48 protein-coding genes, 3 tRNA genes, 1 pseudogene and 1 riboswitch (1 of these 53 only partly in view) are annotated in these 53984 nt (G+C 57.5%); of the genes and pseudogenes, 26 read left to right on the top strand and 26 right to left on the bottom strand.

From position 1 onward, the window contains the following. Nucleotides 1-252 precede the first annotated feature (252 nt). A complete protein-coding gene (locus AC2FFF_RS14355; RefSeq protein WP_142640206.1) occupies nucleotides 253-1188 on the bottom strand; it encodes a LysR substrate-binding domain-containing protein in 936 nt (311 codons plus the stop codon). Between the two features lie 239 nt (nucleotides 1189-1427). On the opposite strand from AC2FFF_RS14355, the gene AC2FFF_RS14350 reads away from it, so the two are divergent. The 5 genes from AC2FFF_RS14350 to AC2FFF_RS14330 all read left to right on the top strand — a co-directional run bounded on the left by AC2FFF_RS14350 (nucleotide 1428) and on the right by AC2FFF_RS14330 (nucleotide 8243). Next, nucleotides 1428-2381 carry an ABC transporter substrate-binding protein gene (locus AC2FFF_RS14350; RefSeq protein ID WP_281973700.1) on the top strand — a complete coding sequence of 318 codons (954 nt, stop codon included), beginning with the start codon at nucleotides 1428-1430 and terminating at the stop codon, nucleotides 2379-2381. An 82-nt stretch (nucleotides 2382-2463) separates the two neighbouring features. Next, nucleotides 2464-3492 carry a quaternary amine ABC transporter ATP-binding protein gene (locus AC2FFF_RS14345; protein WP_271951750.1) on the top strand — a complete coding sequence of 343 codons (1029 nt, stop codon included), beginning with the start codon at nucleotides 2464-2466 and terminating at the stop codon, nucleotides 3490-3492. Then, a complete protein-coding gene (locus AC2FFF_RS14340; RefSeq protein ID WP_281973701.1) occupies nucleotides 3492-5474 on the top strand; it encodes an ABC transporter permease in 1983 nt (660 codons plus the stop codon). The genes AC2FFF_RS14345 and AC2FFF_RS14340 overlap by 1 nt, the downstream gene beginning before the upstream one ends. Nucleotide 5475: 1 nt before the next feature. Continuing rightward, the gene (locus tag AC2FFF_RS14335) at nucleotides 5476-5847 is read left to right on the top strand and encodes a cupin domain-containing protein (RefSeq protein ID WP_142640214.1); all 372 of its coding nucleotides are present in this window, start codon (nucleotides 5476-5478) and stop codon (nucleotides 5845-5847) included. Continuing rightward, a complete protein-coding gene (locus AC2FFF_RS14330) occupies nucleotides 5844-8243 on the top strand; it encodes a trimethylamine N-oxide demethylase (RefSeq protein WP_496882979.1) in 2400 nt (799 codons plus the stop codon). Before AC2FFF_RS14335 ends, AC2FFF_RS14330 begins: the two co-directional genes overlap by 4 nt. A gap of 411 nt (nucleotides 8244-8654) precedes the next feature. Here AC2FFF_RS14330 and arsJ read toward each other — a convergent pair whose 3' ends face one another. Genes arsJ through AC2FFF_RS14315 form a run of 3 tightly spaced genes read right to left on the bottom strand, consistent with a single transcriptional unit; the run spans nucleotide 8655 to nucleotide 11739 of the window. Further along, nucleotides 8655-9914 carry an organoarsenical effux MFS transporter ArsJ gene (arsJ, locus tag AC2FFF_RS14325; RefSeq protein WP_496882978.1) on the bottom strand — a complete coding sequence of 420 codons (1260 nt, stop codon included), beginning with the start codon at nucleotides 9912-9914 and terminating at the stop codon, nucleotides 8655-8657. Beyond that, nucleotides 9911-10909 carry an ArsJ-associated glyceraldehyde-3-phosphate dehydrogenase gene (locus tag AC2FFF_RS14320; protein WP_281973704.1) on the bottom strand — a complete coding sequence of 333 codons (999 nt, stop codon included), beginning with the start codon at nucleotides 10907-10909 and terminating at the stop codon, nucleotides 9911-9913. The genes arsJ and AC2FFF_RS14320 overlap by 4 nt, the downstream gene beginning before the upstream one ends. Next, nucleotides 10906-11739, bottom strand: a complete 834-nt coding sequence (locus AC2FFF_RS14315; RefSeq protein WP_281973705.1) for an arsenate reductase/protein-tyrosine-phosphatase family protein — start codon at nucleotides 11737-11739, stop codon at nucleotides 10906-10908. Before AC2FFF_RS14315 ends, AC2FFF_RS14320 begins: the two co-directional genes overlap by 4 nt. Nucleotides 11740-11915: 176 nt before the next feature. Between AC2FFF_RS14315 and AC2FFF_RS14310 the strand changes: the two genes are divergently transcribed. Further along, nucleotides 11916-11991 (top strand) — tRNA-Thr (locus AC2FFF_RS14310). A gap of 143 nt (nucleotides 11992-12134) precedes the next feature. Further along, nucleotides 12135-12218: pseudogene (locus AC2FFF_RS14305) on the top strand (IS6 family transposase); the annotation flags it as partial. A gap of 24 nt (nucleotides 12219-12242) precedes the next feature. Here AC2FFF_RS14305 and AC2FFF_RS14300 read toward each other — a convergent pair. Further along, nucleotides 12243-12318 (bottom strand) — tRNA-Lys (locus AC2FFF_RS14300). 212 nt (nucleotides 12319-12530) lie between these two features. Between AC2FFF_RS14300 and dapF the strand changes: the two genes are divergently transcribed. Both dapF and mtaB read left to right on the top strand, forming a co-directional pair. Further along, the gene (dapF, locus tag AC2FFF_RS14295; protein ID WP_271951728.1) at nucleotides 12531-13373 is read left to right on the top strand and encodes a diaminopimelate epimerase; all 843 of its coding nucleotides are present in this window, start codon (nucleotides 12531-12533) and stop codon (nucleotides 13371-13373) included. After that, nucleotides 13370-14626 carry a tRNA (N(6)-L-threonylcarbamoyladenosine(37)-C(2))-methylthiotransferase MtaB gene (gene mtaB / locus AC2FFF_RS14290; RefSeq protein WP_142640226.1) on the top strand — a complete coding sequence of 419 codons (1257 nt, stop codon included), beginning with the start codon at nucleotides 13370-13372 and terminating at the stop codon, nucleotides 14624-14626. The genes dapF and mtaB overlap by 4 nt, the downstream gene beginning before the upstream one ends. 139 nt (nucleotides 14627-14765) lie before the next feature. Here the strand turns inward: mtaB and AC2FFF_RS14285 are convergent, their stop codons facing one another. Genes AC2FFF_RS14285 through petA form a run of 3 tightly spaced genes read right to left on the bottom strand, consistent with a single transcriptional unit; the run spans nucleotide 14766 to nucleotide 17496 of the window. Next, complete coding sequence (locus tag AC2FFF_RS14285) at nucleotides 14766-15551, bottom strand: cytochrome c1 (protein ID WP_496882977.1); 786 nt, start codon at nucleotides 15549-15551, stop codon at nucleotides 14766-14768. Between the two features lie 17 nt (nucleotides 15552-15568). After that, on the bottom strand, nucleotides 15569-16900 hold the full coding sequence (gene petB / locus AC2FFF_RS14280) for a cytochrome b (protein ID WP_142640230.1): 1332 nt from the start codon (nucleotides 16898-16900) through the stop codon (nucleotides 15569-15571). 11 nt (nucleotides 16901-16911) lie between these two features. Then, the gene (petA, locus tag AC2FFF_RS14275) at nucleotides 16912-17496 is read right to left on the bottom strand and encodes a ubiquinol-cytochrome c reductase iron-sulfur subunit (RefSeq protein ID WP_142640296.1); all 585 of its coding nucleotides are present in this window, start codon (nucleotides 17494-17496) and stop codon (nucleotides 16912-16914) included. A gap of 485 nt (nucleotides 17497-17981) precedes the next feature. Between petA and AC2FFF_RS14270 the strand changes: the two genes are divergently transcribed. Further along, a complete protein-coding gene (locus tag AC2FFF_RS14270) occupies nucleotides 17982-18425 on the top strand; it encodes a c-type cytochrome (protein ID WP_142640232.1) in 444 nt (147 codons plus the stop codon). A gap of 13 nt (nucleotides 18426-18438) precedes the next feature. Here the strand turns inward: AC2FFF_RS14270 and AC2FFF_RS14265 are convergent, their stop codons facing one another. After that, nucleotides 18439-19053, bottom strand: coding sequence for an FMN-binding negative transcriptional regulator (locus AC2FFF_RS14265; RefSeq protein WP_271951721.1), 615 nt, complete (start codon nucleotides 19051-19053; stop codon nucleotides 18439-18441). A 54-nt stretch (nucleotides 19054-19107) separates the two neighbouring features. Further along, a riboswitch (FMN riboswitch) is annotated at nucleotides 19108-19253 on the top strand. Between the two features lie 128 nt (nucleotides 19254-19381). On the opposite strand from AC2FFF_RS14265, the gene AC2FFF_RS14260 reads away from it, so the two are divergent. The 5 genes from AC2FFF_RS14260 (at nucleotide 19382) to cobO (ending at nucleotide 23309) form a co-directional block, all read left to right on the top strand. Further along, the gene (locus AC2FFF_RS14260) at nucleotides 19382-19822 is read left to right on the top strand and encodes a 6,7-dimethyl-8-ribityllumazine synthase (RefSeq protein ID WP_281973706.1); all 441 of its coding nucleotides are present in this window, start codon (nucleotides 19382-19384) and stop codon (nucleotides 19820-19822) included. Nucleotides 19823-19916: 94 nt separating this feature from the next. Then, nucleotides 19917-21017, top strand: coding sequence for a chorismate synthase (aroC, locus tag AC2FFF_RS14255; protein ID WP_271951712.1), 1101 nt, complete (start codon nucleotides 19917-19919; stop codon nucleotides 21015-21017). Beyond that, nucleotides 21001-21663: an HD domain-containing protein gene (locus tag AC2FFF_RS14250; protein ID WP_281973707.1), complete on the top strand. Its 663-nt coding sequence runs from the start codon at nucleotides 21001-21003 to the stop codon at nucleotides 21661-21663. The genes aroC and AC2FFF_RS14250 overlap by 17 nt, the downstream gene beginning before the upstream one ends. A 54-nt stretch (nucleotides 21664-21717) precedes the next feature. After that, entirely contained in the window at nucleotides 21718-22653 is a 936-nt protein-coding gene (locus AC2FFF_RS14245; protein WP_142640242.1) for a DMT family transporter, read from the top strand. A gap of 56 nt (nucleotides 22654-22709) precedes the next feature. Beyond that, the gene (gene cobO / locus AC2FFF_RS14240; RefSeq protein WP_281973708.1) at nucleotides 22710-23309 is read left to right on the top strand and encodes a cob(I)yrinic acid a,c-diamide adenosyltransferase; all 600 of its coding nucleotides are present in this window, start codon (nucleotides 22710-22712) and stop codon (nucleotides 23307-23309) included. A 104-nt stretch (nucleotides 23310-23413) separates the two neighbouring features. Here cobO and AC2FFF_RS14235 read toward each other — a convergent pair whose 3' ends face one another. From AC2FFF_RS14235 to AC2FFF_RS14225, 3 genes are all read right to left on the bottom strand, one after another. Beyond that, on the bottom strand, nucleotides 23414-23779 hold the full coding sequence (locus tag AC2FFF_RS14235) for an SPW repeat domain-containing protein (RefSeq protein ID WP_142640246.1): 366 nt from the start codon (nucleotides 23777-23779) through the stop codon (nucleotides 23414-23416). Between the two features lie 109 nt (nucleotides 23780-23888). Then, nucleotides 23889-24839 (bottom strand): AraC family transcriptional regulator, encoded by a 951-nt coding sequence (locus AC2FFF_RS14230; RefSeq protein WP_496751126.1) that lies wholly within the window; start codon nucleotides 24837-24839, stop codon nucleotides 23889-23891. A gap of 125 nt (nucleotides 24840-24964) precedes the next feature. Further along, entirely contained in the window at nucleotides 24965-25831 is an 867-nt protein-coding gene (locus tag AC2FFF_RS14225; protein WP_281973711.1) for a branched-chain amino acid aminotransferase, read from the bottom strand. A gap of 160 nt (nucleotides 25832-25991) precedes the next feature. On the opposite strand from AC2FFF_RS14225, the gene AC2FFF_RS14220 reads away from it, so the two are divergent. The 6 genes from AC2FFF_RS14220 to dxs all read left to right on the top strand — a co-directional run bounded on the left by AC2FFF_RS14220 (nucleotide 25992) and on the right by dxs (nucleotide 31248). Beyond that, the gene (locus AC2FFF_RS14220; RefSeq protein WP_142640252.1) at nucleotides 25992-26504 is read left to right on the top strand and encodes a MarR family winged helix-turn-helix transcriptional regulator; all 513 of its coding nucleotides are present in this window, start codon (nucleotides 25992-25994) and stop codon (nucleotides 26502-26504) included. Continuing rightward, on the top strand, nucleotides 26501-27202 hold the full coding sequence (locus tag AC2FFF_RS14215) for a response regulator (protein WP_281973712.1): 702 nt from the start codon (nucleotides 26501-26503) through the stop codon (nucleotides 27200-27202). The genes AC2FFF_RS14220 and AC2FFF_RS14215 overlap by 4 nt, the downstream gene beginning before the upstream one ends. 68 nt (nucleotides 27203-27270) lie before the next feature. Beyond that, complete coding sequence (locus AC2FFF_RS14210; protein WP_281973713.1) at nucleotides 27271-28197, top strand: histone deacetylase family protein; 927 nt, start codon at nucleotides 27271-27273, stop codon at nucleotides 28195-28197. Next, nucleotides 28194-28436, top strand: coding sequence for an exodeoxyribonuclease VII small subunit (locus tag AC2FFF_RS14205; RefSeq protein WP_142640258.1), 243 nt, complete (start codon nucleotides 28194-28196; stop codon nucleotides 28434-28436). The genes AC2FFF_RS14210 and AC2FFF_RS14205 overlap by 4 nt, the downstream gene beginning before the upstream one ends. Continuing rightward, nucleotides 28437-29303, top strand: coding sequence for a polyprenyl synthetase family protein (locus AC2FFF_RS14200; protein WP_281973714.1), 867 nt, complete (start codon nucleotides 28437-28439; stop codon nucleotides 29301-29303). Nucleotides 29304-29319: 16 nt separating this feature from the next. Next, nucleotides 29320-31248, top strand: a complete 1929-nt coding sequence (dxs, locus tag AC2FFF_RS14195; RefSeq protein WP_142640262.1) for a 1-deoxy-D-xylulose-5-phosphate synthase — start codon at nucleotides 29320-29322, stop codon at nucleotides 31246-31248. Between the two features lie 222 nt (nucleotides 31249-31470). On the opposite strand, the gene AC2FFF_RS14190 is transcribed toward dxs, so the two are convergent. Continuing rightward, on the bottom strand, nucleotides 31471-32667 hold the full coding sequence (locus AC2FFF_RS14190) for a BCCT family transporter (protein ID WP_142640264.1): 1197 nt from the start codon (nucleotides 32665-32667) through the stop codon (nucleotides 31471-31473). Nucleotides 32668-32806: 139 nt separating this feature from the next. On the opposite strand from AC2FFF_RS14190, the gene AC2FFF_RS14185 reads away from it, so the two are divergent. From AC2FFF_RS14185 to msrA, 3 genes are all read left to right on the top strand, one after another. Then, the gene (locus AC2FFF_RS14185; protein WP_281973715.1) at nucleotides 32807-33685 is read left to right on the top strand and encodes a DMT family transporter; all 879 of its coding nucleotides are present in this window, start codon (nucleotides 32807-32809) and stop codon (nucleotides 33683-33685) included. 93 nt (nucleotides 33686-33778) lie between these two features. Continuing rightward, a complete protein-coding gene (gene msrB, locus AC2FFF_RS14180) occupies nucleotides 33779-34228 on the top strand; it encodes a peptide-methionine (R)-S-oxide reductase MsrB (protein ID WP_281973716.1) in 450 nt (149 codons plus the stop codon). After that, nucleotides 34225-34734 carry a peptide-methionine (S)-S-oxide reductase MsrA gene (msrA, locus tag AC2FFF_RS14175; protein ID WP_496703196.1) on the top strand — a complete coding sequence of 170 codons (510 nt, stop codon included), beginning with the start codon at nucleotides 34225-34227 and terminating at the stop codon, nucleotides 34732-34734. The genes msrB and msrA overlap by 4 nt, the downstream gene beginning before the upstream one ends. Nucleotides 34735-34755: 21 nt before the next feature. Here the strand turns inward: msrA and AC2FFF_RS14170 are convergent, their stop codons facing one another. The 8 genes from AC2FFF_RS14170 to AC2FFF_RS14135 all read right to left on the bottom strand — a co-directional run bounded on the left by AC2FFF_RS14170 (nucleotide 34756) and on the right by AC2FFF_RS14135 (nucleotide 46964). After that, a complete protein-coding gene (locus AC2FFF_RS14170) occupies nucleotides 34756-36759 on the bottom strand; it encodes a hydantoinase/oxoprolinase N-terminal domain-containing protein (RefSeq protein ID WP_281973717.1) in 2004 nt (667 codons plus the stop codon). Nucleotides 36760-36831: 72 nt separating this feature from the next. Next, a complete protein-coding gene (queG, locus tag AC2FFF_RS14165) occupies nucleotides 36832-37869 on the bottom strand; it encodes a tRNA epoxyqueuosine(34) reductase QueG (protein ID WP_496751128.1) in 1038 nt (345 codons plus the stop codon). A gap of 77 nt (nucleotides 37870-37946) precedes the next feature. Beyond that, nucleotides 37947-38612: an FtsZ-binding protein FzlA gene (fzlA, locus tag AC2FFF_RS14160; RefSeq protein WP_142640277.1), complete on the bottom strand. Its 666-nt coding sequence runs from the start codon at nucleotides 38610-38612 to the stop codon at nucleotides 37947-37949. A gap of 58 nt (nucleotides 38613-38670) precedes the next feature. Beyond that, nucleotides 38671-39405 carry a monofunctional biosynthetic peptidoglycan transglycosylase gene (gene mtgA, locus AC2FFF_RS14155; protein WP_496710615.1) on the bottom strand — a complete coding sequence of 245 codons (735 nt, stop codon included), beginning with the start codon at nucleotides 39403-39405 and terminating at the stop codon, nucleotides 38671-38673. Nucleotides 39406-39444: 39 nt separating this feature from the next. Further along, on the bottom strand, nucleotides 39445-40359 hold the full coding sequence (locus AC2FFF_RS14150) for a Hint domain-containing protein (protein ID WP_142640281.1): 915 nt from the start codon (nucleotides 40357-40359) through the stop codon (nucleotides 39445-39447). Between the two features lie 184 nt (nucleotides 40360-40543). After that, nucleotides 40544-45076 carry a glutamate synthase large subunit gene (gltB, locus tag AC2FFF_RS14145; protein ID WP_281973719.1) on the bottom strand — a complete coding sequence of 1511 codons (4533 nt, stop codon included), beginning with the start codon at nucleotides 45074-45076 and terminating at the stop codon, nucleotides 40544-40546. Beyond that, nucleotides 45073-45507 carry a GFA family protein gene (locus AC2FFF_RS14140; RefSeq protein ID WP_281973720.1) on the bottom strand — a complete coding sequence of 145 codons (435 nt, stop codon included), beginning with the start codon at nucleotides 45505-45507 and terminating at the stop codon, nucleotides 45073-45075. Before AC2FFF_RS14140 ends, gltB begins: the two co-directional genes overlap by 4 nt. Before the next feature lie 23 nt (nucleotides 45508-45530). Continuing rightward, a complete protein-coding gene (locus tag AC2FFF_RS14135) occupies nucleotides 45531-46964 on the bottom strand; it encodes an NAD(P)-dependent oxidoreductase (RefSeq protein ID WP_281973721.1) in 1434 nt (477 codons plus the stop codon). A 230-nt stretch (nucleotides 46965-47194) separates the two neighbouring features. Here AC2FFF_RS14135 and AC2FFF_RS14130 point away from each other — a divergent pair, with 230 nt between their 5' ends. Next, nucleotides 47195-47998 carry an undecaprenyl-diphosphate phosphatase gene (locus AC2FFF_RS14130; RefSeq protein ID WP_142640289.1) on the top strand — a complete coding sequence of 268 codons (804 nt, stop codon included), beginning with the start codon at nucleotides 47195-47197 and terminating at the stop codon, nucleotides 47996-47998. On the opposite strand, the gene AC2FFF_RS14125 is transcribed toward AC2FFF_RS14130, so the two are convergent. Continuing rightward, nucleotides 47999-48982, bottom strand: coding sequence for a complex I NDUFA9 subunit family protein (locus tag AC2FFF_RS14125; RefSeq protein WP_281973722.1), 984 nt, complete (start codon nucleotides 48980-48982; stop codon nucleotides 47999-48001). It lies immediately after the preceding gene. 198 nt (nucleotides 48983-49180) lie between these two features. Between AC2FFF_RS14125 and AC2FFF_RS14120 the strand changes: the two genes are divergently transcribed. Further along, nucleotides 49181-49267: transfer RNA gene (locus tag AC2FFF_RS14120), tRNA-Leu, on the top strand. Between the two features lie 240 nt (nucleotides 49268-49507). On the opposite strand, the gene AC2FFF_RS14115 is transcribed toward AC2FFF_RS14120, so the two are convergent. The 4 genes in view from AC2FFF_RS14115 to AC2FFF_RS14100 are tightly spaced (at most 20 nt apart) and all read right to left on the bottom strand, a layout consistent with a single transcriptional unit that may run on beyond the window. Then, entirely contained in the window at nucleotides 49508-50893 is a 1386-nt protein-coding gene (locus AC2FFF_RS14115) for a M20 family metallopeptidase (protein WP_142640315.1), read from the bottom strand. Nucleotides 50894-50905: 12 nt separating this feature from the next. Beyond that, nucleotides 50906-52312 (bottom strand): amidohydrolase, encoded by a 1407-nt coding sequence (locus AC2FFF_RS14110; RefSeq protein WP_496710417.1) that lies wholly within the window; start codon nucleotides 52310-52312, stop codon nucleotides 50906-50908. 20 nt (nucleotides 52313-52332) lie between these two features. Continuing rightward, entirely contained in the window at nucleotides 52333-53337 is a 1005-nt protein-coding gene (locus AC2FFF_RS14105) for an ABC transporter ATP-binding protein (RefSeq protein ID WP_142640317.1), read from the bottom strand. Next, nucleotides 53334-53984: the 3' portion of an ABC transporter ATP-binding protein gene (locus AC2FFF_RS14100; RefSeq protein WP_142640318.1), read on the bottom strand. Its footprint extends 327 nt past the window's final position; only the last 651 of its 978 coding nucleotides appear in the window; its start codon lies off the right edge, out of view — the gene reads right to left on this strand; it ends in the stop codon at nucleotides 53334-53336. Before AC2FFF_RS14100 ends, AC2FFF_RS14105 begins: the two co-directional genes overlap by 4 nt.

Below are 53984 nucleotides of genomic sequence, written 5' to 3'. Positions count from 1 at the left end.
CCAATCTCCTGAATCGGCTTCTTCTTCGCCTCACGCGCAATTTCGATGTCAGATTTATAGCTCATTGGGTTTCGGTCTCCCTGCATAAAATAGGCCAATAGTGTTCCAACCAGAACGGCAAGGAGCCGAACCAGATTCGCATATATTTTTCTTTAAAGTAAATATTTATTCCCTAGGGTCAATATGCGAGTTTAACACTCCCTGAAAGTGCTACTCGATTCATCATTAGGAAACAGAGGCTGGCCACAGCGATCAGGCGTATCTTTTCCGACCCGCGCTGAGACCAAGCAACCAATCTTCAACGATGCGCTGCTCTGGGAAAGCTTTGTGAAGAGGCCTTTTTAACAGGTAGTATCCGGACTGTGTTCGCACTGATGCGCCCTGAACCGGTCTGACCAAGGTGCCGCTTTCAAGCAATGGGTCAACAAGATGGGCCCAACCCAATGCAATTCCCAGTCCATCGACAGCTGCTTGCACTGACAACGGATAGGTATTGAACTCCACTGCCTGTTCCATCGAGGACGTCGATACCCCATTGCCACTGAACCAAGTGCGCCATGTCATCCACTCTGCATGACCACTGGCGACTTCAATAAGGTCCAGTTCCGGCAGCGCAGATATATCTGCCGCTTTGGGGTTGCTCTTGAGATACTCTGGGCTGCAGACCGGAAATACGGTTTCTCCGAACAAAAGCTGTGCCTCGTATCCCGGCCAATCGCCATCTCCACGCAGGATCGTCAAGTCCATCGAATCCGACAGGCACTCTGCGTCGCTGTCAGAAGAGACCAGCGAAATACGGATGCGGCCATTTGATTTGTTGAACTTGCGAAGTTGCGGCATCAGCCAAAGAGACGCGACAGAGTTGGTGGCGGAGATCGATACCGTGTTGGCCTGATGTTTGGCCAGCATATCCCGGCTGACATCCCGCATCAGGTCCAGCGACTTCTCCACGGTTGCCAGCAGGATGGCCCCTTGTTGGGTAAGCGAAACAGATCGGTGCCCTCGCACAAACAACGGCACATCATAGTGTTGCTCTAGCAACCGCACTTTGCGGCTGATCGCCGTTTCAGAGATGTTCAGAACCTTACTGGCCTGCGCAAAGCTCTGCGCCTTTGCGGCAGCTTCAAACGCCAACAAATAGTCGAGCGGCGGAAGGACTTTCCCTGTGACTGAAGTTTTCTTTGGCATTTCAGAGCGGATTCCCGAACTGGACGTTATAGCGATCGAAAAACATTTGGCCTCATCTGCGGGCAATCGATCAGGCAACTAATTGTTAAGATAGCAAAAAGTCGGGTTAGCCTCAAGAATTTATGGTCAAAGACCCTCAAATTTCTGTTCTGCGTCTGGGGCGATTCTGCGCAGAATGCACAAATTCGGGGCCGGAAGAGTCCACAACCTAAAAAATGAACATCACTCAGGGAGCAAACATGAAACTTACAAACCTCCTTTCTGCTGCAACTTTGGCAGCAGTTGCGGGAACAGGGGCGACTGCAGAAGACAGCAGCGACCCGATCGTGATCCCAATTCACAATTGGTCCAGCCAGATCGTGATGTCGAACGTTGTCGGCCTGATCTTTGAAGAGATGGGCAACAACGTCGAATACGTCACCACCGACAGCCAGGCGGTCTATGAATCGGTGCGCCTGGGCGATGTGGCGTTGGAGATGGAAGTCTGGGAAGGCGCGTTTGGCGCGTCCTACAGGGCGGCATTGGAAAAAGGTGGCCTGCATGACGCAGGCGATCATGACGCCGTTACACGTGAGGATTGGTGGTATCCCATGTGGACCAAGGAATCCTGCCCGGGCCTGCCAGATTGGAATGCATTGAACGACTGCGCACACCTGTTCGCGACAGCCGAAACCGGCGACAAGGGTCGGTATCTGGATGGTCCAGTTGACTGGTTGAAGCATGGTAAAGAACGCGCCGAAGCACTTGATCTGAACTTTACCGTGATCAATGCGGGTTCCGCCGCAGCCCTTTGGGCCGAGATAGGCGCGGCTGAGGCCGACAAAACGCCGGTACTGGTTTTTAACTGGACGCCAAACTTTGCCGAAGCCGTCTGGCCTGGTGAGTTCGTTGAGTTCCCAGCATGGGAAGACGGATGCGACAAAGACCCAGCCAAGGGTCCTAACCCGAATGCGTTGTATGATTGCGGCAACCCCGCCGAAGGTTACCTGAAAAAGGCAGCCTGGGATGGTATGAAAGACAAATGGCCGGCCGCGTATTGCGCCCTGACAGAGATTTCTTTCACCAATCCGCAGATTGCTGAGATGGCGAAGCTGGTCGATACTGATGAGCTTGAACCGGAAGAAGCCGCCGAAGAATGGCTGGACGCCAACCGCGCTGTCGTCGATCCTTGGATCAGTTCCTGCAGCTCATAATCCGGCTACATCCACCGAAACTGGCGCGGCCTTGACCATCTGATCGATGCAAGGCCGCGCTCAACAAGAAAGTTAGGCAGCCATGTCCGCCACAGCGCCTGTCATCTCAGCCAAAAATGTATGGAAACTGTTTGGGCCCTCGCCAGAGAGCTACCTGAAGTCCATGCCCGCTGGCCGCGGTTTTGATGAAATCCGTGCAGATGGGTATATCGCCGGTGTCAAGGATGTCTCGATTGAGGTTGGCCGTGGCGAAATGCTGGTCATCATGGGTTTGTCAGGGTCAGGCAAGTCGACGCTGGTACGTTGTTTTTCGCGCCTGCACGACATTACAGGCGGAACGATTGAGGTTGACGGTCAGGACATCATGAGCCTGAGCGAGCGCGATCTGATTGAATTGCGCAGAAACAAGATGGGCATGGTGTTTCAGTCTTTCGGACTGCTGCCACATCGCACGGTTTTGGACAACGTGGCCTTTCCGTTGGAAATGCGCGGACAAGATCGTCATGATCGGCGCGAACGCGCGCTGGAAGTCATCAAGTTGGTGGGCCTTGAAGGTCGGGAAGAATACTTCCCACGGGAATTGAGCGGCGGCCAACAGCAAAGAGTCGGAATCGCCCGGTCGCTCGCCATTGAACCCGATATCTGGTTTCTGGACGAGCCATTCTCGGCGCTTGATCCACTGATCCGCCGCGAAATGCAGGATGAATTCCTGCGATTGCAAGAGATGCTGGGCAAAACCATCGTTTTCATCACGCATGATTTTGACGAAGCGCTACGTCTGGCAGACCGGATTGCAATCATGCGCAACGGCGCGGTCGAACAATGTGACACCCCCGACAAGATTGTGATGAACCCTGCCACCGAGTACGTGGCCAAGTTTACCGAAGATGTCGACAAGGCCCGGGTCGTACATGCCAAAGGCCTGGCAAAACCTGTGAACGGTCATGCCTTGGAGGGCGCACCAATCAACGGTGGATCAACCATTCACGAACTGGCGCGGGTTCTTGTCAACGATAACCGCATTCTTTTGCCGGTGGCGGATGACAATGGCGTTGTCACCGGTGTTCTGGAACGTGACGCCGCATTGAATGTTCTGCTTGGAGCTGAATGATGGCGGCGCTGTCCACCGAAGTACCGGACACTTCAGACGGGACGTGGGGAAAAACCAGAGTCCTGACTACACTTCTGGCCGCCGCCTTCGTGCTGATCGTTGCCAAAGCTGTCGGAGTTCTGCCCGAATGGCTAAACCGCATCCCCGAAGCCGCGATTCCGCCGACGGCGCAGGTTCTGGATGCAGTCTTCTACTTTATCCAAAATGATCTTGGCCTGATCTATGTCACACGATTTATCGCCGAAGGTCCGCTTGAGTTCCTGCTGGATACGTCAGCGAACCTTCTGGAAGGCAAGCGCCGTTGGCCCAATCTAGGTCCGATCCCATGGTCCGCAATCGCCGCAGTGGCAGCCGTCGTCGGCTACGCCGTAGGTGGTTGGCGTCTGGCCGCATTAGGCGCGGGAACCTTCATCTGGACGGCCGCGATCGGGCAGTGGAAGATCGCCATGCAGACGATGTCTGTCATCGTGGTTGCCGCACCGCTGGCGTTTCTTTTGGGCTTGATACTGGGCATCGCCGCCTGGAAATACAGCTGGTTCGAGCGGTTGCTGAAACCCATGTTGTCCGTGCTGCAAACCCTGCCCTTCTTTACGTATCTCTTGCCAGCAGTGATCTTTTTTAAGGTCGGACCGACAGCTGGGGCCGTCGCAACAATTACTTTTGCCATCCCGCCGATGATCCTGATGACCACTCTGGGCTTGAAAAAAGTCAGCCCCGAAGTGATCGAAGCAGGCCAGATGTCTGGATGTACCAAATGGCAGATGTTGCGCCACGTCTACGTTCCAGCCGCGCGGACCGAGGTTCTGGTCGGCGTCAATCAGGTGATCATGTTGTGTCTTGCGATGGTTGTTCTGACCGCCTTTATCGGAATGCCCGGTCTTGGCGCGAAACTGCTGGCGATGATGGGTAGTTTCAAGCTGGGCCGTTCTTTCGAGATTGGCGTAACCATCGTCCTTCTGGCTGTCACGTTGGATCGGATGTCAAAGGCCTGGGTCGTCAAACAGCCAGTGCACTTCGAACGCGGCACCCCGTGGTGGAAGCGCCACCAGATTTCGCTGGTCGCACTGGGTCTGTTTGTTGGGTTCACTCTGCTGTCTCAGGTCTTCCCGATCCTGGCCGAAATTGGCCGCAAGCAGCATCTCAGCCAGGGCAAAGAAATCGACGTGGTTATCAAGTCGTTCCTGGCCATCGACATGATCAAAGGGACAACCGAATGGTTACGCTGGTTTCTGAACGTCAAGGTTCTGATTCCATTCCGGAATACGCTACTCGCCATTCCAACTCCCGCGTTCATCCTGCTGGTTGTTTCCTTTGCTTATTGGGTTGGTGGCCGAAAGCCCGGCATCTACGCAGCAGTCTTCTTTACGATTGTCGCGTTCTCGGGCTGGTGGGATCGGTCGGTTATTACTTTGTATACCGTGATCTCGGCCGTTGCGCTGGCAACCATGATCGGTATCCCCCTGGGCGTTGTCGCTGCGCGGTCCGCGCGTTGGTCCAAGAGCATTTTGCTGGCTTGCGACACTGCGCAAACCTTCCCCAGCTTCATTTACTTGATCCCTGCGATCATGTTGTTCGGGGTCAATGATGTCGCGGTTGTGTTCTCGATTCTGATCTTCGCCGCCGTCCCGCTGATCCGGTACACTATTATTGGCCTCAGCAACGTGCCGCCGGAAATGACCGAGGCAGCAGATATGTCCGGCTCGACCCGCCGGCAAAAGCTTATGTCGGTTCAGTTCCCTCTGGCGCTGCCAACTATGGCGGTCGGGTTTAATCAAGCCATCATGTTCGCCTTCTTCATGGTCATTATCGCGGCCTTCATTGGAACGCAGGACCTGGGGCAGGAACTTCAACGAACTCTGGCAGGTACCGAACTGGGCAAGAACTTTGTGCTCGGCATGAATGTCTCGCTGATGGCGCTTACCTTCGACATGGCGATTAGCAGTTGGGCTGATCAGCGCAAAAAGCGGTTGGGGCTCGACTAAGATGGCCCAACAGCAGAGCGCACGCACCGTTATCCGCTTCGATGACCCCGGATTTGTCCGGATGCGGATGGACGGCCTGCCCGATGCGCAGGTCTGGTGGAAGAATATCAGTTTCGATGAAGAAACCGGACAAGGCAGCTATCTGATGAAGATGGCGCCAGGCACACGTTCGAACCCTCATGTTCATTACGGGCCGGAAGAGTTCTTTGTGCTTGAGGGCGATCTGACCGACCACGACGGGTTTCGATATCGCAGCGGCGATTTTGTCAGCCTTGCTGCCGGGTTCAGCCACTATTCGCGAACCGAGGCGGGATGCCTCTTGGTGGTCACCCATCGTGGTGCAACCGAAGCCATTCAGGAAAACACACTATGAATGTGAAGCCGGTCTTCGAAGTTCCATTCGAACGCAGCGGGGTCCTGGCCCCCGGCCTTCCGATCCTGCCGCATGGAACGGAACGCCACCCGATCCCCGGAATGGGGTCGCGCGCGGTACCGGTGTCCAAGGGCGATACCATCACGCTGCTGGACCGCGATGGGATGCAACCGGCTGAGATGGTCTTCTTTTCTCCTGACCGAAGCTCCGATGCAGCCATGCTGGGCACACAGGGGCATGGACGGCCCGAAGGTTTGATCGCAACCCTCGCAAATGGATCAGCATCTGGCAAAAAAGTTCTGCGTGCATTGGAAATCGCGGGCTTCGACATCGGAAAAGGCGACGCAATCCGGGCATTCGCTGGCGGTTCACGCCCGGGCGACATGGTGCATTTCGTGGCGGAAAGCGATGGTCTTTTGATTGTCGCTGCACCAGGCAAGGCTATGCGCCCCGAGGACAACAACCCTCCTACGGATATCATCTTGTACATCCAGCGCTCAGCGCCCGGATTGGAAAAGCCCGATGTCGGACCGCCCGATCCGCTGGCCGATCCGCTTAAGGATTTCAATATTCAGCCGGGAAATGCGCACTCATATGAAGTGAAGGCCGGTGAATTCATCCAGATCGTCGATATTCGTGGCCGAGAGTGTTCCGATTTTCAGGCCTTCAGCCGCCGCGCACTGGATCAGGGGATCGAGCGTGAAATCGACACGACAACAACACGCAGCCTGATGGGCAGCTTGTATCCTCAACCCGGGATTTTCTCAAAGTACTGGTCAGTAGATCAAGAGCCTTTGATCGAAATCGTTCAAGATACCTGTGGGCGCCATGACACGTTCGGTCTGGCCTGTACGGCGCGATATTATGAAGACCTTGGCTATCCCGGCCATGTGAATTGTTCGGACAATATCAACAAGGATCTGGACCAATATGGCATCAAGCCGCGCGGTGGCTGGCCAGCGATTAACTTCTTTTTCAACACGATGCTGGATGACACCAACGCCATTGGCATGGACGATCCGTGGTCGCGACCCGGTGACTTCGTCCTGCTGCGCGCCCTGACCGATCTGGTTTGCGTCAGCACCGGCTGTCCCTGCGATATCGACCCGGCAAATGGCTGGAATCCAACAGACATTCAAGTGCGAACCTATAAGGCGACCGAGGATTTCAAGCGGTCCTATGGCTATAGAAAATCTGCGGAGGCGGATGTGGAAGAAACTAAAAAAACAGCATTTCACGACTGCTTTGCACGGCACACCCGTGATTTCTTAGAATACAATGGCTATTGGCTGCCCAACACGATGACCAATCATGGCGCGATTGCCGAATATTGGGCTTGCCGGGACAAGGTTGCTGTCATGGACCTCAGCCCGCTGCGCAAATACGAAGTCGTGGGACCTGACGCCGAAGAACTGATGCAGCTTTGCGTGACCCGCAACATGAAAAAGTTGAGCGTTGGTCAGGTCGTTTATACGGCCATGTGCTATGAGCACGGCGGTATGATCGACGATGGCACCGTCTACCGGTTGGGTGAGACGAACTTCCGCTGGATCGGTGGGAATGACACCAGCGGGTTGTGGCTGCAGGAACAGGCGCTCAAACGCAATATGAATGTCTGGGTGCGCAACTCTACGGACCAGTTGCACAACATTGCAGTTCAGGGGCGGCATAGCCGCGACATACTTTCCAAGATATTCTGGACACCGCCTCAGCAACCAACGATCGACGAACTGCCGTGGTTCCGGCTTTCGGTCGCGCGGGTTGGTGATGTGCAGGGGACTTCTGTTGTAATTTCTCGGACCGGCTATTCTGGAGAGCTTGGGTATGAAATCTTCTGCCACCCCAAGGATGCCGTCGAAATCTTTGATCGTGTCTGGGAGGTGGGCCAAGAGTATGGCATTGCGCCTCTGGGCCTGGCCGCATTGGACATGTTGCGGATCGAGGGCGGTCTGATCTTTGCCGGGTCAGAATTCGACGATCAGACCGATCCGTTCGAGGCCGGCATCGGCTTTACTGTGCCGCTGAAATCAAAGACCGACGACTTCATTGGGCGGGCGGCGATAGAGGAGCGCAAGGCCCACCCACACCGCAAACTGGTTGGATTTGAGATCGAAGGGGGTACGGTCCCCTCACCCGGTGACTGCGTGCGCGTTGGGAAAGCGCAGGTCGGAGAGATTACCAGCGCGATGAAATCACCCATCCTCGGCAAGGTCATCGCTTTGGGTCGGATTTCGGTTACCCATGCCATCGTTGGAGCGGACATCGAAATCGGGCAGCTGGACGGCCAACAAAAGCGGTTGAAAGCCAAGATCGTGCCATTCCCGCATTTCGATCCAACAAAGGAACGTGTGAAGGGAATGTACGCAGAAGCGACGGTTCCGAACGCTGCAGAATAGCGACGGTGGTGTGACATTAACTTCTACCCGACCAAGGAATGCTGATGCTCGGACCTCATGCAACTCGAGTGGTGGCATTCCAGGTCAAATGCCTCTGGGCAGTGATATCGGATTGTTAAGGCTGAGCGGTCGGCCACGAACCACTGCAAGCCTTATTGCTTGGGTACCAATCAAAATAGTCTTTTGCTTCAGTGAGCTTTCGAACGCGTGGCTTTGCGCGCTTCCCGAGTGTGCCACTGAGATTTTGAAACAACAAATTGGATCCGCTGAAATGCCCTGCGGCATCGCCAACAAAGCGTTTCTACCGGATAGCGTAACATGTAGGGGCTAATTCCACTTGTCCTGTCACAGAATTCATCCGCAAAAATTATGAAGTCCATGCCGCATTCGCGAGCAAGTTTGGTGAGAATGCTAACCCACCGCCAAACGGTCCTGCATCCTGTCCGAGGCCATCGCGGACAGAGCGACCATTGTTGCGGCTGTTCCCAGAACCATTGCCAAACCACCGATCTGGTAAGTGAGGCCAGACAGCACTGTGCCCAGCAATCGGCCGGCCGCGTTGGCCATGTAATAGAAACCGACATCCATCGTGACCCGCTCGGCCTGAGAAAAGGACAGGATCAGATAGGAGTGCAGCGAGGAGTTCACGGCAAAGATCACTCCAAAGATCAGCAAGCCGATCACCAGCGTAATGGTCAGCCAAGTGGCGGGCCCCGAGGATAAGGCCACAGCGACGGTCAGGGCGGCAGGCACGCAGAACAGGGCTACGGCCCAATCGCGCGCGGCGCGGATCAGTTGGGGCTCGGACCGGTCAGAGGCGCGCAGGATCTTCGGGGCGCTGGCCTGAACTGCGCCGTATAGGATGATCCAGGCCGCCATGAATGTCCCGATCATGAAAAAGGCCGCTCGGTTCCCGGTTTCGGACCCGTCGGAAAGCACCGCATAGAAATAGATCGGAATCCCGACCACAAACCACACATCGCGCGCGCCAAACAGAAACAGGCGGGACAGGCACAGCCAGTTGATATTGGGGGATTTCGAAAAAACCTCAGAGAATTTTGCGTCTTTACGCCCTTTGGGCAGGCCCGGCGGCATGAATAGAACGACCGCGATCATGATGACGCCCAGCACCATAGCCATGGCCAGCACCGCCCAGTTAAAGCCAAACGTTGCCAACAGACCTGCGCCCAGCAAAAAGCCCAGCCCTTTGACCGCGTTCTTGGACCCGGTCAGCAGGGCAACCCAGCGAAACAGGCCGCCATCCTCGGTCGGGGCCAGCAGTTTCACGGCGGATTTCGAAGACATCTTGGCCAGATCCTTGGCCACGCCGCTGGCACCCTGAACGATCATGACAAAGGTCACTTTAGCTGGAATGGCCCAATTAGGGTCTAGTTGTGTCAGCAACAGCAACGCCCCCACCTGCAGGCCAAGCCCCGCATAGAGCGTCGAGGTCAACCCGAACCGAGCCGCAATCCAGCCCGCCGCCAGATTGGTGCCGATACCGGCAATTTCATACAGAACAAACAGATAGGCCAGCTGGACCGGCGAGAAGCCCATCGTATGAAAATGCAGCAGCACCAGCATACGAAGCGCGCCGTCGGTCAGCATGAATGCCCAATAGGCTGCCGTGACCGCGATATAGGCGGACAACCCTTCGGGCTTCTGGGTCACAGCGCGGCTCCGACCATGAGCGCGACGTCGACCAGACGGTGTGCGTATCCCATCTCGTTGTCATACCACGCATAGATCTTCACCTGCGTGCCATTCACCACCATGGTCGACGGCGCATCGATGATCGAAGAACGCTGATCATTGGTGTAATCGGTCGACACCAGAGGGCGGGTTTCATAGCCCAGAATGCCGCTCAGTTCACCCTCAGCGGCTACTTTGAATAACGCGTTGACCTCTTCGACGGTTGTTTCCCGCTCTACTTCGAACACGCAATCGGTCAGCGAGGCATTCAGCAGCGGCACCCGGACCGCGTGACCGTTCAGCCGTCCTTGGAGTTCCGGGTAAATCAGGGTGATTGCCGTGGCCGAGCCGGTGGTGGTTGGGATCAGCGAATTCAGGGCCGAGCGCGCGCGGCGCAGGTCTTTGGCGGGTCGGTCCACGATGGTCTGCGTATTCGTCACATCATGGATCGTGGTCATCGACCCGTGCCGAATCCCGATATTTTCATGGATCACCTTGACCACCGGCGCCAGGCAGTTGGTGGTGCAAGAGGCGGCCGTCACGATGTGATGCGCGCTCGGATCATATGTACCTTCGTTCACGCCCATCACGATATTGGCGGTCGGGCCATCCTTGACCGGTGCCGAGACGACAACCTTCCTGACGCCTGCATCAAAATATGGCGCCAGCTTGGTCTCGGTTTTGAAGGCGCCGGTGCAGTCAATCACCACGTCGACCCCGTCCAGTGGCAGCGCGTTCAGGTCGCGGGTACCGACAAACGGCAAGCGCATACCCTCTATGGCGACGCTGTCTTTGTCATAGTCAAAATCTGCTTCCCAGCGGCCATGAACCGTGTCGAATTCCAGCAAATGCGCGTGCATTTCTGGATCACCGATCCCGTCGTTGATCCAGGCAATCTTTGCGCCTTTCTCCAATAGTGGTTTCAGGGCCAGCTTGCCCATCCGGCCAAGGCCATTCACGGCGTAGGTTGTCATGTCATGTCCTCGTCAGATGTTCTGGCAATATCGTCGACAGCAGATTGCAACGCGATCCGGTCGAGGCTTTCGACCGGCAGCGAGGTAAAGGCCTCGATCCTGCGCCTGAGCGAACCATAGGCGTTCTGGAAGGCCAGGCTTTTTTCAGCCTTCGTGCCTGTCGCCATGACCGGGTCGACCACGCCCCAGTGACCGCTGATCGGCTGGCCATCCCATGCCGGGCATTCCTCATTCGCGGCCTGATTGCAGACGGTAAAGACAAAATCCATCTCGGGCACGTCAGAGGCGGCAAATTCTGACATATGTTTCGAGCGCAGAGCCGAAACATCATGCCCTTTGTCCTTAAGGACCTGCACCGCTATAGGGTTGAGCCCGGATGAAGGCTGCGTTCCCGCAGAATATGCGTTGAAACGCTCACCCGCCAGCGCGCGAAGGATAGATTCAGCAAATATCGAACGGGCGGAATTGCCAACGCACAGGAAAAGAACGTTATATTTTCGGTCCGCTGATCTGTCGCTTTCCCAGCCTGACGGGATACAGATTTCGGGGCGTCCGCGGCAGCAGTCGTTCAGTAAGTAATCCAGCATCTGCTGCACATTCTGCATCTCGATCGAGTAGAGCAAAGAGGTACCAGACCGATTCTGCCGGACCAGCCCCGCCTGTCGCAACGCGTTCAGATAGTTCGATAATGTGTTGGGCTTGATCCCCAGCCCCAAGGCAAGCTCTCCGGCCGGGACAGCGTCAGGAAAGCGTCGCATCAACATGCGAAACACTGAAAGCCGTTGCGGGTGACCCAAAGTCGCCAGTTGTTCTGTTGCTATAATATCCATATTTCATGAAATATGGAAATATATAACTACAGTCAACCCGGTTCCGATTTCCAGTGCGCGCCGGACTCTCAATGAACGGTGATAACAAAATGCGGAAACAGGTGCTTCTGAGGTCATGAAACCCGGGGTTTCACCGCTTGCAAGCACCCGCACGAGGGTTTAAACGAGCCTCGCTTGCCTCAATAGCTCAGCTGGTAGAGCAGGTCCTTCGTAAGGACAAGGTCGGGGGTTCGAGTCCCTCTTGAGGCACCAATTAATTTCAGAGGCCAGCAGAAATCGCAACCACTTGAACGTAAAGTGATTTCCGCACTTCGAAGGGCTTTGTCCCGTCAACTTGCCATTTGGTTTCTCACACCCGCTATAGGACGAAGGTGACATCGAAGAAGCCATCGCCGATCAGCTACAATCGCCACGGATCTCCTCGGCAGATCATCGCACATGCGGTGTGGCTATACGTTCGCTTCAATCTGATCCTGCGTAACGCCTTGGTGTTATGTAAAAAGTGGTGAGCCGTGCAGGATTCGAACCTGCGACCCACTGATTAAAAGTCAGTTGCTCTACCAACTGAGCTAACGGCCCACTCTTTTGTTTGGATCCTTTGGATCCGTGGCGCTCTGTAAGGCATTTTCCCGACTGGGTTCAAGACCTTATTTCACACCTCGTTACGCCTGTAGTTTCTTTCGAAACGGCGTCCCGATAGGCGGCCTACTTAGGCAGGTGGCGCAAGGGGGTCAACCCCTTTTTTCACGAATCTGCGCCACAGGGTGGATTCCCATCCGCAGCAACGTTATATGCCCGCCATGCAAGGAATTCAGAACACCGGATTGCCCTTTATGAAGATGCATGGGCTGGGCAATGACTTTGTCATTGTGGATGCGCGCGCGCATGAGGTCGGGGTGACTCCAGCCCTGGCCCAAGCCATTGGGCATCGGCAATTTGGGGTCGGCTTTGATCAGCTCGCCGTCATCGAAAATGGCGCATCAGATGCGCATCTGGTGTTCTACAACGCCGATGGCTCGACCTCGGCCGCCTGTGGCAATGCCACCCGCTGTATCGCGCGGTTTCTGATGGAGGAAACCGGCAAACAGACCCTGACGCTCACCACCGAGCGGGGAACGCTGTATGCAAGCGATGCGGGGGACGGGCTGACTTCGGTTAATATGGGACTGCCGCAGCTGAATTGGCACGAGATTCCATTGACCGAAGACGTGGACACCTTGGAACTGCCGATCGAAGGCGCCCCAACCGCCACCGGCATGGGAAACCCGCATTGCACCTTCTTTGTCGACAATGCCGAGGCGATTCCGCTGGCAGAGTTCGGCGCACGGTATGAATATCATCCGCTCTATCCAGAACGGACCAATGTACAAGTGGCACAGCTGATCGGTCCGGATCATATCCGCATGCGCGTATGGGAACGGGGCGTTGGCATCACCCTGGCCTCTGGCTCTTCGTCCTGCGCAACCGCCGTGGCCGCAGCCCGGCGCGGCCTGACCGGACGCAAGGTTCAGATCGAGTTGGACGGCGGCACGATTTGGATTGATTGGCGCGACGATGGCGTCTGGATGACCGGCCCTACCGCCCATGTCTTCTCGGGCCTGCTGACGCCGGAATTCCTGAGGTCGCTGGGATGAACCCGCCCAAATTCACCACGCTGGGCTGCCGCCTGAACGCCTATGAGACCGAGGCGATGAAAGAGCTGTCGCAACAAGCCGGTCTGACCGATGCGGTGGTGGTGAACACCTGCGCCGTGACCGCCGAAGCCGTGCGCAAGGCCCGGCAGGAAATCCGCAAACTGCGCCGCGAAAACCCGAATGCCCGGCTGATTGTGACCGGCTGCGCTGCGCAGACAGAACCGCAGACCTTTTCCCAGATGGAAGAGGTCGATGCCGTCATTGGCAACACTGAAAAGATGCGACCCGAAACCTGGAAAGGTATGGCGGCGGATTTCATTGGTGAAACCGAGGCCGTCCAGGTTGATGACATCATGTCGGTTACCGAAACCGCTGGCCACCTGATCGACGGGTTTGGCACTCGGTCCCGCGCCTATGTACAGGTTCAGAATGGCTGTGACCACCGCTGTACCTTCTGCATCATCCCATATGGCCGCGGTAATTCGCGCAGCGTCCCCGCGGGCGTTGTTGTGGACCAGATCAAGCGTCTGGTCGATAAGGGCTATAATGAGGTCGTTCTGACCGGCGTCGACCTGACCTCATGGGGGGCTGACCTGCCTGCCCAGCCAAAGCTGGGTGATCTGGTTATGCGCATCCTCAAACTAGTGCCTGATTTGCCGCGCCTGCGGATCAGCTCGATCGATTCGATCGAGGTCGATGAAAACCTGATGCAGGCCATTGCCACAGAACCCCGCCTGATGCCTCACTTGCATCTGTCGCTGCAGCATGGCGACGATCTGATCCTGAAGCGGATGAAACGCCGCCATTTGCGTGACGATGCGATCCGCTTTACCCAAGAGGCCCGCAAGCTGCGCCCCGAGATGACCTTTGGCGCTGACATCATCGCCGGTTTCCCGACCGAGACCGAGGCCCATTTCGAAAACTCGCTAAGGCTGGTTGCCGATTGCGATCTGACATGGCTGCATGTCTTCCCCTACTCCAAACGCGAAGGTACACCCGCCGCCCGCATTCCGCAGCAGGTCAACGGCAATGTCATCAAAACCCGCGCCGCCCGTCTGCGCGCCGCTGGCGAGGTGCAGATTGGCAAGCACCTGACCGCCCAAGTTGGTAAGGTACATCACATCCTGATGGAAAACCCGCATATGGGCCGGACCGCGCAGTTTACCGAAGTTACGTTCCAAACCCCTCAATCCGAAGGGCAGATCGTGACCGCGACGATCACCGGCTGCTCGGATACGCAGCTCAGCGCCTGATCCGCCTCTTCATCTGGCTAAAAATACCTCGGGGATGAATTGGCCGCAGGCCAAGAAGGGGCTGGCCCCTTCCACCCCCAAGCAACAAAAAACCCCCGCAACCAAAGGCGCGGGGGTTTCTAACTTGTCTGAAAACCGCTTAGTGTTTCTTCTTGCCTTTAACGCCTGCCCACAGACGCTTGTTGACTAGGTACAGCAGGACCGACAGAAGCGTCAGGAAGACAACACCGACAAAGCCCGAATACTTACGCTCCATCATCTTCGGTTCAGCCGTCCACATCAGGAAGGCTGCAACGTCTTCCGACATATGCTCGACGTCATTTGCGTGGCCATCGGCAAACTCGACCTGCTCATCCGACAGCGGGGGCGCCATCGAAATCCAACCACCGGGGAAGGCGGTGTTTTCGTACAGAACCGTTCCCGCTTCTTCCTTTTCGTGGCCGGTATAACCATCCAGCAACGAGGCGATGTATTCCGGGCCGCCCATGCCGTTGACCAGCTGGTTGATCCCCAGACCGTAAGGGCCGTGGAAACCAGCGCGCGCCTTGGCCATCAGGCTCAGGTCGGGTGCGCCAACGCCATCATTGGCGGGGAAATGGTCAACGGGTTTTGCCGGGCGGGAGTCGTCCAGCTCGGGGTCGAACACTTCAAAGTTGCCCGCCGCATAAGCGGTGACTTCGTCTTCCGAATAGCCCAGCGCTTCGAGGTCACGCAGAGGCACATAGCGCAGGCCGTGGCAGGCCGCGCAAACCTCGGTGTAAATCTGCAGGCCGCGCTGTAACTGGTGTTGATCCCAGGTTCCGAACGGACCTTCGAATGAGAATTGGAAGTCCTCGATATGCTGTTCGCCTCCGCCTGCCGCGTTAGACGCGACAGGAGCAAGTGCGATAGCAAACGCGGCACCGATTGCAAGTTTCTTGAACATTTTTCCGGTCCCTCTTCTTACTCGGCCGGCGTGGCATCGGCGTCAGCCTTGCCATAATGCGCGTTGAAGTCTTCTTCGATGGTTTCCGGCTGTGCATCGGGTTTTTCGATGACACCCAGAACCGGCAGGATCACGAAGAAATAGCCGAACCAGTAGGCCGATGCGATTAACGAGAAGGTCGCATAGGGCTCTTCTGCGGGCATCGCACCCAGCCACATCAGGGCAAAGAAGTCGACGATCAGCAGGTAGAACCACCATTTGAACATCGGCCGGTATTTACCCGAACGTACGGTCGACGTGTCCAGCCACGGCGCCAGAGCCATAGCCAGGATCGCACCAAACATCGCCAGAACACCAAAGAACTTGGCGTCAATGATGCCGCCGGTGATGAAGCTGGCGAATTGAACAACCCAGACCTCGCCGGTAAAGGCACGCAGGATCGCGTAGAACGGCAAGAAGTACCATTCGGGCACGATATGTGCCGGTGTTACCAGCGGGTTGGCTTCGATGTAGTTATCCGGGTGGCCCAGATAGTTCGGCATGAAACCAACGATTGCCCAGAACACAACAAGGATGACCGCCAGTGCGAACAGGTCCTTGATCACGAAGTAAGGCCAGAAGGGCAGCGTGTCTTTCTCGGCCTCGGCTTTCGAACCGCGGCGAACCTCAACACCTGTCGGGTTGTTGTTGCCGGTGGTGTGGAAAGCCCAGACATGCACGATGACCAGCGCCGCAATTACAAAGGGCAGCAGGTAGTGCAGCGAGAAGAAGCGGTTCAGCGTGGCGTTGTCCACAGCCGGTCCGCCCAGCAGCCAAGTCTGGATCGCGTCACCCACAAACGGGATCGCACCAAACAGGCCGGTGATCACGGTCGCACCCCAGAAGGACATCTGACCCCAGGGCAGAACATAGCCCATAAAGGCAGTGCCCATCATACAGAGATAGATCAGCATCCCAATGATCCACGTAACCTCGCGCGGGGCTTTGTACGAGCCATAGAACAGGCCACGGAAGATGTGGATGTATACCGCGACAAAGAACAGCGATGCGCCGTTCATGTGCAGATACCGCAGCATATAGCCGCCATTCACGTTGCGCATGATGTGCTCGATGCTGGCAAAGGCCAGATCAACATGCGGAGTGTAGTGCATCACCAGAACGATACCGGTGACAATTTGCAGGACCAGGCAAAACGCCAGGACGATGCCCCAGATCCACCACCAGTTCAGGTTCTTGGGGGTTGGGATCATCAGGGTGTCATAGATCAGGCCGACGATGGGCAGGCGGCTGTTCAGCCACTTCTCGCCACTTGTCTTCGGCTCATAGTGATCGTGGGGAATTCCGGACATCTGGGTCTCCCTTAGCCGAGTTTGATGGTGCTGGCGTCCGTCCACTCAGCGGGCGGAACGGGCAGGTTTTCAGGTGCAGGACCTTTGCGGATACGGCCAGCCATATCGTAATGCGAACCGTGGCAGGGGCAGAACCAGCCGCCAAAGTCACCAGCATCGCCCAGCGGGACACAACCGAGATGAGTACAGACGCCCATCTGGACGATCCAGGCACCTGCGGCTTCGCCTTCCGGCGACGGCATCACGCGGTTTGCATCCGTGGCCGGTGCATCAGCATTCAGATTGAAGTTACGGGCCAGCGGGTCAGGCAGGGCATCCACGCCATCGGCGTCCTGCTTCTGCGCTTCGTCGATTTCGACACCGGTGCGGTGACGGATGAACACGGGTTTGCCCAACCATTTGACGGTCAGCTGGGTTCCGGGCTCGACACCGCTCACATCCACGCGGATCGAGGACAGGGCCTGAACGTCTGCCGAGGGGTTCATTTGGTTGATCAGGGGCCATACGGCTGCACCCGTCGCAACGACACCTGCGCCGCCAGCGACGTAGTAGAGGAAATCTCTGCGGGTGCCTTCGTGGTCTTCTGCGTGGGACACGAGGTTTTCTCCGATTCCGGCGCCCGGCAATACCGGGCAAACATGCATCAGCACCGCATCAAAGCGGCGTCTCATCGCGGCTATCTATCCGGGAGAAATCGGTTCGTCCAGCGGTCATAGGCGCGCACTACGCCGCATCTTGGCATTCATGTCACAACGAAAGGCGTTTTTTTCAAGGGATGGGCCGGATTACCCGTGAAGGTTTGCCCTGCCGCGCGGGTGGTTCACGGAGTGATTCGGATGGCAACCAGGCAACGAAAACACCCTCACAACACAGAACCGAAGACTGTTGATCGGCGAAAATCTGCAAAATTCTGACCTGATTTTGCCACGCAAAAATCCACTTCGATTGAATCTACCTTGGTAAAAATAATGAGTTAAAAATAGATATTTTTCAACACACTAGACGAGTCTCAATTCGATTGCACATTTGGCTGGAATGTCCCAAGGGCCTGTAACAGGACCAACCTTAACGGGATTTTTCCATGCCAAAGCTTTTTACAGCCACTCTAACCTTCGCCCTGACCCTTTCATCGCAATCCATCGCCGCCGGCGATCCGGCAAAGGGAGAAAGCCTCTACAATCGGTGCTCTTCGTGCCATGCAATTATCAAAGATGGCAAAGTTCTGGTCAAAGGCGGCATCACCGGGCCGAATCTCTATGGGGTCGTAGGCCGGGTGGCCGGAACAGAAACCGATTACCTGAACGGAAGCGAACGCCTACCAATCGGGATGTACACTGATGACATGATCCGTGCAGGCCAGGAAGGGCTGGTCTGGACACAGGAAAACATCGTCGAATATTCGCAGGACCCGATTGTTTTCCTGAGGGACTATCTGGATGACGAAACCGCCCGTCCGAACATGAGCGTCAAACTGAAAAAAGGGGCTGAGGATGTCGCCGCTTATCTGGCGACCTTCAGCAACTGACCAGCCCGTCCGCTCACCTAGACCGCATGAGCGCGGCGAGGTGAGTGGTCTCGCTTCCGAACCCGTCTACCGCCACATGATCTGCGGCGGCTAGACGGACATCGTCCGGCTTGTTCTGGTTCAGCTTCCAGGTGCCCTGAATGTCATCTACCTGCAACTTGCAGGGCACAATCATGCGCATCATCTTGTCCAGAGCCTCCGCGCTCATCTTGCTGGCGCTCCAGGGTGGCTTGGGGTTCAACCGGCGCTCATAAAAATCCGACTGACGATCGAGTAAATCGCGCAACGCGTCCTGCGGAAGAAGCGAAAGCGTTCCGGTCAGGTGCACCGCCACATAGTTCCAAGTGGGCACCTGATCCTCAATCCCGTACCAGTCGGGCGAGATATATCCGTCAGGCCCCGATACAGCGATTCGAACCGTGCGCGGTTCGTTCAATGCCCTGACGATCGGATTGGACCGCACCAGATGCAGCGAGGCTTCTGCGCCATCTTCTGACAACAGAAACGGCACATGGCTAAGCAAAGGCCCCTGGTCCGCTGACAAAGCCAGAACACCAAATGCGCGCTCGCGCGCAAAAGCAATATGACGGTCACGATCCTCGGCGCGGAAGGCGGGATTGGGGTGCATGGCGGTCCTCCTGCAAAAGCTCTTGCAGAACCGCGCACCTATTGGCAAGGTGCGCCTCGTTCTCAGGGCGGGGCGGAATTCCCCACCGGCGGTATGCGGGCGATGACCCGTAAGCCCGCGAGCGGCCCCTTTTCGGGGTGTCAGCAGATCTGGTGAGAGGCCAGAGCCGACGGTTACAGTCCGGATGAAAGAGAACGTGCAGTGTGCCGGTAACCCCGCGCGCCTGCTCGTGATCGCCTTGGGTGACGTGTCATGTCGTGCTGGCAGCGAAAAGTGGGAACCGGTTTTCGCAACCGCCAGCAGACCACCAAACCGGAAGGAGATCTTGATGACACACACCCGCTATGCGTTTGTTAAGGCCAGTTGGCATGCCGATATTGTCGACCGTGCACTCGACGGGTTTCTGGAATTGATACCCGCCGATCAGGTGGACGTGTTCGACGTTCCAGGCGCGTTCGAAATGCCCCTGCTGGCCCGCGATCTTGCCCAGACTGGGCGCTATGCAGCTGTTACCTGCGCGGCCTTTGTGGTGGATGGCGGCATCTACCGGCATGATTTCGTGGCGCAAGCTGTGGTCGATGGGCTGATGCGCGCAGGTCTGGATACCTGCGTTCCGGTTCTGTCTGTTTCGCTGACGCCGCACCAGTATCAAGAGACGGACCACCACAATACCATCTACCGCGCGCATTTCGTGGATAAGGGGCGCGAGGCGGCACAGGCGGCGTTGAAAATCACCGCCATGCGGACGCAGCTGTCCTCGGCGGCCTGACCGGAAAGAGTTGGGGTGCTGGCCCCCAACCGCAAATCCGCTTGAGGCTACGGGCCTTGCCCGCTAATCACGATGCTCAGAAGGAGCACGCCTTATGTCGATGAACAGCTTTGGCCATCTTTTCCGCGTCACCACTTGGGGTGAAAGCCACGGGCCCGCCTTGGGTGCCACTGTTGATGGCTGCCCGCCGGGGGTGACCATCGACGCAGAGGTGATCCAGCACTGGCTGGACAAGCGCAAACCAGGACAGAATAAATACACCACCCAGCGGCGCGAGCCCGATCAGGTGAAAATCCTGTCCGGCGTGTTCGAAGGGCAGACGACCGGAACTCCGGTCCAGCTGATGATCGAGAACACCGATCAGCGGTCAAAAGACTACGGCGATATCATGGAAAAGTTCCGCCCGGGCCATGCTGATATCACCTATTGGCAAAAATACGGTATCCGCGATTATCGCGGCGGTGGCCGCAGCTCGGCGCGCGAAACCGCCTCGCGCGTTGCCGCCGGGGGCCTGGCCCGCGAAGCGATCAAGCAGATCGCGCCGAATGTGCAGATCACCGGGTACATGACCCAGATCGGCCCGCATAAGATCGACCGCACGAATTTCGATTGGTCACAGATTGAACAGAACCCATTCTGGACGCCCGATGCGACAGCCGCCGAGGATTGGGCCGCCTATTTAGACGGGTTACGCAAGTCCGGCAATTCAGTCGGGGCAGTGGTTGAGGTCGTCGCGCGTGGTGTCCCTGCCGGGATTGGTGCGCCAGTTTATGCCAAGTTAGACACTGATCTGGCCGCAGCGATGATGTCGATCAACGCTGTCAAAGGTGTTGAGATCGGCGAAGGCATGGCCGCCGCTGAACTGACCGGCGAGGCCAATGCCGATGAGATTTTCATGGGGCAGAATGGCCCGCAATACAGCTCGAACCACGCAGGCGGCATACTGGGCGGGATTTCGACCGGGCAGGATATAGTCGTACGCTTTGCGGTCAAACCGACCTCGTCGATTCTGACCACGCGCAAAACGATCACCAAGTCCGGAGAAGAGACCGAGATCATCACCAAAGGCCGCCATGACCCTTGCGTCGGCATCCGTGCGGTTCCGGTTGGCGAAGCGATGATGGCCTGCGTAATCCTTGACCACCTGCTGTTGCACCGGGGTCAGATCGGCGAGAACCGTGGCCATATCGGCTGAGCTGCGCGCCCGGCTGCGCGGCATCGTCGCGCAGCGCATGACAACAGATCCTGCCCACGATCTGGCGCATCTGGATCGCGTTTGGATCAATGTACAGGCCATCGCGGACACGCAAGCGGATATCCGGGTTCTGCTTGCGGCAAGCTATCTTCATGACCTGGTCAACCTGCCCAAAGATGACCCCGACCGCCACTTGGCCTCACGCCGGTCTGCTGCCAAGTCAGTGCCTATTCTGGAGGAATTGACGTTTTCACGACCCGAGATCGACGCCATCCAGCACGCCATTGCTGCACACAGTTTCTCGGCCGGGATACCGCCAGAAACACCCGAGGCCCGCATCCTACGCGATGCAGATCGGCTTGATGCACTGGGGGCCATCGGCATTGCGCGCAACTTCGCTGTTTCAGGTGATCTAGGTCGCGACCTGTATGATCCCGAGGATGCTTTTGCCACTGCCCGCGATCTGAATGATCAGCAATTCTCGATTGATCACTGGAAGGTCAAACTGTTGAGCCTGCCGGCAGACATGCTGACGCCCACCGGGCGCGAATTGGCACAGGCGCGTGTGGCACGGATGATCCGGTTTCTTGAGGCGTTCAGCGAAGAGATCGGCCAACCCCTGCCCGACACGTGGAAATCTGCCTGATTGGTACAATCCAATCGTTGATCTTTCGCAGTCAAAGGCTCAGGTTCTCGGCCAATGGCACAATCCCTGACTTCCCACCGACCCATGCTTGCAGTGGGCCTGAAACTGGCCGCGTTGGTTCTGTTCACCTCAATGTCTGCACTGGTCAAGGCCCTGTCCGAAGATTTCCCGCCCGGCGAACTGGTGTTTTTCCGGTCGCTCTTCGCCATTCCCGTCATCATTGCCTGGTTGCTTTGGCGCGGAGAGCTGGCGCAGGGCTTTGTGGTCAAAAAGCCGATGGGTCATTTCTGGCGCGGCGTTCTGGGCACTAGCGCCATGGGTTTGACCTTTACGGGTCTCAGCCTGTTGCCACTCCCCGAGGTAACAGCGATAGGCTATGCCACGCCGATCTTCACCCTGATCCTAGCCGCGCTGATTCTGGGCGAGCGCATTCGCATGATCCGCATCGGTGCCGTCGCGCTGGGATTGTTGGGCGTGCTGATTATGGTTTGGCCAAGGCTGGGCACCACCCAGATGGAGATGGCAGCCACAATCGGGGCGCTTTGCGTGCTGGCGGCCACACTCGCCCGTGCCTTTGTTCAGATCCACATCCGGCAGCTGGTCAAGGTGGATCACCCGGCCGCGATCGTGTTCTATTTCTCGATGACCGCTACCCTGCTTTCAGCTCTGACCGCGTTTTGGGGTTGGACCATGCCAACACTTAATCAGGCTCTAATTATGATCATAATGGGGTTGATCGGCGGTGTTGCACAGATTCTGGTCACCTCGTCCTATCGCTTTGGTCAGGCCTCAATGCTGGCGCCTTATGACTATACCACCATGCTGTTTGCCATATTCATCGGCTATATCTGGTTTGATGAGCTGCCGACGCTTGCGATCCTGTTGGGTGCGACGCTGGTGATAGCGGGCAATGTGGTCGTGATCTGGCGCGAACACCAGCTGGGACTGGAACGCGGCAAGGCCCGGTCCCTGACCGATCACAAAGCGTGACTTTACCTTTTTCAATCTTGCCCTAGTTTGGGCCCAACAATCTCAGAGGTGCCCGAATGAGCGACGCGCAGGATCACAAAGAAAAGATGCAGCAGGTGCAGGCCAAGCACCGCAAAAAAGTGTCCGAGGCCGTCGACCCGGGCCGTGGTCTGGTGCTGATCAATACCGGCAAGGGCAAGGGCAAATCCTCGGCCGCGTTTGGTGTCGTGATCCGAGCGCTGGGATGGGGTCAGAAAGTTGCCGTCGTACAGTTCATCAAGGGCAAGTGGAAAACCGGTGAGCGACGGTTCTTTGAAGAGCGCGACTTGGTCACCTGGCACACGATGGGCGAAGGATTTACCTGGGACACTCAGGACCGCGAACGCGATATCGCTGCTGCCAACGCTGCTTTTGACAAGGCGCGGGCACTGATGGAAAGCGGTGAGTATGATCTGGTCGTGCTGGACGAGATCAATATTGCCCTGCGGTATGAATATCTGACGGTGGATCAGGTGATTGGCGGATTGAAGGCGCGGTCCGACAAGACCAGCGTGTTCCTGACCGGCCGCGACGCCCCGCAGGCGCTGCGTGACTATGCTGATCTGGTCACTGAGATGACCGAAGAAAAGCACCCGTTTCAGGCCGGAATCAAAGCTCAGCGCGGCGTGGATTTCTGAGCGCTTTATCAAGGTCACCGCGATAAGCCGCCCGTTGTTTGAACGGGCGGCTTTGTTTTCCGAGTGGGAAGCAAAGGTATCGAGGCGTCAGGGCATGTGCCTGTTCAAGCAAACGCCTCTTGCTCTGGCGCGCTGAGCGAGATGACCGCCACCACCGCCGCGCCGTTCAGCCAGTAGAATATCGCATCCAGACCCTGAAACCCAAACAGGCTGGGTGCCGCCAGAAACACCACCCCGACCAGCAGATCGACGCCTAGGTGGACGCGATAAGGCAATACCTTCCAAATCCCCAGATGATGATCGGTCAATACGGTCAGGACAAATGCTGCAATGCCGGTCACAACCGACAGCCACAGGGCCATCGGATTGGACTGACCCAACCCCAGAACAAACGGCAGCGCCATCAGGGCGATGGCAACCGGGTAATCGAGATAGGCATGAATATTGCGGGTAACGAAACGGAGAGACATTGCATTTTCCTTTCCTAGTTTGAGATGATCTCAAACTAGGACAAGTAGGTCGAACGCTTAATTCTGGATCGTCCATGAAACCTTGCAGATCGTTCAGAATGATGGAGGATCAATGCATGGCTCGATAAGCCGCCGGTGACAGACCGATCTGTTTCTTGAACACGCGGGAAAACGCGGCCTCAGAGGCATACCCCACCTCGGCCGCCGCATCGGAAACGTTCCAGCGGCTTTCGACCAATCCCTGACAGGCAATCTGCATCCGCCAATCGGTGAGGTATTGCATGGGCGTGGCCCCCATCTTTACAGCAAAGAGCTGGGCAAAGGCCGTGCGGGACATAGCGGCCTCTCGGGCCAGGGTCTCAACGCTCCATTCTTCCGCTGGTGCGCGGTGAAACGCGGTCAGCGCGCGTGAAATTCGCGGATCTGCAAATCCTGCCAGGGCCGAGTCACTTGGGCTTTGATACTCAAGATAAGCACGGATGGCCTGCGCGAACAGCACTTCGGACAGTTTCAACGCGATCAGGTCGCCACCGATACGCGCGCCGCTGACCTCGGATCCGATCATGCGCAGGGTGGACTCGAACCAGGCCCCAGCCTCTTCGCCGTAATTCTCGATCAGGATGTAAGGCGGCAACCGATCCAGCAACATATGCCCGGTACCTTGTCGACCCGGAGGGCCGGTGAACGAGAAGTGGCCGCAGATCAGTTGCGTGTCACGACCTTTGTCCTCTCCGCCATAGATCAAAACCCCATCCCCCGTGTAACCCGCATCTTCCAGCACCTGCTCCAGAGGCAAAGCGTCCAACGGCTTGACTTCGTTGCACAGCAACGCATGGGCCGTACCATGGGGAATCAGGATCAGATCACCCTGCTTCAAACGCAGAGTTCCCGCTGTATTAGAGACGAAAACATGAAGCTCACCCCGTTGAACAAAATGAAACCGGGCGACGTTTTCAAAGGCTGGAACCTGAATCCCGAACGGAGGCGTAAAAGAAGTGCGGAAGTAAAACGTCCCGCGCAAGGACAGACGGGTGAGGATATCGCTGAGAAGGTCTAACATTACCGTAACCTACACCCCGCCACGCGTTCGTCCAGTTACCTGTACGATCTGCAATGAATTGCGAATGAACGGCAAAGAAAAACCCCAGCGAAATCGCGGGGGCTCTATCTGTCTCAAATCTGCGATCAGGCGCGGACCAGCGCCTCATAATCTGCGGCGATTTCGCGGGTGAGGTCACCGACCTCGAACGTATAGTCGCCGATCTGGCCCACAGGCGTGACCTCGGCCGCAGTACCGGTCAGCCAGCATTGTTCAAAATCGGCCATCTCTTCGGGTTTGATGCGGCGCTCATGCACCGTGATGCCTTTGTCTTTTAGCATCTGGATCACTGTCTGGCGGGTAATCCCGTTCAAAAAGCAATCGGCCAGCGGGGTATGAACTTCGCCGTCCATCACAAAGAAGACGTTCGCCCCGGTCGCCTCGGCAACATAACCACGCCAGTCCATGAACAGCGCATCCGAGCAGCCCTTGGCCTCGGCCTTATGCTTGGAAATGGTGCATATCATGTAAAGCCCGGCCGCCTTGGCATGGACCGGGATGGTTTCAGGGCTGGGCCGCTTCCATTCCGCGATATCCAGCTTGGCGCCCTGCATCTTGGCGTCGCCGTAATAGGCACCCCAGGGCCAGACCGCTACGGCCATGCGGACCGGGTTCTTGGCCGAGGCCACGCCCATATCCTCACCCGAACCACGCCAAACCAGCGCACGGACATAGGCGTCCTGCAAGCCACTTGCCTTCAGCGCGCCTTCCTTTGCCGCTTCGATCTGGTCGATCGTATAGGGCATCGGCATGTCCAGCGCCTTGGCCGAGGCGACCAGCCGTTCAGAATGCTCCCGACTTTTGAAAATTTTGCCGTTATAGGCCCGCTCGCCCTCAAAGACCGAAGACGCATAGTGCATCGCATGGCTCAGAATGTGGACATTCGCCTCGCGCCAGGGCACAAGTTCTCCATCCATCCAGATGACACCGTCACGATCATCATACCCCGCCATGCGAAACCTCCCTGCCTGGGTTGAATATTCCGATTATTGCGCAATATAGGTCCGAAGTGGACATAAAGTTGCGCAAAAACTGCGATTCGATACCTGTCCGCTCTTGGAATGTCAACAACGCTGACATAAACTCGGACCTGTGTAACGAATGAGGCAGACTATGTCAGATACCCGCCCCGCCCAGGCCTTTGGCGGAGAAAGCCTGTTGTTTCTTACGGATGAACAGCTGCGGCAGGGGATCGAGGCGATGTTTTTTGCCTATCGCGGGTTCACGGCGGACCCGGATCGCATTCTGACACAGCTGGCCTATGGGCGGGCACACCACCGTGCTATCCACTTTATAAATCGCGCACCGGGGACGACCGTCAATAACCTGCTTGCTATTCTTGGGGTGACGAAACAGTCTCTGAACCGGGTCCTTCGGACATTGATTGACGATGGGTTGGTCGAAAGCAGGGTCGGTACAGTGGACAAGCGCGAACGGCACCTGTTTCTGACCGAAGCCGGGAGGGCGCTTGAAACCAGGCTGTCCGAGGCCCAGCGCGTACGGATGCGCGCGGCCTATAAGGACGCAGGCCCAGAAGCGGTGTCTGGGTTTCGCAAAGTGCTTGAAGCAATGATGGATGCTGATATGCGTCATGCCTATACCAAATTGCGGGATACGACCTCATGAGTGATATGGATGCCCATCTGTTGATCGTTGACGATGACGAGCGTATTCGCGATCTGCTCAAGAAATTCCTGATGCGAAACGGGTTTCTGGTGACCGCGGCGCGGGATGCGGCCCATGCACGTCGGGTGCTGTCGGGGCTGGATTTCGACATGATCGTTCTGGATGTGATGATGCCCGGCGAAGATGGTGTCAGCCTGACCAGAGCCCTGCGCGAGACCCACACCACCCCGATCCTGTTGCTGACGGCGCGGGGCGAAACCGAACACCGTATCGCCGGGCTTGAGGCGGGGGCCGATGATTATCTGGCCAAACCGTTCGAGCCCAAAGAGCTTTTGTTGCGGATCAATGCGATCCTGCGCCGGATGCCGGAAACCCCGGCACAGGATGCCGCATCCAAGATTCTGCATCTCGGCCCGATCCGCTATGATGTTGAGCGCGGTGAGATGTGGCGGGGAGAAGAAACGGTCCGCCTAACCGCAACGGAAAGCCAGCTGATGAAGATTTTCTCGGCCCAAGCCGGCGCCCCTATCAGTCGCGCCAAGCTGGTCGAGGATCTGGGCCGTGATAAGGGTCAGGCGCAGGAGCGTGCCGTGGATGTGCAGATCACACGGCTGAGACGCAAGATCGAGCAAGACCCGAAACAACCCCGGTACCTGCAGACCGTGCGCGGGGCCGGGTACATGCTGGCACCGGATTGATTGAGCCGCTGCGTGGCGGTTCTTTGCCTTCGGCGAAGGTATTTTGACCAGATGAACAGGGGATTGTGATGAAAACTGCCCTTTTGACCCATGCGGATTGTCTTGGGCACGTGACACCCGAGGGGCATCCGGAACAAGTCGCGCGACTGGAACATATCCTTCATGCGCTGGATAGGCTGGACCTGGATCGTGTGACCGCGCCGCTTGCAGCCGATGACGACCTGCTGCGTATTCACCCCGAAAGCCATATTCGCGACATCCGCAAAAGTCGCCCGACAGAGGGATTCCGGCAGGTGGACGGCGATACATTCATGTCGCCGGGATCTGTAGATGCGGCCTATAGGGCTGCAGGGGCTGTGGTAAAAGCCGTGGATTTAGTGCTGGGCGGAGAAGCCCCAAATGCGTTCTGTGCCATTCGCCCTCCCGGCCATCACGCCGAGAATGAAACCGCCATGGGGTTCTGCCTGTTCGGCAACGCCGCATTGGGGGTGAAACACGCGTTGGATCATCACGGTCTGCGTCGCGTCGCTGTGGTGGATTTCGATGTGCATCACGGCAATGGCACGCAGGATTTGCTTTGGGATGAGCCGCGCGCGTTGGTGATCACCAGCCAACAGATGCCCTTGTGGCCGGGATCAGGCCGCTCCGACGAGACCGGCGCCTTTGACAACGTCCTGAATATTCCATTGCCCCCCGGAACCGGCGGCGCCAAGATGCGCGCCGCCTATGAAACATTGGCTTTCCCGCGACTGCGCGCCTTCAAACCCGAGCTGATCATAATCTCTGCCGGGTTTGACGCCCATCAGGATGATCCGCTGGCCAATCTGAACTGGGCCACCGAAGATTTCGCCTGGATCACTGCCGAATTGTGCAAGATTGCCGATGAGCATTGCGCGGGACGTATCGTCTCGACTTTGGAGGGCGGGTATGATCTGAAAGCGCTGGCCGAGGCCACCCGTGCCCATGTGGAAGAGTTGATGAAGGCAGCCCGATGACAGATACACCCGTTGACCAGATGACATTCGAACAGGCGATGAAAGAGCTTGAGGCCGTTGTCGGCCAGCTGGAGCGTGGAGATGTGGCGCTGGACCAGTCCATCGCCTTGTATGAACGGGGTGCAGCGCTGAAGAAACGCTGCGAGGATGAACTGAAGCGGGCCGAGGAAAAAGTGGCCGCGATCACCTTGGACGCCGATGGTCAACCGACCGGGACGACGGTTGTCGAAGGCCAGTAAATGTTTCGCGAAAGACTGGTGCAGGATGCGACGCTGATTCAGGGTCATTTTGATCTGGTTCTGGGCGCGCTGGACTATCTGGATGTGACACAGGCGATGGCCTATGCCACGCAAGGCGGCAAAGGTCTGCGCGGGTTTTTGGTGCTGGAAAGCGCGCGGCTGCATGATGTGGATACAGCGCGGGCGATCTGGCCTGCCACGGGGATCGAGGCGTTGCACGCCTATTCTCTGGTGCATGATGACCTGCCCTGCATGGATGACGACGATTTGCGTCGCGGGCGCCCGACAGTTCATGTGAAATGGGATGAGGGCATCGCGGTTTTGGCAGGCGACGCGTTGCAGACGCTGGCATTCGAACTTTGCACCCGTCCCGAAATTGGCCCCGCCGAAATTCGCGCGGAATTGGCCTTGTCTCTGGCGCAGGCAAGCGGAGCGCAGGGCATGGTGCTGGGCCAGGCGCTGGATATCGCGGCGGAATCGGCAGACTCTCCGCTGACGCTGGAAGAAATCACCCATTTGCAGGCAGGAAAAACCGGAGCGCTGATCGAGTGGTCTGCATGCGCCGGCGCGCGTCTGGCCCAAGCTGATCTTGCGCCCTTGCGCCAATATGCCCAATCCCTTGGTCTTGCTTTTCAAATCGCAGATGACATCTTGGATATAGAGGGTAACGCCGAAATTGCGGGCAAGCGCCTTCAGAAGGATGCCGAGGCGGGAAAGGCCACGTTTGTATCTCTGCTGGGCCTCGACGCCGCCAGAACCCGTGCCGCGGAGCTGGTGGAACAGGCCTGCGCCGCGTTGGAAGGCTATGGCGCGTCGGCTGAAACCTTGAAGGACGCCGCCCGCTTCGTTATTGCCCGGGACAGCTAAGCCAGGAACGCGCCATATGTCTGACCGCCCGAACACTCCTCTGCTGGATCTTGTGAACCGCCCGGCCGACCTGCGGCAGTTTTCGGACGCGCAGCTGCATCAGGTGGCGCAGGAATTACGGGCCGAGACGATCTCGGCCGTGTCGGTCACCGGCGGGCATCTGGGTGCGGGTCTGGGCGTGGTGGAACTGACCACCGCGCTGCATGCGGTATTCGATACGCCGCGTGACAAAATCATCTGGGATGTCGGGCACCAGTGCTATCCGCATAAAATCCTGACCGGGCGTCGCGACCGGATCCGTACCCTGCGCCAACCAGGTGGGTTGAGCGGGTTCACCAAGCGCAGCGAAAGCCCCTACGACCCTTTTGGCGCGGCGCATTCCAGCACCTCGATCAGTGCGGCCCTTGGCTTTGCCGTGGCGCGAGATCTGGGTGGCGTGACGCCCGAAGGCCTAGGCGATGCGATTGCGGTAATCGGCGATGGTTCGATGTCGGCGGGTATGGCGTTTGAGGCGATGAACAATGCGGGCCACCTGAAAAAGCGCCTGATCGTTATCCTCAACGACAATGAAATGAGCATCGCACCGCCGGTTGGCGCCCTGTCAAGTTATCTGTCGCGCATTTACGCCGAAGAACCGTTCCACGATCTGAAGGCCGCCGCCAAGGGCGCAGTGTCCTTGTTGCCGGAACCGTTCCGCGAAGGCGCCAAACGCGCCAAGGAAATGCTCAAGGGCATGGCCGTAGGCGGTACTTTATTCGAAGAACTGGGCTTTTCCTATCTCGGCCCGATTGACGGGCACGACATGGATCAGCTGTTGCCGGTGCTGCGCACGGTCAAGGCACGGGCGACCGGCCCGATCCTGATCCATGTGTTGACCAAAAAGGGCAAGGGCTATGCCCCCGCCGAGCAGGCCCGCGACAAGGGTCACGCGACCGCGAAATTCGATGTTGTGACGGGTGAGCAAAAGAAGGCGCCGTCAAACGCACCGTCCTATACTTCGGTCTTCGGCAAGACGCTGGTGGAAGAAGCCGCGCGGGACGATAAGATCGTCGCCGTCACCGCCGCCATGCCCGATGGAACTGGGTTGAACCTGTTTGCCGAACGCTACCCGTCACGTTGTTTCGATGTAGCGATTGCGGAACAGCATGGTGTGACGTTCTCGGCGGCTTTGGCTGCCGGTGGGATGAAGCCGTTCTGCACCATGTATTCGACCTTCCTGCAACGCGGCTATGATCAGGTCGTGCATGATGTGGCCATTCAGCGCCTGCCCGTGCGATTTGCCATCGACCGCGCTGGTCTGGTGGGCGCTGATGGGGCGACCCATGCCGGATCGTTTGACATTGCCTATCTGGCCAACCTACCGGGCATGGTCGTGATGGCCGCCGCAGACGAGGCCGAGCTGATGCATATGGTGGCCACCGCCGTCGCCCACGACGAAGGCCCGATCGCCTTCCGCTATCCCCGCGGTGAAGGCGTGGGCGTGGACCTGCCCGAGCGTGGTGAAGTGCTTAAAATCGGCAAAGGCCGGATAATTCAGAAGGGCGCGCGTGTGGCACTGCTGTCTTTCGGTACGCGCTTGGCCGAGGTACAAAAAGCCGCCGAGGCCTTATCCGCACGCGGCATCACCCCCACCATCGCCGATGCACGTTTCGCCAAACCGCTGGACCGCGACCTGATCCTGAATCTGGCCTCCGATCATGAGGCGCTGATTACCATCGAAGAGGGTGCGATTGGCGGTTTCGGCAGCCATGTGGCGCAGCTACTGGCCGATGAGGGTGTGTTTGATCAGGGCCTTAAATACCGCTCGATGGTGTTTCCGGATATCTTCATTGATCAGGCAAACCCGGCGGATATGTATGCGGTTGCCGGTATGAATGCCGAACAGATCGAGGCCAAGGTCCTGTCTGTTCTGGGTGTGGCCACGATTGGTGAAAAACGCGCCTGAGGGACCATTAAGGTTATCAACTCCAAGGAAGAGCGTGCCTCAAGATAGCTCTTCAGTGAGTGAAGATTGAACTAAACCAACATAAGTAAAAGATATTGCAAGTTTGTGATTTCACACGTGTCGCTTTTGTTTCGCCTTTTTGACTCTTTCTGCATTGCTTACACAGTGCCGGCCAAAAAAACGGGCGCCTCAGCGCCCGTATTAGCTTTTTGTCGATGTTGATCAGTGAACCGTCTCGACCTTGTGGAAATCCAGATCACGGTCTTCGGGCATCCCAGTTATGCTCAGCACCTCTTTGCGTTTGGTGATCAGGATATAAACCACACAGGCCAGATAGAGGCCGACAACAACTGCGCCGATCCACTGGATCTGCAACCACTGGCTTTGGAACAGCAAGGTCAGGACGAACAGCAGCACAACATTGCCCGCCACATAGATCGCTTTACCAAAGCGGGCGACTGTCATGTTCAGGTTGTCCGTATAGAGCCTAATCAACGAATCCAGTGAGTTGATCACGAAGGTCACGCCCACAATCACCATCGCAATGTTGGTGATGCCTGCGGTGCTGATGCCGTTCAGGTGGTAATAGTAGAGAACGGTGAACCAGATCGCCAAGGGTATCGACGGAAAGATCAGCAGAGCAGCCAGTAGCTGCCAGGTCTTCAGCCCACCTACAAAGCGAGATGTGAACTGGCCGATCATGATCGACCAGGCAAACCACCAGAACAGGTAGAAGGCGTGATAATCTGTCAGCGGCAGGACAAACTTGTGCAGGTTGGTGAAATAGGCACCAACATTGCTTCCGGTTTCCACAAAGCCATTCACGCCCATGCCCGCAGCAACCCACATGCCCAGGATCAGTGCCAGGAACAAAAAGGTCGAGCCCACCGACAGGATACGCACGTATTTCAGGTCGGTCGAAGAATAGGCCGCTGCCAGAATGACGACAAACACGATGACATAGAAGGTGGTGACCACTGACTCGCCGTCTCCGACCTCGGGCAGGTAGCCGGGCAGGTAGATCAGGAACAGGCTGGCGGTGAAAGCGCAGGTGCCGATGATGACCACATTGTTGATCAGCTTGACCAGCGGGATTTCAAAGAACTTCACGCGCGGCTCGATGACACAGAAATAGAACGCAGTCAGAAAGTAGAACGCCCAGATCAGAAAGCCCCAGAACCCGAATTCGATCGCCAGTGGGTTGGCAAACGCATAGGCGGGGTCTTCGGCATAGCCGCCGAATTCGGTCAGCGGAAACATGATCAGGCCGACATCCAACCCGGATGTGAACAGGATCGCGATGAAGGTGAACAGATGAACCGGCGTCACGCCGACAATCCGCAGATTCCACCACTTCACCACAAAGAAGGCCACAAGGCCCAACGCCAGCAAGACGCCAAATGATAGTATGTACTCCAATAGCACCGACAATCCTCCCATTAATGTCAGTTCATGACGCTGTTATAGTTTATTGGCTGATCAATCAATAAAAACAGCACTGCTTGCGGCGCGCGCTTATTCGGTCAACAGTGCGCGAAAATCTGAACAGGGGGTCGCGATGGATTTTCGCGCAATGGCCATGGGGCTGACATTTGCGTTTATCTGGTCTTCGGCCTTCACCTCGGCCCGGATCATCGTGGCGGACGCATCGCCGTTGTTTTCCCTGGCTCTGCGGTTTCTGATCTCGGGTTTGATTGGCGTCGTGATTGCACGGGCGATTGGCCAAAGCTGGCGGCTGACGCGGTCACAATGGCATGCAACCATCCTGTTCGGGATATGTCAAAATGCCCTTTATTTGGGCCTAAACTTCTATGCGATGCAAACAATCGAGGCCTCTGTTGCCGCCATCATCGCCTCGACCATGCCATTGCTGGTTGCCTTGGCCAGTTGGCTGTTTATGGGCGACAGATTACGGCCAGTTGGAATTGTAGGCCTGTGTGCCGGGTTCGCCGGTGTTGCTCTGATCATGAGCAGTCGGATCGGCGACGGCGTTGATCTGTTCGGCGTCATGCTTTGTGGCATTGGAGCGCTTGCGCTGACATTTGCCACGCTCGCAGTGCGTGGGGCGACATCGGGCGGGAATTTCATGATGGTGGTTGGCTTACAGATGCTGGTCGGATCGGCCATTCTGTTTGTTGCAGCACCGGTATTCGAAACGATTCATATCCACTTGACGGTGCCGCTGGTCCTGGCCTTCACCTATACAACTCTGTTTCCCGGCCTTCTGGCCACGTTCATCTGGTTCCTGCTGCTGGATCGGATCGGCGCAACCCGGGCGGCCACGTTTCACTTTCTCAACCCGGTCTTTGGTGTCACCATCGCCGCGATCTTGTTGGGGGAAAAACTGGGGCCGCTGGATGCGGTCGGGGTTCTTATCACAACACTGGGCATTCTGGCGGTGCAACTGTCTCGCCAACCCGGCAGAAAACCAGCCTGACCTTGCACAACTGCGCGAGCCCGGCAGAACACCCTTTGCTTTCCGCCAATAATCCCCATCTATTATGCGAACCACCAGAAGTCCGGAGGAGCAATGACCCGTTACACCAAATCCCCTGAGGCCGTCGCCGCATTGTCGCCCGAGGAATTCCACGTCACGCAAAACAGCGGCACCGAACGGCCCGGAACTGGCAAACTGCTGAATAACAAAGAACCCGGCATCTACGTGGATATCGTCTCGGGTGAGCCTTTGTTCGCCTCGGCGCACAAGTACGAATCCGGCTGCGGCTGGCCCAGTTTCACCAAACCAATCGTGCATGAGCATGTTGAAGAACTGCGCGATGCCTCGCTGGGTATGATCCGGACCGAAGTTCGCTCGAAACATGGCGATAGCCATTTGGGGCATGTATTTCCCGACGGCCCCCGCGAACATGGCGGGCTGCGATACTGTATCAACTCAGCCTCATTGCGGTTCGTCCATCGCGATCAGATGGAGGCCGAGGGCTATGGCGAATTCCTGATTCATGTGGAGGAGATCGAATGACCGAACAACGCGCTGTTCTGGCCGGAGGCTGCTTTTGGGGCATGCAGGATCTGATCCGCAAACGCCCAGGCGTTTTCCGCACTCGCGTCGGATATACTGGTGGAGACGTGCCCAACGCCACTTATCGCAACCACGGCACCCATGCCGAGGGAATCGAGATCTTTTACGATCCTACTGTGACCACCTATCGCGATCTGCTTGAGTTTTTCTTTCAGATCCATGACCCGACTACGGTGAACCGGCAAGGGAACGACATGGGGATGAGCTATCGCTCGGCCATTTATTATGTCGATGACGCCCAGAAACAGGTCGCCCTGGACACCATTGCCGATGTGAATGCCAGTGGCATCTGGCCCGGCAAGGTCGTGACCGAGCTGGAACCCGTTGGCGATTTCTGGGAGGCCGAGTCCGAGCATCAGGATTATCTTGAACGCATCCCGAACGGCTATACCTGCCATTTCCCGCGCCCGGATTGGGTTCTGCCCAAACGCGACGCGGCCGAGTAAGGATTAGCCCCGGATCAGGGGCTAGTCAGACGCCACCCGCGGCCTTCCACTGGCCTCGACGGTGATCATTGCCTCAACAAAGACCTCCTGCGCTTCGATGCGGGCGGTGCGGATATCCCGGTCGACGATCACTCGGATATCCTCGGCACCGGCTCCGCGCACTTCTCCTTCCGCCTCATCCCTCAGGATGGATTCCAGCAGCGCCATCGCCTCGTCAGAATCGCTAAAGTCCTGAGGCCCGTCTTCAAGATGCACCCTGTACCGCCCTTCGGATGGCGCGGTGACGGTCCCGGCCCGGCGCAGTGTCAGCCTGCCAACCACAGCTCCAATCGCATTGGCCACGCCCGTGTGTTCCGGCAGAATCATGCGGCATCGCAATCTTTCCCCGACTGCGGGGTAATAGCTGGGGGCCGACGCCCCAAGACCGATCACATCCACATTCAGTGCCGCGTCCAGCGCCACCAAACCGCGATGCCCGGCCAGACCTTTCCGCGTCAAAACATGCCGGGCCAGATCGGGTGCCAGAACGCCGAAATCCTCGGCTTCTTCTGAAAAAGCGGTCTCTAACAAGGTCAAAGAGGTCTGTTCGGTCAGCTGATCAACGATCATCTGCGCCAACAGATCCGGTGTTGCAGCCAGCATATCACCGGTGCCAATCCGTTTTCGCGCCACCAGTTCCAGCGCTTTGCGTGCAGCCTCTGCGTCCCAGGCATCCAAACGGCCCAGAACATGGCTGGCATCCGAAGGTGTCACGCCGGATACCTGAACGATTCCACGATCCATCAAACGAGTAAGTGCGCCTGTCTCCATCCGCGTTTTAAGCAAATCGGACAGCGGCAGGACCTTCTGCCCCAAGCGATCCACCAGGGCGGTTTCCCTTGCCCCCAGACCTTCGGCATGAACACCCGGTACCAGACGTGCGAACCGGGTGTCATGTTCACCCACGGTTGGGGCCCGCAACTGCGCATCCAAGGCCGTGTGAACCTCGTCGGGCGCTTCTGACGCGATCAGAGATACGGGCAAAACACGGCGCGGTCCCAGGAAGATGCCCCCGCCCAGCCCTTCGGTTACAACATGTACCTGACTGTCCCCGCCCAACCCGTGGGTCCGCATTGCGACGGCCTCCACCATGGTGCGAAAGCCGCCAACCCTGGCACCTTCGGGATCAATGGCGGGCTTGCCATCCCGGATCAAGGCGACATCGGTCGTGGTACCACCGATATCTGATACCAGCGCGTTCTCGGCTCCCGTTAGCCAGCGCGCCCCGACGATCGAGGCCGCAGGGCCGCTCAAAATCGTTTCAATCGGTCGATCCCGCGCCTGTTCGGCGCTCATCAACGCTCCGTCGCCTCGAACCACCATCATTGGCGCTGAAATTCCTAGCGTCACAAGCTGATCCTGTGCCCGTCCGATCAAGCGGTCGATCATGCCAATCAACCGTGCATTCAGCACCGCAGTCACCGCACGTTTTGGGCCATTCAACTTGGCCGACAGATGGTGCGAACATGTCACCGGCGCACCCGTCCGATCAGTAATAATGCGGGCGACCTCAAGTTCATGCGCCGGGTTTCTGGTGGCGAACTGACCGGCCACCGCGAAGCCGGAGATACCAGAATTAGAGTCTAAAAAGGCTTCTACCGCCTGAACATCCAATGGCCTGGCCTCTGTTCCCGCATGCGTGTGACCGCCCGCCACAACCAAAGCTGGATCCCCTTTCAAAGCATCCCGCAGACCATGCTTTTCCAGATCACTCTCCCTGAACCCGATATAGATCAGAGCAACCCGGCCACCCTGCCCTTCGACCAGCGCATTCGTGGCCAATGTCGTTGACAGCGACGCCATTGAGATCTGCTCCGGTGACACCTGAGCCTGCGTCAGAACCGCAGAAATCGCCTTGCCAACGCCAATCGCCAGATCAGCTCGTGTTGTCAGAGATTTGGCTGAAGCAATCACCTCAGTCTCATCCCGGACCAGCACCGCATCCGTATAGGTTCCGCCTGTATCAACCCCCAAAGCCAGCGCCATCGGGTTCTCCTTCCTGTTCGCTGTGATTGGGTTTAGCGGTTTGCACCGACACGTCCAGCCTGTTTGCGGCACCTAGGACAGTTGTTTGACCGCCCAGCGCGCGGCATCTGCCACGGCTGAATCCGGATCCTCTGTCAAATCCTGTGCAATCGGTATCAACCCCTGCAGGCCTGAGTTGCCAATGGCGTACAGCACATTTCGCACAAACCGGTCCCGTCCAATCCGCTTAATTGGAGAGCCCGAGAATTTCGTTCGAAATTCCGGATCGTCCAGGCCAGCCAATTCTGCCAGCCGAGGAGCCTTCAGATCCTCACGCGCTGCATAGCGCATGTCACTGGCCGTGACTGCGAATTTGTTCCAGGGGCAGGCGGCAAGGCAATCATCGCAACCATAGATCCGATTGCCGAGTTTCGCGCGCAGGTCTTCATCAACCGGACCCTTGTGTTCGATTGTCAGGTAAGAAATGCAGCGCCGCGCGTCCAACTGATAAGGCGCCGGGAATGCGTCTGTCGGACAGGCGGCCAAACAGGCCCGGCAGGATCCACAGTGATCCACCTCTGCTTGATCCGAAGGTAGGTCCAGAGTTGTAAAAACAGACCCTATAAAGGCCCAATTTCCCCAATCGCGACTTACAAGATTGGTGTGCTTACCCTGCCATCCCAACCCCGCAGCATGACCCAAGGCCTTTTCCGGAACCGGGGCGGTATCGACAAAGACCTTCACCTCGCCACCAGCCTCGGCTATCAACCAGCGGGCTAACCTTTTGAGCCGCTTCTTGACCAGGTCGTGATAGTCCTTGTTCTGCGCATAGACTGAGATCGCCCCCTTCTCGGGGTGATCCAGAATCTCGGTTGGATCATGTTCGGGCGCATAGCTTTCTGCCAACATGATCACCGATTTCGCCTCGGGCCAGAGCGCTGCCGGATCGCCTCGCCAATGGGTCCGCTCGGCCATCCATCCCATTTGCCCGTGATATTCGGCCTGCAGGAACGCCTCCAGCCGAGCGGGCACTTCGGGGACATCCCACGGGCGACAAATGCGACAAGACACAAAGCCCTCGCTCAGCGCCTGTGCCACCAGCCTATCCTTTATACCCGATCCGCTCTTCATCTGGCCCTAAATACCTTCGGGAGGAATCGCGCCCCAAGGCGCGATGGGGGGCAGACAGCCCCCCTTGTGCGACCCTATCAGAAATCCAGATCTGCGTAATGGGTGGGCGGCCTGAACCCAGGAACCTGATCCGCCAGGATCGACCGGAAAGCAGGTCTGGATTTGATCTTGGCGTACCAGTCTTTAACCGCCTGAGACCGATTCCAATCCACGTCTGAGATATAATCCAGCGTCGATAGATGCGCCGCAGCCGCAAAATCGGCCAATGTCATCTGATCCCCGGCCAGCCAACGGCGGTGATCCAGCAACCAGGCCATGTAATCCAGATGATACTTGATGGCCTTGGCACCTTGCTTGACATTTTTGCTGTCAGGATAGCCCTGACCGGTAACTTTCTTGTTCACGCGCTCATAAACCAGTTTGGATGTCACCTCGTGATGGAACTTGTCATCAAACCAGGCCACCAGCCGACGCACTTCGTATCGTGCCTCCGGCGTTTGGGGCATCAGCGCAGGATCGGGCCGGGTTTCTTCGATATATTCGCAAATCGCGTTGCTTTCGGACATGATCTTTCCGTCCAGACGAAGAACCGGGACTTTTCCGGCCGGGTTGCGCCGCAGGAAATCCGGGTCTTTCTCCCAGTATTTCTCCTCGACCAGCTCAACCTCAATCTTCTTTTCCGCCAGTGACAGGCGCACCTTGCGGCAGAAGGGGGACAAGGGAACATGAAACAAACGCGCCATGGGCTTCCAATCGAACCAGTGAATACACTCAAGCTTTAGCCTTGCAGGGCCTTGGGTTTCAATCCTCGAAACAATCCGCGCGACCATCTGCGCGAATGGTGGCCGCCCCATCGAGGATCGAGCCAGCCCGTCTGCGTGTGCGGACCGACGGATCCCGAACGGACCTGTTTTTGGGAGAAGGCAGGATTGCGGCAATACGTGCGGCCTGAACTGGCGACAGCTGGGCCGCGGTCACATTGAAGTTGCGCTGGGCTGCGGCCTCAACGCCAAACACACCTTCGCCAGTCTCGGCAACGTTCAAATAGACCTCGAGAATGCGCTGCTTGCTCCAGAAAATCTCGACCACGGGGGTGAGAGATGTCTCAAGCGCCTTACGCACCCAACTGCGTCCCTGCCACAGGAACACATTCTTCACCACTTGCTGCGTGATGGTTGAGGCGCCACGTGTACCGCCTTCCTCCAAAGCATCGCGAATGGCATCGACATCAAACCCCCAGTGCAGGCAGAAATTGGCATCCTCAGCCGCCACCACGGATCGCGCCATGACGGGCGAGATCTGTTCAATCGGCACCCAATCGCGCTGAACTTTGCCCAGCCGCCGCCATTCAGACCAGATCGTATGGGTTACCGGGGGATTCACCACAGAAAAAAGCACCACAAGCGCCACAACAAACGCAACCAGACCCAATACTGCGCGGGTCACCCAGCGGCGAATCCGCGATTGTGTCTGGTTCTTTGCCTTCGACGCCTTGCTTTTCTTACTGCTCGATTTGCGCGCTGCTTTCTTTGCCATATTGTTGCTATACGACGCGGCGACGATGTTTGGAACGGATTAAATCGCCAAAGCGCGCGCCTCGCGCGGGCGTATCACGGGGCGGGCGGTTTCTGGCAGGACCGCGTCGCGGGTCTGCAATTCGGGAAACAGGGCCAGAACTTCAGCCTTTGTCTCGGCGTCAGACTGAGAGAGCGCGTGCCCCGGGTAATAACTTTCGCTTTTGGCCCCATTTGCAATGACGATCTCATGGCGCGAAAAGAGAAGATGAATATAGTCGATCTGACCACCCTCAACACGCGTAACAGAATCCCCGTTGACCAGGCAATGCGCTGCGATCAGCACTTCGGAATGGCCGAACAAATACGGCGCCCGCCAGTCCGAGACCAGCATCCGGTGCTGTGGCGACACGATCAAAGGCTGTTCCAGCCCTAGCACGCCAGCCTCAAACCGAATGGGCGCCAGCTTGCCTTCGGCCTCAACCGTGGTCCGCCCCACCCAAAGCAGCGGCTGCGCACCGTTGTCCGATGTGATGACCATATCGCCGGGCTTCAGATCTTCGACTGAGCAAGCGCCGTCAGGCGTTTCGATCAGCGTTCCGGGGGTGAAACAGGGCGGGCCAAGATTGCCAACATCTAGCGGCCCCTGCGTGTTGACAAATGTTGATGAGACAAACGTGCCCGGTTGCAGAACCTGCCCGTCTGTTGGTGTAAAGACACGGGTTCCGTCAGCAAGATAGAAGGTCGTGCCGGTATAGGTGACATTGCCAACGCCTGTCACGTTAATCGTAACAACATCACCCGGCCACGACGAAGTTACATCCTGGCCGTTTACCGTATCCCCGCTGGGCGCGTCGATCTCGCCATCGTCATCCACATCGGTGAGGTTGAATTTATCAACAACTACCGATGTACCGCCCGGTGGCGGATTCGCGGGGTCAAACGAATAAAACTGATCAAGATAGGTGGTTGGCATCTAACAGACTCCTACGCATTCGCACGACTGCACAGCAGCCTAACCGCAACTTCCGAACAAAAAGTGACGAAATCTAGGCTTATTGGGCCCGTTTCGACAAGCAAACGACCACCTAGGACCAATAAAAGAAAACCCCACGTGGTTTAAAAGACACGCGGGGTTGCCATTTTCATTGGCCCTCAGATTACTCTGCAGGAACAGCTGTTGCCTCGACCGCCAACGGATGGCTGAGCTTGTTCAGCATCTCTTTCGGGCAGACCTGGATAAAGTTCGCCTTCTCGACCTCCCAGTGCTGCAGGATATCCGCAGCCTTGCGGCTAATGGTTTCGGCCTGATGGGTTTCGATCAGCGATTTCAGCTGGTCTTCCCAATGGCCAATGGTCACGGGGCATGTCACCAGCGTTTCCATATTCATCAGCGCCTGCGCCTTGCCGTCGGGGTCGTACAGGTAAGCCATGCCGCCTGTCATGCCCGCTCCGAAATTGGCGCCGATACTGCCCAGGATCACGGCGACCCCGCCGGTCATGTATTCGCACCCGTTCGAGCCGCAGCCTTCGATCACCACCTTGGCGCCTGAATTGCGCACAGCGAACCGTTCCCCGGCGCGGCCTGCTGCAAACAGATACCCGTCCGTGGCCCCATACAGAACCGTGTTGCCAATGATGGTGTTGTCATCCGCCTTCAGCGGGCTGACCTGCGGTGGACGCACAACAATCATACCACCAGACAAGCCCTTTCCGACATAGTCATTGGCATCACCCGAAACTTCAAGCTTGAGTCCCGGCGCTGCAAACGCTCCCAGCGACTGACCGGCAGAGCCCTGCAGCTTCACGTGCAGGTGATCCGACTGGAACGTGTTCCGCATCCCGAAATTTTGCACGATATGGCTGGAAACCCGCGTCCCAACGGTTCGGTGCGTGTTTTGCACTGCGTAAGACAGCTGCATTTTCTCGCCGTCTTTCAGGAACCGGGCGGCATCGCGCACGATTTCCGCATCCAGCGTATCGGGCACCGCGTTCCGGTCTCTGTCGCGATTATAGACGATGTTATGGGCACCATCGACGGTGATCAGCAGCGGGTTGAGGTCCAGATCATCCAGATGCGCCGACCCTCGGCTGACCTGCGCTAGCAGATCTGCCCGACCGATGATCTCGTCAATCGAGCGCGCACCCAGGCTGGCCAGCAGCTCGCGCACTTCTTGCGCGTAGAAGGTGATCAGGTTGACGACCTTATCGGCATTACCGGTGAATTTGGCGCGCAGGCTTTCGTCCTGAGTACACACGCCAACTGGGCAAGTGTTGGACTGGCACTGACGCACCATGATACAGCCCATCGCGATAAGGGCGGCAGTGCCTATACCGTATTCCTCGGCCCCCATCATCGCGGCCATGACGATGTCACGACCGGTACGCAAGCCGCCATCGGTTCGCAGGGTCACGCGATCCCGCAGGTTGTTCATCGCCAGAACCTGATGCGCCTCGGTCAGGCCCATCTCCCACGGCAGACCAGCATATTTGATGGATGTCGCAGGCGACGCGCCGGTGCCGCCATTGTGACCCGAAATAAGGATAATGTCCGCTTTTGCCTTGGCTACACCTGCAGCAATCGTGCCAACACCCGAGGACGCCACCAGCTTGACCGTCACCTTACAGCGCGGGTTGATCTGTTTCAGATCATAGATCAACTGCGCCAGATCCTCGATCGAATAGATATCGTGGTGCGGCGGCGGTGAGATCAGTGTTACACCCTTGGTCGAATGGCGCAGGCGCGCAATCAGGTCGGTGACCTTCATGCCAGGCAACTGCCCGCCCTCACCGGGTTTGGCACCCTGGGCAACCTTGATTTCCAGCTCTTCGCACTGGTTCAGGTATTCGGCGGTTACACCGAACCGGCCCGAAGCCACCTGTTTGATCTTGGCCGAGGGGTTGTCACCATTGGGTTCCGGCACGAAATGCGCCGGATCTTCGCCGCCCTCGCCGCTGTCGGATTTCGCCCCGATCCGGTTCATCGCAACGTTCAGCGTCTTGTGCGCCTCGGGCGACAGCGCCCCCAGCGACATGCCCGGCGTCACGAACCGTTTGCGGATCGAGGTGATAGATTCCACCTCTTCAATCGGGATCGGCTTGCTCAGCGGTTTGAAATCCATCAGGTCGCGCAGATGGATCGGCGGGTTCGATTGCATCTTGGCCGAATACTGCTTCCACAGCTCGTAAGACGCCTTGTTGCAGGCCATCTGCAGCATATGCATCGAGGTCGCTTCCCACGCATGGGTCTCGCCTGATTTACGGGCCTTATAGAAACCACCGATCGGCAGAACATCCAGACCGCTTTCCCAGCCCTTGGCATGGATCTCTTCGGCCTTGGATTGAATGCCGGTAACACCGATGCCGGAAATCCGGCTGGTCATACCGGGAAAAAACTCGGCGACCATGGCTCGGCTGAGGCCCACAGCCTCAAAGTTCAATCCGCCACGATAGGATGAGATCACCGAAATCCCCATCTTGGCCATGATTTTCAGCAAGCCCTGGTCAATCGCCTCGCGGTACCGCGCGACATTTTCGGTCAGGCTGCCATCCAGCAACCCGCGATCAATACGATCGGCCAGAGAATCTTCGGCCAGATAGGCGTTGACCACAGTGGCCCCGCACCCGATCAGAACGGCGAAGTAATGCGGATCAACGCATTCCGCCGACCGCACGTTCAGCGAGCAGAATGTGCGCAGACCCTTGCGGGTCAGATGCGAATGCACCGCGCTTGTTGCCAGGATCATTGGCATCGCCACGCGACCCAGACCTGAATTCATATCGGACAACACCAAATGCCCCGCGCCCGAGCGCACGGCCTCTTCGGCTTCGGCTCTAATACGGGCCAAAGCTGCGCCCAGCGCCCCTTGTCCGGCTTCAAAGCTACAGTCGATTTCTGCCAATGGGGCATTGAAGTTTTCTGCCAGTGCTTCCCATTGGGCATTGCCCACAAACGGGCTTTCCAGCACGATAATTTCGGTCTGGCTGCTGTCTTCATCCAGCACGTTTTTCAGGTTTCCGAACCGGGTTTTCAGCGACATCACACGATATTCGCGCAACGAGTCGATGGGAGGGTTGGTCACCTGGCTGAAGTTCTGGCGGAAAAAATGGCTGAGCGGACGGTACTGTTTCGACAGAACAGCCGATGGCGTGTCATCCCCCATCGAAGCCAGTGCCTCTTTGCCATCTTCGGCCATTGGCGCCAGAATCTGCTCCAGTTCCTCGATCGAATATCCGGCCGCGATCTGACGCTTGCGCAGCTCCTCGCCCGCATAGATCGGCGCTTCGGTGATGCCAGCCAGAGACTCGTCCAGATCGTTGATCTTGCCGACCCAATCGCCGAATGGCAGTGCGCGGGCCAGCTTGTTCTTGATCTGCGAATCGCGATACAGCTTGCCCTTTTTCATATCCACGGCCAGCATTTGGCCCGGGCCCAACGCGCCCTTTTCGGTCACGCTGGCCTCATCAATCGGGACCATCCCGGCCTCGGAGCCTGCAATCACAAGACCATCGCCAGTGACCACATAACGCATCGGACGCAATCCATTCCGGTCAAGACCGGCACAGACCCAGCGGCCATCGGTCATGGCCAACGCGGCAGGGCCATCCCAGGGTTCCATCACCGAGTTGCAGTAAGAATACATGTCGCGCCAGGCCTGCGGCAGTTCCACCGCTTGCTTGGACCAGCTTTCGGGCACCAGCATGGTTTTCGCCATCGGGGCCGAGCGGCCTGCGCGTACAAGAACTTCGAATACAGAGTCTAATGCGGCAGAATCCGACGATCCACCAGCGATGATCGGTTTGATATCCTCGGCGTAATCGCCAAAGGTGCCGCTGGCCATGCGGATTTCATGGCTTTTCATCCAGTTGACGTTGCCCCTGAGAGTGTTGATCTCACCGTTATGGGCCAGCATGCGGAACGGCTGGGCGAGCCACCATTGCGGGAAAGTGTTGGTCGAATAGCGCTGGTGATAGATGGCAAAGGCGGATTCGAACCGTTCATCCATCAGATCGGGGTAGAAAACCGCAACCTGCTCGGCCAGCATCATGCCCTTGTAGATGATTGACCGGCAGGACAGTGACGCCAGATACAGCCCGGAAATCCCGGCCGCTGCGGCAGCCTTTTCAATGCGGCGACGGATGACATAAAGCTCACGCTCGAATGTCTCTTCGTCCACGCCTTTGGAATTCGAGATCAGGATCTGCTCAATCTCGGGCCGTGTCGCGTTGGCCTTTTCGCCGAGGCAGGTGACATCAACCGGAACGTGGCGCCAGCCATAGATATAATAACCCATGCGCAGCACTTCGGATTCCACGATGGTCCGGCACTGTTCCTGCGCACCGAAATCGGTGCGGGGCAGAAAGACCTGACCAACCGCGATCAGCTGATCCAATTTGGGCTCGTGCCCGGTGCGACGGATCTGGTCATAGAAGAAAGGAACCGGGATCTGCACATGGATACCCGCGCCGTCGCCGGTCTTGCCATCCGCATCTACCGCGCCGCGGTGCCAGATCGCCTTGAGCGCGGCGATGCCAGCATCCACAACCTTGCGCGACGGCTTGCCATCGACTGAAACCACAAGACCCACACCGCAGGACGAATGCTCTTCTTCCTCGGAATAGAGACCGTTTTCGGCCATGAACTGACGTTTGGCTTCTTCGGCCCGCACCCAATCGGCATCATATTTGGTCATTGGCTGTCTCCTTCTTCCGGCAGGGCGTACATGGCTTCGACCTCAGCTTTGGTCATCTGCTTGCGCTCGCCTGCGAACGCGTACCCGTCGGGTTTTTTGTCGATATAAAGTTCCAGTTGCAGCGGGTTGTCCGTGTCGTCGAACAGGCCTGCTGCCATTTGGGTATGGCCGTGCATCTGACCTGGCAGGGTAATCCGGTACCAAAGCGCCGATCCGCAATCGGCACAAAACGCGCGTTCCGCCCAGTCCGAGGACGTGAAGGTCTTGACCGGTCCAAGCGCGGCATAGCCTTCTTGCGCGGGAAACGTTATCAGCATCGAGCTAGTCCAGCGGCGACACTGGTCGCAATGGCACGCGCCCAACGAATCTTTCGCCGGGGTGGCAGTCACTGTGACCGCGCCGCACATACATTGGCCTTGCAATTCGGGCATCTCTGTCCCTCCTGTCGCGGGGCTTATTCGGCTGCAACCGCAGCCGTGTTGTTGAAACGGTCAAGGATCGCGTCGGCGCAGTCGCGCCCATCGCGGATCGCCCAGACCACCAGCGAGGCACCGCGCACGATGTCACCGATGGCATAAACCCCGTCCATCTCGGTCTCGCCGGTCTCGAACGCTGCTTTTACAGTGCCCCAGCGAGTCACGGGCAGGTCAGGCTGGCCAAACAGGGTGGGCAGGTCTTCGGGCTCGAACCCCAGCGCCTTGATCACCAGATCAGCGTCTTCGACATAGTCCTCGCCTTCGATCAACTCGGGGGCCTGACGGCCGGTGGCATCGGGCTGACCCAGACGCATCTTCTGGACCATAACGCCGGAAACCTGATCATCGCCGGTAAAGCCCTTTGGTGCGCTTAGCCATTCGAATACGACGCCTTCTTCCTCGGCATTCTGCGTTTCGCGCTGCGATCCGGGCATGTTCGCGCGGTCGCGTCGATACAGGCATTTGACCGAGGTCGCACCCTGACGGATCGAAGTCCGTACGCAATCCATCGCGGTATCACCGCCACCGATCACGACAACTTTTTTGCCTTCGGCATTCAAACGGCCATTGTCGAAATCTTCGACCTCATCGCCAAAGCTTTTGCGGTTCGAGGCTGTCAGGAAGTCGATGGCCTTTTCAATACCCGTCAAACCGCTGCCAGGCATGGACAGGTCGCGCGACTTGTAAACGCCGGTTGCGATGATAATCGCATCATGTTTGGAACGGATTTCCGCGAATTTGGCGGCGTCCACGTCGCAATTCAGAACAAACTCAACCCCGCCATCAGCCAACAGGTCATTGCGGCGCTGAACAACGTCTTTTTCCAGCTTAAAGCCCGGAATTCCATACATCAGCAGTCCGCCTGCCCGGTCATGGCGATCATACACGGAGACCTGAATACCCGCACGGCGCAGCATGTCCGCCGCTGCCAGTCCACCAGGGCCGCCGCCGATGATGCCGACGCTTTCGCGGCGCTCAGCACCCGGTACGACCGGCTTGACCCACCCCTTTTCCCAGGCTGTGTCGGTGATATATTTCTCGATCGAGCCAATGGTAACAGTGCCGTGCCCGGATTGTTCGATCACGCAATTCCCTTCACACAGGCGGTCCTGTGGGCAGATGCGCCCACAAATCTCGGGGAAGGTGTTGGTGGCCTGACTGGTGTGATAGGCCTCTTCCAGACGGCCCGTTGCGGTCAAGTTCAGCCAGTCGGGGATGTTGTTGTGCAGCGGGCAATGCGACTGACAATAAGGCACACCGCATTGGCTGCAGCGGCTGGCCTGTTCTTCAGCTTTGGCAGCAGCGAATTCGGCATAGATTTCGTCAAAGTCTTCCGTACGGGCATCTGCGGCCCGTTTTTCCGGCATTACTCGGTCGATCTGCACAAATTTCAGCATCGGTTGCTTGGCCACGGGTCAGACTCCATGAATTGGCTTGGTCGCGCCTCTTTAAAAGATGCGTAGGGGGATTAAAAGTCAAGTGTGCTGACCTTTTTTCAAAAACTTTGCTGGATTCCACCGATGACCGGTGAGAAATACAGGATATTAGTTCCGATTCGGACCTATTTGCATCCTTTTCTTTTCCTTACCGCGCTTATACGCAGGGATCACAAAGAACACGTGGCGGCAGCACGGGCAGGTAAATGAGTCTTTTTCAGTTGATTCTTGCAGCAGTCATTCAGGGAATTACCGAATTTCTGCCGATCTCATCTTCGGGTCATCTGATACTTTTACCCAGCCTGACCGGTATGGACGATCAGGGGTTGGCCATCGATGTCGCTGTGCATGTGGGCACTCTGGGCGCCGTAATTCTGTATTTCTGGTCTGATGTGAAAATGGCGATTTCCGGACTGCCGCAGGCTCTTTTGGGGCGCACCGATACTCCACAAGCCCGATTGGCCCTGGGGCTGATTCTGGCCACGATCCCAACCGTCATTGTCGGAGCGATCCTGTTCAAAACCGGGCTCAGCCAGTCTCTGCGCTCAATGACGGTCATCGGCTGGACGATGCTGGGGTTCGGCATATTGCTCTACTGGATGGACCAGAAAGGGCCGCAAAGCAAAGAAACCTCTGACTGGGGCCTGCGCGATGCGATGATCATGGGCCTGTGGCAAGTCCTGGCGCTGATCCCCGGAACATCCCGGTCCGGGATCACGATCACCGGGGCGCGCCAGCTTGGATACAGCCGCGAGGACGGTGCACGCATCGCGATGTTGATGTCCATACCCACGATTCTGGCATCCGGAGCGCTGCTGTCCACAGAGGTCATCCGCCAGGCAAATGCCCAACTGGCGTTCGACAGTGCTGTTGCTGCGTTCTTTGCGTTTCTGTCCGCGCTGCTTGCCTTGTCGCTAATGATGCGTCTGTTGCGCAGCGTCAGCTTTACGCCATACGTGATCTACCGCGTAGTAGTGGGCGCAATCCTTCTGGTCATCGCCTACAGCTGATCAGGTCCGCATATTGCTGGCCGAGTTCTGTATGTCATCATACTGACCCGAGGGGCGGAACTTCCACAGATAATCCGGCAGGACCGATTCCAGCGTCGCCGGCTCGATCCCCAGATCGGCAAAGCCAAGCGCGCTATCTGAGACAACATTGTCGTGACGCAGATTCTTGAGCTGATCACGCGTCAGGATATTGTTCGGAAACAACTGAAAGCTCGCAAATTTCATTATGTCCAGCATTCCCGCCATGATCCGGGCCACCCAAAAGGGAATCCCAAGGATAATCCGGTGGCGGTTGATCACATCCAGCATTTGCTGCATCAACGCACGGAAGGTTTTCACTTCGGGTCCGCCCAATTCGTAGACACCCCCGCTGGCCTGCCCCAGCACGCCCTGCACCGCAGCCTTGGCGACATCATCCACATAGACCGGCTGAAATTGCGTCTGGGCCCCGACCAGCGGCAGAAATGGCCCCACCCGGGTCATCGCAGCGAAACGGTTGAAGAACTGATCCTCGGTTCCGAAAATCACCGAAGGGCGCAGGATCATTGCACCCGGCATATGCGCCAGAACACCGGCCTCGCCCCGCGCTTTGGTACGAGAATATTCGCTCCCCGCCTCGGCATTAGCACCAATGGCCGAGATATGGACCATACGGTTTACACCTTCAGCGGCTGCTAGACGCGCAACGCGTTCAGCCCCTTCGGTTTGAACGGTATCGAATTCATTCCGGCCAATCTCGTTCAACACACCAACACAGTTCACCACCGCATCAGCCCCCCGCATCGCCAAAGCAACCGAAGCGTCATCGCGGATGTTACACAGGACAGGTTCGACTTGCCCCACCGCACCGTAGGGTCTAACAAACATCGCTTCGTTCGGACGGCGCACCGCAACCCGAACGCGCCAGCCTTCATTCGCCAGACGTCGCGCAATATACCGGCCGACAAATCCGGATCCGCCATAAATCGTGACCAGTTTGGACATTTGAGGGCTCCTGCTATTGGGTCCTGATCCGATCTACCGCCCAATGCCCTTTCAAACAAGGCGCAATAACGCCGCGCAGCCACGAAAAAGCAACGCGGCACAGACGGTTGAAAGCAGTGGTTAAAAAACTTTCAAAAAACTTTCCGAATCCGGTTGACGCCTTCCGCCAGTAGGCTTAAACGCCCCTCCACGACACCTGCCCAGGTGGCGGAATTGGTAGACGCGCTAGCTTCAGGTGCTAGTGTCCGTATGGACGTGGAGGTTCGAGTCCTCTCCTGGGCACCAAATATCCATAATATTATTATATTTTTCAATCACTTAAGGCGGGTATCTGTATTTCTATCCACCTTATAGCCCACCTTTGAGCGTATGGTGTTATTCCAGCTTTCCGACTTGAAGGGCGGGAAGAAGACGTTCGCTGCATGTGCGATAACAACTCCCGCAATCCGTGAAAGCGGTCATTTACAGTCGGGAGTGCGATACCCGCCCGATCCAGGTATGGATGAAATCCTTTGTGGCGCGCGGTCAGAGTGGCCTGGCAAGGTCACCAATATCCCAGAAAAGCCCGGCCATTGCCCGCAATGCATCACGCGACACCGACTTCAACACGTGTTCGTTGGGCGCGTGCTGCGAACAGCCACGATAGGAATGAGGCACCCAAACCGTTGGGAGGCCGAGCACATCGGAAAAGACCTCATTGGGTAGGGAACCGGCGAGATTTGGCAGAATATGTGGCTGCTTTCCGGAGGTATCTTCCAGCGAACGCGCGACAAACGACACCCAAGGATGATCCGGCGATGTCCGCGTCGCATCAAAGAATCCACGGTCATGAGGTTTGATATTAACGATCTCAAATCCTCTTGCATCAAGGTGGCGACGAAGGGCCGGCAGGATACCGGATTGATCGGTGCCAACAACGAAGCGGAGCTGGCAGGCGGCCTTGGCATATCCCGAGATCGCGTTAACCGGCGCTTCGGGGACACCGCTTTTCATCGCGAGGATCGCAAAACTGTTCCAGCCGAAGACCCGTTCGGCCGGTGTCAGACTTTCCTCGCCCCAGTCTTCGTCAATCTTCGGACCGCCATCTTCGCCTACCGGCAAGTTGCGCAGGGCATGCCGGATCTCTTCGGTTAGGCTGGTCGGTCGCCACTCTGGTATTTGGATTTGGCCCCTCACATCGGTGATCGTCGAGAGGGCTTGTGCAAGGATCATCGCGGGGTCGGCAAGTAAACCGCCCCAGTTGCCGGAATGATGCGCACCGTCTCGAAGGTCAACAATGAGGTCGAACGAATAGCCGCCCCGTGAACCCATGAACATCGTCGGAGTGTCTGACTGAAGGCGTGGTCCGTCCGATGCGATCAGGACATCCGCGGCAAGGTTTTCTTTGTGCGTGGCGCAAAAATTCGACAGCCCCGGCGACCCCATCTCCTCACCCATTTCAACAAGGATCCGAATGTTGAAGCCGAGTGATCCACGAGCGTCGATGACGGAGCTCAACGCAGCTAAGTTGATGAGGTGCTGTCCCTTGTTGTCAGCGGTACCGCGTCCGAAGAGGCGATCACCATCGTCCACGAGACGAAACGGGTGAAGCCCGTTTCGCCACTGATCAGTTTGCGCGCGGGTCACGTCGCCATGCCCATAGGACAGGATCGTTGGGCTCGAGTCGTCCTCGATGCGTTCAGCGACAAGGATCGGACCTGCATCCGGCACAGGGTTCGGGTGGATTGCGCAGGAGAACCCAATACTGCGCAGGCGCGGAACGAGGGCTTCCTCAAGGTAGCGCGGAAGCTCCGCGGCTTTCTCCTGTGTCTGGCTCTCCGTCTCATGGGCAACCAGTTCGCTAAGTTCTGTTGCAAATTGACCGGTGTCGAAATACTGGGCGGCGTTGTCTATAGCAGAGGCGCGGGTCAAGGTTGTTTTACCTCAGACAGGTGGACGCACGTCGTCCGGGATCGGACAAGTGTAAGGTGTTTCGCCCAGATGGTCTTGGTGCGTCGCGCGTGCAGCTTCGATGCGCGAGGGATCCTCAACCAGTCGACACGCTGTCGCGGCCATTGCTTTTGCTGCGTAGACCATGCCTTTGTGAGCCGCGGGCGCCTTGCCTTGTGCCACTGTTTGCCATGTATGAAACGGCGTTCCTATAGCACAGGTGGCAACTCGTGCCTGAACGGTTGGGACTGCCCAACTCACGTCGCCAACATCCGTCGAGCCTTCGCCGCCATCGCTGTGGCGATCAAGAGGTGCGATGAAGTCGCATAGAGCGAGATCCTTTTTGGGCTTGGCACCGATCCGCTTGAAGGTCGTGTTGATGTCAGCCTTGGTCAATGTAGTCTGAATCTCGCGGGCAAAGCTGAGGTCTGTTTCGTCAAAGGCGACGGGTCCGAGTTTCTCTAGCTCGTGCTGCATGGTTTCTTCCAAAGGACGATTGCCAAGCAGGTTCGAAACGCCGGAAAAGACCTGGCTGGTAACTTGCGTTCCTGTCATCAGCGCCGCGCCGTCCGCGATCTTTCGGACGCGCGTAACCAGATCGGCGAGGTCGGGTAGCGAACTGGCCCGGACGAGCTGGCGCACTGTGGCCTTGGCCTGCACCACATTCGGCGCAACGCCACCTGCGTCGAGATAGGCGTAGTGCACCCGGGCGCTGTCGGGCATGTGCTCGCGCAGGTAATTCACGCCAATGTTCATCAGTTCAACCGCATCAAGCGCGGATCTGCCAAGTTCAGGCGCGCCAGCAGCATGGGCAGCCTTTCCATGAAAAGTGAAATCGATCCGGGTGTTCGCGAGCGATCTGGCCTCATTCACGCCTGTGAAGGTCGCTGGATGCCAGGAGATGGCCGCGTCGACATCATCGAACAGTCCTTCGCGCACCATGTACGTTTTGGCCGCGCCCCCTTCTTCAGCGGGGCAGCCATAGTACCGCACACGGCCCTTGATGCCGTTTTCGGCCAACCAGTCTTTCACCGCCGTGGCAGCCAAGAGTGCGGCGGCGCCGAGCAGATTGTGACCACACCCATGCCCGTTGCCGCCCTCTTCAATCGGCTGATGTTCAGCCACACCTGGCGCTTGGCTCAGATATGGCAGCGCATCGAACTCGCCGAGGATGGCGATCACCGGACCCTCGTCTCCTGCCTCGCCAATCACGGCCGTAGGAATGCCAGCTGCATTCTCTGTTATCTTGAAACCTTGAGCGCGTAACATCTGCACATGTTCAGCGACGGACTTGTACTCGGCGTAAAGCGTCTCGGGCGTGTCAAAGACGCGGTCAGACAATGCGATAAAATCATCACGATGGCGGTCAACGTGGTCCCAGATCGGATCGGCGTTTTTCAAGGGGCTCTCCAGCTTCTCGTTCAAACGGTTTCGGCGTGTTCCAGCAGGCAGGCTGTTTCGCGCCCGCCGCGCCCGGCTTTCAGTTCAGGAACGGTGGTGCGGCACTCAGCGGTCGCCACCGGGCAACGCGGGTGAAAGGTACATCCAGATGGTGGATCGAGCGGCGACGGAATTTCCCCGTCAATCGGGGCAAACTCACGCCGGCGCTGATCAAGGCGCGGAGCCTCTGCAAGCAGAGCTTTCGTGTAGGGATGGCGTGGGTCAGAGAAGATTTCCTCTGTCGATGCGCTCTCGACAATGCGGCCCAGATACATGATCGCCACGCGGTCGGCGATGTGTTCGACGACGCTCAGGTCATGGCTGATAAACAAATACGTCAGGCCCAGCTCCTCGCGCAGGTCCATGAACAGGTTGATAACCTGCGCTTGGATCGATACGTCCAGCGCAGCGATGGCCTCGTCGCAAACAAGGAACTTCGGCTTCACGGCGAGCGCACGCGCGATCACGATCCGCTGCCTTTGCCCACCGGAAAACTGATGTGCGTAGCGCCGCTTGAGCGACGGGTCGAGGCCGACCTTACGCATAACGTCGTCCACGTAATCCGCACTCTCTGCCTTGCTGACGCTCCCATGCATACGCGGAGCTTCACCGATGATATCTTCGACGCGCATACGCGGGTTGAGGCTGGCAAAAGGGTCCTGAAAGATCATCTGAATAGCGAGGGTTGCCGCGCGTTTATCGGAGCCGCTCAACGTCGCGACATCTTTGCCTTCATAGAACATCTGCCCATCACTAGCGGCGTGAATGCCGGCCACAACACGTCCCAGCGTGGACTTGCCGCAGCCAGACTCGCCGACCAATCCCAGAACTTCGCCCTTTTGGATCGACAGGTTTACATTATCGACTGCATGGACAGTTTCTTCACGGATGTTTGCGCCAAGTCGCTGCGCGATTTTCCCCGCTACGTCCAAACGCTTGGTGAAGCGCTTCGAAACGCCTCGGATTTCAACGAGCGGCTCTGTCATAGCGTAGTCTCCTCCGTACGCTGCGGGTTGAAACAGCGAAGGCGGCGGCCATCCACGTCCTTAATCTGGGGTTGTTCGGAACAAGCTGCCGTCCGAGCCTGACAGCGAGGACCAAAGGCGCACCCTTCAGGAAGGGCGAACATATTCGGCGTCATCCCTTCGATCTGGAACAAGCGCTGCCCACGCCGGTTAGCGGTCGGAACAGATCCAAGAAGCCCAACCGTATAGGGATGCAGCGGACGGTCTATCACATCGTCGATGCCGCCCTGCTCAACGATCCGTCCGGCATACATAACTGATATCCGATCCGCGAGCCCCGCCACAACGGCCAGGTCATGCGTGATCCAGATCATCGCGGTTCCCGTGCGTTTCGTCAGCTTCTGGGCCTCGTGGATGATCTGCGCCTGAATTGTCACGTCGAGCGCGGTCGTCGGCTCGTCGGCAATGATCAGGTCCGGCTGGTTCAGGAAGGCTGTCGCAATCGCCACGCGCTGCCGCATCCCACCGGAAAGCTGATGCGGATAGGCCTGCAATCGCTCTTCCGGCGATGGGATGCCGACCAATCCAAGCGCATCGCGGCTTCTTTCCCAGGCGGTTTGGCGGTTGACGTTTTCATGGGCGAGAATGGCCTCGATCATCTGCGTATC

The sequence above is a fragment of the Ruegeria sp. YTSA226 genome (assembly GCF_059609905.1).
The sequence above is the reverse complement of the archived record's forward strand: the minus strand, read 5'-3'. Positions and strand labels throughout refer to the sequence as shown.

Bases quoted from the DNA above. Each gene is read 5' to 3' on its own strand.
- queG (WP_496751128.1), bottom strand. From the start codon at position 37,869: ATGAAGAGCGGATCGGGTATAAAGGATAGGCTGGTGGCACAGGCGCTG.
- msrA (WP_496703196.1), top strand. From the start codon at position 34,225: ATGACCGAACAACGCGCTGTTCTGGCCGGAGGCTGCTTTTGGGGCATG.
- petB (WP_142640230.1), bottom strand. From the start codon at position 16,900: ATGTCCGGAATTCCCCACGATCACTATGAGCCGAAGACAAGTGGCGAG.
- cobO (WP_281973708.1), top strand. From the start codon at position 22,710: ATGAGCGACGCGCAGGATCACAAAGAAAAGATGCAGCAGGTGCAGGCC.
- msrB (WP_281973716.1), top strand. From the start codon at position 33,779: ATGACCCGTTACACCAAATCCCCTGAGGCCGTCGCCGCATTGTCGCCC.
- AC2FFF_RS14345 (WP_271951750.1), top strand. From the start codon at position 2,464: ATGTCCGCCACAGCGCCTGTCATCTCAGCCAAAAATGTATGGAAACTG.
- AC2FFF_RS14225 (WP_281973711.1), bottom strand. From the start codon at position 25,831: ATGGCGGGGTATGATGATCGTGACGGTGTCATCTGGATGGATGGAGAA.
- AC2FFF_RS14285 (WP_496882977.1), bottom strand. From the start codon at position 15,551: ATGTTCAAGAAACTTGCAATCGGTGCCGCGTTTGCTATCGCACTTGCT.
- mtaB (WP_142640226.1), top strand. From the start codon at position 13,370: ATGAACCCGCCCAAATTCACCACGCTGGGCTGCCGCCTGAACGCCTAT.
- AC2FFF_RS14265 (WP_271951721.1), bottom strand. From the start codon at position 19,053: ATGCACCCCAATCCCGCCTTCCGCGCCGAGGATCGTGACCGTCATATT.
- aroC (WP_271951712.1), top strand. From the start codon at position 19,917: ATGTCGATGAACAGCTTTGGCCATCTTTTCCGCGTCACCACTTGGGGT.
- AC2FFF_RS14355 (WP_142640206.1), bottom strand. From the start codon at position 1,188: ATGCCAAAGAAAACTTCAGTCACAGGGAAAGTCCTTCCGCCGCTCGAC.
- AC2FFF_RS14125 (WP_281973722.1), bottom strand. From the start codon at position 48,982: ATGTCCAAACTGGTCACGATTTATGGCGGATCCGGATTTGTCGGCCGG.
- mtgA (WP_496710615.1), bottom strand. From the start codon at position 39,405: ATGGCAAAGAAAGCAGCGCGCAAATCGAGCAGTAAGAAAAGCAAGGCG.
- AC2FFF_RS14105 (WP_142640317.1), bottom strand. From the start codon at position 53,337: ATGACAGAGCCGCTCGTTGAAATCCGAGGCGTTTCGAAGCGCTTCACC.
- AC2FFF_RS14270 (WP_142640232.1), top strand. From the start codon at position 17,982: ATGCCAAAGCTTTTTACAGCCACTCTAACCTTCGCCCTGACCCTTTCA.
- AC2FFF_RS14215 (WP_281973712.1), top strand. From the start codon at position 26,501: ATGAGTGATATGGATGCCCATCTGTTGATCGTTGACGATGACGAGCGT.
- AC2FFF_RS14130 (WP_142640289.1), top strand. From the start codon at position 47,195: ATGAGTCTTTTTCAGTTGATTCTTGCAGCAGTCATTCAGGGAATTACC.
- AC2FFF_RS14260 (WP_281973706.1), top strand. From the start codon at position 19,382: ATGACACACACCCGCTATGCGTTTGTTAAGGCCAGTTGGCATGCCGAT.
- AC2FFF_RS14340 (WP_281973701.1), top strand. From the start codon at position 3,492: ATGGCGGCGCTGTCCACCGAAGTACCGGACACTTCAGACGGGACGTGG.
- AC2FFF_RS14185 (WP_281973715.1), top strand. From the start codon at position 32,807: ATGGATTTTCGCGCAATGGCCATGGGGCTGACATTTGCGTTTATCTGG.
- AC2FFF_RS14245 (WP_142640242.1), top strand. From the start codon at position 21,718: ATGGCACAATCCCTGACTTCCCACCGACCCATGCTTGCAGTGGGCCTG.
- AC2FFF_RS14335 (WP_142640214.1), top strand. From the start codon at position 5,476: ATGGCCCAACAGCAGAGCGCACGCACCGTTATCCGCTTCGATGACCCC.
- AC2FFF_RS14220 (WP_142640252.1), top strand. From the start codon at position 25,992: ATGTCAGATACCCGCCCCGCCCAGGCCTTTGGCGGAGAAAGCCTGTTG.
- dapF (WP_271951728.1), top strand. From the start codon at position 12,531: ATGCCCGCCATGCAAGGAATTCAGAACACCGGATTGCCCTTTATGAAG.
- AC2FFF_RS14235 (WP_142640246.1), bottom strand. From the start codon at position 23,779: ATGTCTCTCCGTTTCGTTACCCGCAATATTCATGCCTATCTCGATTAC.
- AC2FFF_RS14200 (WP_281973714.1), top strand. From the start codon at position 28,437: ATGTTTCGCGAAAGACTGGTGCAGGATGCGACGCTGATTCAGGGTCAT.
- AC2FFF_RS14330 (WP_496882979.1), top strand. From the start codon at position 5,844: ATGAATGTGAAGCCGGTCTTCGAAGTTCCATTCGAACGCAGCGGGGTC.
- AC2FFF_RS14320 (WP_281973704.1), bottom strand. From the start codon at position 10,909: ATGACAACCTACGCCGTGAATGGCCTTGGCCGGATGGGCAAGCTGGCC.
- AC2FFF_RS14170 (WP_281973717.1), bottom strand. From the start codon at position 36,759: ATGGCGCTGGCTTTGGGGGTTGATACAGGCGGAACCTATACGGATGCG.
- AC2FFF_RS14205 (WP_142640258.1), top strand. From the start codon at position 28,194: ATGACAGATACACCCGTTGACCAGATGACATTCGAACAGGCGATGAAA.
- AC2FFF_RS14230 (WP_496751126.1), bottom strand. From the start codon at position 24,839: ATGTTAGACCTTCTCAGCGATATCCTCACCCGTCTGTCCTTGCGCGGG.
- AC2FFF_RS14210 (WP_281973713.1), top strand. From the start codon at position 27,271: ATGAAAACTGCCCTTTTGACCCATGCGGATTGTCTTGGGCACGTGACA.
- AC2FFF_RS14140 (WP_281973720.1), bottom strand. From the start codon at position 45,507: ATGCCCGAATTGCAAGGCCAATGTATGTGCGGCGCGGTCACAGTGACT.
- AC2FFF_RS14315 (WP_281973705.1), bottom strand. From the start codon at position 11,739: ATGGATATTATAGCAACAGAACAACTGGCGACTTTGGGTCACCCGCAA.
- gltB (WP_281973719.1), bottom strand. From the start codon at position 45,076: ATGACCAAATATGATGCCGATTGGGTGCGGGCCGAAGAAGCCAAACGT.
- fzlA (WP_142640277.1), bottom strand. From the start codon at position 38,612: ATGGCGCGTTTGTTTCATGTTCCCTTGTCCCCCTTCTGCCGCAAGGTG.
- AC2FFF_RS14150 (WP_142640281.1), bottom strand. From the start codon at position 40,359: ATGCCAACCACCTATCTTGATCAGTTTTATTCGTTTGACCCCGCGAAT.
- dxs (WP_142640262.1), top strand. From the start codon at position 29,320: ATGTCTGACCGCCCGAACACTCCTCTGCTGGATCTTGTGAACCGCCCG.
- AC2FFF_RS14350 (WP_281973700.1), top strand. From the start codon at position 1,428: ATGAAACTTACAAACCTCCTTTCTGCTGCAACTTTGGCAGCAGTTGCG.